At 40.0% G+C, this 57,671-nt stretch carries 57 protein-coding genes and 1 tRNA gene (2 of these 58 cut by a window edge); 26 read left to right on the top strand and 32 right to left on the bottom strand.

Features of this window, described 5'->3' with window-relative positions; all coding sequences use genetic code 11:
- On the top strand, positions 1 to 141 hold the final stretch of the coding sequence (locus HZA77_11465) for an FkbM family methyltransferase (GenBank protein ID MBI5376045.1). The gene continues 798 nt to the left of window position 1, outside the view; 141 of the gene's 939 nt are visible here — the last part of the coding sequence; its start codon lies beyond the left edge, outside the window; it ends in the stop codon at positions 139 to 141.
- A gap of 13 nt (positions 142 to 154) precedes the next feature.
- Here HZA77_11465 and HZA77_11460 read toward each other — a convergent pair whose 3' ends face one another.
- Genes HZA77_11460 through HZA77_11445 form a run of 4 tightly spaced genes read right to left on the bottom strand, consistent with a single transcriptional unit; the run spans position 155 to position 7,439 of the window.
- Complete coding sequence (locus HZA77_11460; GenBank protein MBI5376044.1) at positions 155 to 2,041, bottom strand: hypothetical protein; 1,887 nt, start codon at positions 2,039 to 2,041, stop codon at positions 155 to 157.
- Positions 2,038 to 3,024 carry a glycosyltransferase gene (locus HZA77_11455; protein MBI5376043.1) on the bottom strand — a complete coding sequence of 329 codons (987 nt, stop codon included), beginning with the start codon at positions 3,022 to 3,024 and terminating at the stop codon, positions 2,038 to 2,040. The genes HZA77_11460 and HZA77_11455 overlap by 4 nt, the downstream gene beginning before the upstream one ends.
- Before the next feature lie 3 nt (positions 3,025 to 3,027).
- Positions 3,028 to 5,079 carry a sulfatase gene (locus HZA77_11450; GenBank protein MBI5376042.1) on the bottom strand — a complete coding sequence of 684 codons (2,052 nt, stop codon included), beginning with the start codon at positions 5,077 to 5,079 and terminating at the stop codon, positions 3,028 to 3,030.
- Positions 5,080 to 5,081: 2 nt separating this feature from the next.
- Positions 5,082 to 7,439, bottom strand: coding sequence for a hypothetical protein (locus HZA77_11445; protein MBI5376041.1), 2,358 nt, complete (start codon positions 7,437 to 7,439; stop codon positions 5,082 to 5,084).
- Positions 7,440 to 7,668: 229 nt separating this feature from the next.
- Between HZA77_11445 and HZA77_11440 the strand changes: the two genes are divergently transcribed.
- The 5 genes from HZA77_11440 to HZA77_11420 all read left to right on the top strand — a co-directional run bounded on the left by HZA77_11440 (position 7,669) and on the right by HZA77_11420 (position 13,863).
- Complete coding sequence (locus HZA77_11440) at positions 7,669 to 9,021, top strand: sulfatase (protein MBI5376040.1); 1,353 nt, start codon at positions 7,669 to 7,671, stop codon at positions 9,019 to 9,021.
- A 12-nt stretch (positions 9,022 to 9,033) separates the two neighbouring features.
- Positions 9,034 to 10,311 (top strand): hypothetical protein, encoded by a 1,278-nt coding sequence (locus tag HZA77_11435; protein ID MBI5376039.1) that lies wholly within the window; start codon positions 9,034 to 9,036, stop codon positions 10,309 to 10,311.
- Between the two features lie 42 nt (positions 10,312 to 10,353).
- Positions 10,354 to 11,706: a glycosyltransferase family 39 protein gene (locus HZA77_11430; protein ID MBI5376038.1), complete on the top strand. Its 1,353-nt coding sequence runs from the start codon at positions 10,354 to 10,356 to the stop codon at positions 11,704 to 11,706.
- 19 nt (positions 11,707 to 11,725) lie between these two features.
- Positions 11,726 to 12,301 carry a pyridoxamine 5'-phosphate oxidase family protein gene (locus HZA77_11425; GenBank protein MBI5376037.1) on the top strand — a complete coding sequence of 192 codons (576 nt, stop codon included), beginning with the start codon at positions 11,726 to 11,728 and terminating at the stop codon, positions 12,299 to 12,301.
- Between the two features lie 134 nt (positions 12,302 to 12,435).
- Positions 12,436 to 13,863: a radical SAM protein gene (locus tag HZA77_11420; protein MBI5376036.1), complete on the top strand. Its 1,428-nt coding sequence runs from the start codon at positions 12,436 to 12,438 to the stop codon at positions 13,861 to 13,863.
- A gap of 3 nt (positions 13,864 to 13,866) precedes the next feature.
- On the opposite strand, the gene HZA77_11415 is transcribed toward HZA77_11420, so the two are convergent.
- Genes HZA77_11415 through HZA77_11405 form a run of 3 tightly spaced genes read right to left on the bottom strand, consistent with a single transcriptional unit; the run spans position 13,867 to position 16,363 of the window.
- Complete coding sequence (locus tag HZA77_11415; protein MBI5376035.1) at positions 13,867 to 14,424, bottom strand: hydrolase; 558 nt, start codon at positions 14,422 to 14,424, stop codon at positions 13,867 to 13,869.
- A gap of 1 nt (position 14,425) precedes the next feature.
- Positions 14,426 to 15,286 carry a hypothetical protein gene (locus tag HZA77_11410; GenBank protein MBI5376034.1) on the bottom strand — a complete coding sequence of 287 codons (861 nt, stop codon included), beginning with the start codon at positions 15,284 to 15,286 and terminating at the stop codon, positions 14,426 to 14,428.
- Between the two features lie 12 nt (positions 15,287 to 15,298).
- A complete protein-coding gene (locus tag HZA77_11405) occupies positions 15,299 to 16,363 on the bottom strand; it encodes a DUF362 domain-containing protein (GenBank protein MBI5376033.1) in 1,065 nt (354 codons plus the stop codon).
- A gap of 119 nt (positions 16,364 to 16,482) precedes the next feature.
- On the opposite strand from HZA77_11405, the gene HZA77_11400 reads away from it, so the two are divergent.
- Positions 16,483 to 17,277 carry an SDR family oxidoreductase gene (locus HZA77_11400; protein MBI5376032.1) on the top strand — a complete coding sequence of 265 codons (795 nt, stop codon included), beginning with the start codon at positions 16,483 to 16,485 and terminating at the stop codon, positions 17,275 to 17,277.
- 152 nt (positions 17,278 to 17,429) lie between these two features.
- A complete protein-coding gene (locus HZA77_11395; GenBank protein MBI5376031.1) occupies positions 17,430 to 17,759 on the top strand; it encodes a hypothetical protein in 330 nt (109 codons plus the stop codon).
- Between the two features lie 63 nt (positions 17,760 to 17,822).
- On the opposite strand, the gene HZA77_11390 is transcribed toward HZA77_11395, so the two are convergent.
- The 3 genes from HZA77_11390 to HZA77_11380 are packed head-to-tail and all read right to left on the bottom strand — an operon-like array spanning position 17,823 to position 20,441.
- Positions 17,823 to 18,506 carry a hypothetical protein gene (locus tag HZA77_11390; protein ID MBI5376030.1) on the bottom strand — a complete coding sequence of 228 codons (684 nt, stop codon included), beginning with the start codon at positions 18,504 to 18,506 and terminating at the stop codon, positions 17,823 to 17,825.
- Between the two features lie 6 nt (positions 18,507 to 18,512).
- The gene (locus tag HZA77_11385) at positions 18,513 to 19,865 is read right to left on the bottom strand and encodes a radical SAM protein (GenBank protein ID MBI5376029.1); all 1,353 of its coding nucleotides are present in this window, start codon (positions 19,863 to 19,865) and stop codon (positions 18,513 to 18,515) included.
- Between the two features lie 12 nt (positions 19,866 to 19,877).
- Positions 19,878 to 20,441 carry a pyridoxamine 5'-phosphate oxidase family protein gene (locus HZA77_11380; protein ID MBI5376028.1) on the bottom strand — a complete coding sequence of 188 codons (564 nt, stop codon included), beginning with the start codon at positions 20,439 to 20,441 and terminating at the stop codon, positions 19,878 to 19,880.
- Positions 20,442 to 20,689: 248 nt separating this feature from the next.
- On the opposite strand from HZA77_11380, the gene HZA77_11375 reads away from it, so the two are divergent.
- Together HZA77_11375 and HZA77_11370 are read left to right on the top strand one after the other, a co-directional pair.
- Positions 20,690 to 21,421, top strand: a complete 732-nt coding sequence (locus tag HZA77_11375) for a hypothetical protein (GenBank protein ID MBI5376027.1) — start codon at positions 20,690 to 20,692, stop codon at positions 21,419 to 21,421.
- A gap of 95 nt (positions 21,422 to 21,516) precedes the next feature.
- Complete coding sequence (locus tag HZA77_11370; protein MBI5376026.1) at positions 21,517 to 22,461, top strand: NAD(P)/FAD-dependent oxidoreductase; 945 nt, start codon at positions 21,517 to 21,519, stop codon at positions 22,459 to 22,461.
- On the opposite strand, the gene HZA77_11365 is transcribed toward HZA77_11370, so the two are convergent.
- The 5 genes from HZA77_11365 to HZA77_11345 are packed head-to-tail and all read right to left on the bottom strand — an operon-like array spanning position 22,458 to position 26,014.
- Positions 22,458 to 23,648: a response regulator gene (locus tag HZA77_11365; GenBank protein ID MBI5376025.1), complete on the bottom strand. Its 1,191-nt coding sequence runs from the start codon at positions 23,646 to 23,648 to the stop codon at positions 22,458 to 22,460. The genes HZA77_11370 and HZA77_11365 overlap by 4 nt on opposite strands.
- The gene (locus tag HZA77_11360) at positions 23,641 to 24,210 is read right to left on the bottom strand and encodes a nitroreductase family protein (protein ID MBI5376024.1); all 570 of its coding nucleotides are present in this window, start codon (positions 24,208 to 24,210) and stop codon (positions 23,641 to 23,643) included. The genes HZA77_11365 and HZA77_11360 overlap by 8 nt, the downstream gene beginning before the upstream one ends.
- Positions 24,211 to 24,231: 21 nt before the next feature.
- The gene (locus HZA77_11355; GenBank protein MBI5376023.1) at positions 24,232 to 24,465 is read right to left on the bottom strand and encodes a cytochrome B5; all 234 of its coding nucleotides are present in this window, start codon (positions 24,463 to 24,465) and stop codon (positions 24,232 to 24,234) included.
- 38 nt (positions 24,466 to 24,503) lie between these two features.
- On the bottom strand, positions 24,504 to 24,689 hold the full coding sequence (locus HZA77_11350) for a hypothetical protein (GenBank protein MBI5376022.1): 186 nt from the start codon (positions 24,687 to 24,689) through the stop codon (positions 24,504 to 24,506).
- Positions 24,689 to 26,014, bottom strand: a complete 1,326-nt coding sequence (locus HZA77_11345; GenBank protein MBI5376021.1) for a sigma 54-interacting transcriptional regulator — start codon at positions 26,012 to 26,014, stop codon at positions 24,689 to 24,691. Before HZA77_11345 ends, HZA77_11350 begins: the two co-directional genes overlap by 1 nt.
- 101 nt (positions 26,015 to 26,115) lie before the next feature.
- Here HZA77_11345 and HZA77_11340 point away from each other — a divergent pair.
- Positions 26,116 to 26,188: transfer RNA gene (locus HZA77_11340), tRNA-Ala, on the top strand.
- Between the two features lie 215 nt (positions 26,189 to 26,403).
- The gene (locus tag HZA77_11335) at positions 26,404 to 27,018 is read left to right on the top strand and encodes a TetR/AcrR family transcriptional regulator (protein ID MBI5376020.1); all 615 of its coding nucleotides are present in this window, start codon (positions 26,404 to 26,406) and stop codon (positions 27,016 to 27,018) included.
- Between the two features lie 18 nt (positions 27,019 to 27,036).
- Here the strand turns inward: HZA77_11335 and bamD are convergent, their stop codons facing one another.
- Genes bamD through mtnP form a run of 4 tightly spaced genes read right to left on the bottom strand, consistent with a single transcriptional unit; the run spans position 27,037 to position 30,296 of the window.
- The gene (bamD, locus tag HZA77_11330; GenBank protein MBI5376019.1) at positions 27,037 to 27,816 is read right to left on the bottom strand and encodes an outer membrane protein assembly factor BamD; all 780 of its coding nucleotides are present in this window, start codon (positions 27,814 to 27,816) and stop codon (positions 27,037 to 27,039) included.
- 5 nt (positions 27,817 to 27,821) lie between these two features.
- The gene (locus HZA77_11325; GenBank protein MBI5376018.1) at positions 27,822 to 28,211 is read right to left on the bottom strand and encodes a YraN family protein; all 390 of its coding nucleotides are present in this window, start codon (positions 28,209 to 28,211) and stop codon (positions 27,822 to 27,824) included.
- Positions 28,212 to 28,231: 20 nt separating this feature from the next.
- Positions 28,232 to 29,428 carry a tryptophan synthase subunit beta gene (trpB, locus tag HZA77_11320; protein ID MBI5376017.1) on the bottom strand — a complete coding sequence of 399 codons (1,197 nt, stop codon included), beginning with the start codon at positions 29,426 to 29,428 and terminating at the stop codon, positions 28,232 to 28,234.
- 10 nt (positions 29,429 to 29,438) lie between these two features.
- Positions 29,439 to 30,296 carry an S-methyl-5'-thioadenosine phosphorylase gene (mtnP, locus tag HZA77_11315; GenBank protein MBI5376016.1) on the bottom strand — a complete coding sequence of 286 codons (858 nt, stop codon included), beginning with the start codon at positions 30,294 to 30,296 and terminating at the stop codon, positions 29,439 to 29,441.
- A 487-nt stretch (positions 30,297 to 30,783) separates the two neighbouring features.
- Here mtnP and HZA77_11310 point away from each other — a divergent pair, with 487 nt between their 5' ends.
- Together HZA77_11310 and HZA77_11305 are read left to right on the top strand one after the other, a co-directional pair.
- A complete protein-coding gene (locus HZA77_11310) occupies positions 30,784 to 31,596 on the top strand; it encodes a PEP-CTERM sorting domain-containing protein (GenBank protein MBI5376015.1) in 813 nt (270 codons plus the stop codon).
- A 309-nt stretch (positions 31,597 to 31,905) separates the two neighbouring features.
- Positions 31,906 to 32,676, top strand: a complete 771-nt coding sequence (locus tag HZA77_11305) for a PEP-CTERM sorting domain-containing protein (GenBank protein MBI5376014.1) — start codon at positions 31,906 to 31,908, stop codon at positions 32,674 to 32,676.
- Between the two features lie 52 nt (positions 32,677 to 32,728).
- On the opposite strand, the gene HZA77_11300 is transcribed toward HZA77_11305, so the two are convergent.
- On the bottom strand, positions 32,729 to 34,948 hold the full coding sequence (locus tag HZA77_11300; protein MBI5376013.1) for a DNA polymerase II: 2,220 nt from the start codon (positions 34,946 to 34,948) through the stop codon (positions 32,729 to 32,731).
- Between the two features lie 153 nt (positions 34,949 to 35,101).
- Between HZA77_11300 and HZA77_11295 the strand changes: the two genes are divergently transcribed.
- The 4 genes from HZA77_11295 (at position 35,102) to HZA77_11280 (ending at position 41,639) form a co-directional block, all read left to right on the top strand.
- A complete protein-coding gene (locus HZA77_11295) occupies positions 35,102 to 35,950 on the top strand; it encodes an alpha/beta fold hydrolase (GenBank protein ID MBI5376012.1) in 849 nt (282 codons plus the stop codon).
- A gap of 105 nt (positions 35,951 to 36,055) precedes the next feature.
- On the top strand, positions 36,056 to 36,829 hold the full coding sequence (locus HZA77_11290) for a hypothetical protein (protein MBI5376011.1): 774 nt from the start codon (positions 36,056 to 36,058) through the stop codon (positions 36,827 to 36,829).
- A 226-nt stretch (positions 36,830 to 37,055) separates the two neighbouring features.
- Entirely contained in the window at positions 37,056 to 38,138 is a 1,083-nt protein-coding gene (locus HZA77_11285) for a hypothetical protein (protein MBI5376010.1), read from the top strand.
- 48 nt (positions 38,139 to 38,186) lie between these two features.
- Positions 38,187 to 41,639 carry an AsmA-like C-terminal domain-containing protein gene (locus HZA77_11280; protein MBI5376009.1) on the top strand — a complete coding sequence of 1,151 codons (3,453 nt, stop codon included), beginning with the start codon at positions 38,187 to 38,189 and terminating at the stop codon, positions 41,637 to 41,639.
- A 194-nt stretch (positions 41,640 to 41,833) separates the two neighbouring features.
- Here the strand turns inward: HZA77_11280 and rlmN are convergent, their stop codons facing one another.
- Positions 41,834 to 42,856, bottom strand: a complete 1,023-nt coding sequence (gene rlmN, locus HZA77_11275; protein ID MBI5376008.1) for a 23S rRNA (adenine(2503)-C(2))-methyltransferase RlmN — start codon at positions 42,854 to 42,856, stop codon at positions 41,834 to 41,836.
- Positions 42,853 to 43,440: an RlmE family RNA methyltransferase gene (locus HZA77_11270; protein ID MBI5376007.1), complete on the bottom strand. Its 588-nt coding sequence runs from the start codon at positions 43,438 to 43,440 to the stop codon at positions 42,853 to 42,855. The genes rlmN and HZA77_11270 overlap by 4 nt, the downstream gene beginning before the upstream one ends.
- A 179-nt stretch (positions 43,441 to 43,619) precedes the next feature.
- Between HZA77_11270 and HZA77_11265 the strand changes: the two genes are divergently transcribed.
- A complete protein-coding gene (locus HZA77_11265) occupies positions 43,620 to 44,099 on the top strand; it encodes a nuclear transport factor 2 family protein (GenBank protein MBI5376006.1) in 480 nt (159 codons plus the stop codon).
- Positions 44,100 to 44,278: 179 nt separating this feature from the next.
- Here the strand turns inward: HZA77_11265 and HZA77_11260 are convergent, their stop codons facing one another.
- From HZA77_11260 to HZA77_11250, 3 genes are all read right to left on the bottom strand, one after another.
- On the bottom strand, positions 44,279 to 45,397 hold the full coding sequence (locus tag HZA77_11260; protein MBI5376005.1) for a CfrBI family restriction endonuclease: 1,119 nt from the start codon (positions 45,395 to 45,397) through the stop codon (positions 44,279 to 44,281).
- On the bottom strand, positions 45,397 to 46,680 hold the full coding sequence (locus HZA77_11255; GenBank protein ID MBI5376004.1) for a site-specific DNA-methyltransferase: 1,284 nt from the start codon (positions 46,678 to 46,680) through the stop codon (positions 45,397 to 45,399). The genes HZA77_11260 and HZA77_11255 overlap by 1 nt, the downstream gene beginning before the upstream one ends.
- A 177-nt stretch (positions 46,681 to 46,857) precedes the next feature.
- The gene (locus tag HZA77_11250) at positions 46,858 to 47,151 is read right to left on the bottom strand and encodes a HigA family addiction module antidote protein (protein ID MBI5376003.1); all 294 of its coding nucleotides are present in this window, start codon (positions 47,149 to 47,151) and stop codon (positions 46,858 to 46,860) included.
- 217 nt (positions 47,152 to 47,368) lie between these two features.
- On the opposite strand from HZA77_11250, the gene HZA77_11245 reads away from it, so the two are divergent.
- Both HZA77_11245 and HZA77_11240 read left to right on the top strand, forming a co-directional pair.
- Positions 47,369 to 48,064, top strand: a complete 696-nt coding sequence (locus HZA77_11245; GenBank protein MBI5376002.1) for a hypothetical protein — start codon at positions 47,369 to 47,371, stop codon at positions 48,062 to 48,064.
- 18 nt (positions 48,065 to 48,082) lie between these two features.
- Complete coding sequence (locus HZA77_11240) at positions 48,083 to 48,643, top strand: DUF4412 domain-containing protein (GenBank protein MBI5376001.1); 561 nt, start codon at positions 48,083 to 48,085, stop codon at positions 48,641 to 48,643.
- A 66-nt stretch (positions 48,644 to 48,709) separates the two neighbouring features.
- On the opposite strand, the gene HZA77_11235 is transcribed toward HZA77_11240, so the two are convergent.
- The 7 genes from HZA77_11235 to HZA77_11205 all read right to left on the bottom strand — a co-directional run bounded on the left by HZA77_11235 (position 48,710) and on the right by HZA77_11205 (position 52,918).
- On the bottom strand, positions 48,710 to 49,009 hold the full coding sequence (locus HZA77_11235) for a type II toxin-antitoxin system RelE/ParE family toxin (protein MBI5376000.1): 300 nt from the start codon (positions 49,007 to 49,009) through the stop codon (positions 48,710 to 48,712).
- Between the two features lie 6 nt (positions 49,010 to 49,015).
- Complete coding sequence (locus HZA77_11230; protein ID MBI5375999.1) at positions 49,016 to 49,300, bottom strand: type II toxin-antitoxin system Phd/YefM family antitoxin; 285 nt, start codon at positions 49,298 to 49,300, stop codon at positions 49,016 to 49,018.
- 93 nt (positions 49,301 to 49,393) lie between these two features.
- Positions 49,394 to 49,861, bottom strand: a complete 468-nt coding sequence (locus HZA77_11225) for a hypothetical protein (GenBank protein MBI5375998.1) — start codon at positions 49,859 to 49,861, stop codon at positions 49,394 to 49,396.
- A 3-nt stretch (positions 49,862 to 49,864) separates the two neighbouring features.
- Positions 49,865 to 50,356: a YajQ family cyclic di-GMP-binding protein gene (locus HZA77_11220; protein MBI5375997.1), complete on the bottom strand. Its 492-nt coding sequence runs from the start codon at positions 50,354 to 50,356 to the stop codon at positions 49,865 to 49,867.
- A gap of 28 nt (positions 50,357 to 50,384) precedes the next feature.
- The gene (locus HZA77_11215; GenBank protein ID MBI5375996.1) at positions 50,385 to 50,582 is read right to left on the bottom strand and encodes a DUF2065 domain-containing protein; all 198 of its coding nucleotides are present in this window, start codon (positions 50,580 to 50,582) and stop codon (positions 50,385 to 50,387) included.
- A gap of 14 nt (positions 50,583 to 50,596) precedes the next feature.
- Complete coding sequence (gene argB / locus HZA77_11210) at positions 50,597 to 51,481, bottom strand: acetylglutamate kinase (GenBank protein ID MBI5375995.1); 885 nt, start codon at positions 51,479 to 51,481, stop codon at positions 50,597 to 50,599.
- 27 nt (positions 51,482 to 51,508) lie between these two features.
- A complete protein-coding gene (locus HZA77_11205) occupies positions 51,509 to 52,918 on the bottom strand; it encodes an ABC transporter substrate-binding protein (GenBank protein ID MBI5375994.1) in 1,410 nt (469 codons plus the stop codon).
- 294 nt (positions 52,919 to 53,212) lie between these two features.
- On the opposite strand from HZA77_11205, the gene hrcA reads away from it, so the two are divergent.
- The 5 genes in view from hrcA to HZA77_11180 are tightly spaced (at most 51 nt apart) and all read left to right on the top strand, a layout consistent with a single transcriptional unit that may run on beyond the window.
- Positions 53,213 to 54,244, top strand: a complete 1,032-nt coding sequence (hrcA, locus tag HZA77_11200) for a heat-inducible transcription repressor HrcA (GenBank protein MBI5375993.1) — start codon at positions 53,213 to 53,215, stop codon at positions 54,242 to 54,244.
- 1 nt (position 54,245) lies between these two features.
- On the top strand, positions 54,246 to 55,316 hold the full coding sequence (gene dnaJ / locus HZA77_11195; GenBank protein ID MBI5375992.1) for a molecular chaperone DnaJ: 1,071 nt from the start codon (positions 54,246 to 54,248) through the stop codon (positions 55,314 to 55,316).
- A gap of 5 nt (positions 55,317 to 55,321) precedes the next feature.
- The gene (locus HZA77_11190; GenBank protein MBI5375991.1) at positions 55,322 to 56,275 is read left to right on the top strand and encodes a 50S ribosomal protein L11 methyltransferase; all 954 of its coding nucleotides are present in this window, start codon (positions 55,322 to 55,324) and stop codon (positions 56,273 to 56,275) included.
- Entirely contained in the window at positions 56,275 to 57,021 is a 747-nt protein-coding gene (locus HZA77_11185; protein ID MBI5375990.1) for a 16S rRNA (uracil(1498)-N(3))-methyltransferase, read from the top strand. Before HZA77_11190 ends, HZA77_11185 begins: the two co-directional genes overlap by 1 nt.
- A 51-nt stretch (positions 57,022 to 57,072) precedes the next feature.
- A protein-coding gene (locus HZA77_11180; GenBank protein ID MBI5375989.1) for an SGNH/GDSL hydrolase family protein crosses the window boundary here: on the top strand, positions 57,073 to 57,671 show its 5' portion. Its footprint extends 796 nt past the window's final position; the window shows 599 of its 1,395 coding nt (coding positions 1–599); the start codon lies at positions 57,073 to 57,075; the stop codon falls past the right edge of the window.

Genomic DNA, 57,671 nt, shown 5'->3' with positions numbered 1-57,671 from the left:
TATGATTTTTTCCGCTCGCTGGATTACAGACTGTTTAACAACACGAAAACAAAAGAGATAACTATTCATAATCATTTTAAATACATCCCGCTGAAAGGCGGAACAGATATTCTCGCAATCCCTAATGAGAAAGCACAGTAGAATCAAGAAATTTCTAATACCCGTTATAAATTGTAACATCCGCAGGGGGATTAATAAGCCTTACAAACCCGACAGGGTCGTCCAAATAACGTGTTTCTTTCATTTCTACAGGCGGATCTGTTTTTAATGTCTTAATCCAATGATATGATATTACAACCTCGCCTGCATCCGGCTTTAGATTTGAAAGTTTAAGATTATTTATTGAAGCGTCAATTTCTCCAGAACCTTTCAGGAAATAATCCCCCTGCCTTTTAACTTCATAAAGCCTGAAAATGCCGTTCTGTGTCTTTTTTCCAATATAATCGGGAAAAGATTCAACGAGCCGAACAGCAGCAGGAGACCAACATATAATCCATTTTATATTATAGAGGTCGCAATACTCCCCGATTTTTCCTCTGTCATACCATTCAAATTTCTCATGAAAAAGAAATCCATCGTAAAAACTTACAAAACTGTCCTTCATTGGATCCGTTGAATATTCACTGCCTACAAACTCACGGCCAGTATAATCCGGGAAAAGCACTGCAAAATGTCCGCCAAAATACATATGTCCGCTTTCCCAATCCGAGTTTTCACAGAGGATGCGCCCTTTCGCCGTTGTGTTATTTTTGATCATCTCAACCAGCGGTTTAATGCCAGATGGCTCTTCAGTGGCAAGACGGAAATCCTTACGAACATAAAAATGATAATAGGGAGTAAAAAGAAAAACTGTCAGAAGTATTAATGAAACAATCCATGTCATGTTTTTAACAACTTTACCTTTCCCTTTATTAATGAGCTCGTAAAATGAAATTAAACCTACCGCAGCAGGAAGGGAAAGGAATACGTTCATTGTTATGATAAAGCGCAGAGGAGTGAGGCGTTTTGTAAATTCCTTGAACGAGCCATAGAACCCAAGAAGAAAAAAACAGGCGAATGCTCCTGCAAGGCAGAAGAGAATACTTTTTTTCCCGGTTTTAAACCATTCGCGGAAACCGTAAAAAGTTAATAGAACAAGTAGCAGATCAAACAATGTGTTCTTTTTAAAAGGGATGCCGGCATAGTCATTAAAAATTGAATATTGGAAAATATAAGTTTTAACCGGTTCCCATGGACTGGTTGTAAAATATGGGTCCCATGGGAAGAAATTGGTTCTAAGATCAAAGAAAAGAAGAAGAGGATGATAGATAGGATAAGTCATTAAGAGTATTACACCAAAAGATACAAATAATGATAAGGTGAGCTCCTTTGATGAAGAAAGATTAATCCTTGAAAGCAACAGAAAAAAAACAGGAATAGCAACTGCAACGGCAGCAAGAATATGTATCCAGAAAGTCACGATACAGATTACCGTGAAATAAAAAAGTCTCCTGATCTCCCTTTTTTCAAAATATGAATGGAGAATCGAAGCAGCAAACAATGACAGATAAGAAGCAAATACGAATGAAACAGTACCCCATTTAATGAAATCAACACATATTGACGTCTGAAGATAAAGCGTTCCAAGCACAGTAGCTGCAAGAGATTCCCTTTCATCACAGCCGAAATTCTTTGCGCTGTAATAGAGCGCAACAGGGATTAGCAGAACTGATATTACGAAGAACAGCTTAAACCCCGCTTCATATGAAATCAGTCCTGACAATAGTCTTGCAAATATCCCCCATGCCTTGCTGTCGATTGAGAGAAGTGTAAGCGTTACAGTCCCGGCGCGGAAAAAGGGAAGATATCCCCATATCGTGCTAAAACCCTGAGTGTCTATAATCCTATTCTGAATAAGGGTGCCGCCGTAATGTATTATAAAATCGTCGGAATATATGAGGGTCTTTGAGAACCACTCTTTGAATGGAAGATAAGCTGTCACAAAAAAGAACTGCTGAAGGATGATAATGCCAAGAGCAATTCTGTTTCTGATTGACGTCACTTTTGGGCCTCTAATCCTAGAAGTGCCTGGCTCAGACCTACAAATGCACCTGTACATATGACTATAGTCAGAAAATAATGAACTGCCAGCGCGTAGATGAGAAAGAATAAACCGCCGTCTTTGAACAGGAATCTGTAAAATCCGGCATCCAGAAGAACAAATAAGATAAATGAAACCACGGCAGGAATAAGGAATATTGATGATATGGCGGCAAGAACAAGGAAAAGAAAACTCAATCCTGCAAATATAGCAGCATATGATCTTTCAGCAGTGACATAATTTTTTTCAAACTTTTTTCTTTTCCAGAAAAGATGCATCCAGAGCCTCGTCCTCTTGAAAAGTTTTTTTACGAGATTTGTAAACCGTGAAGAGTGTTCAAAATGATAAAACCTTATCTGCTTATCAACCACCATCTTGTGCCCTCTGCTGACTATCCTGTGACCGATTTCAAAATCCTCTATATCCGCCTTTACGCCGAATTTTCTTTCAAATCCACCGACTTCAAAAAAAACATCCTTTCTTATAGCACCTGCAGTAAGGATAAAAATGCTAACATCATCGCATGCTGAATAATGCCAGTATGCAACCTGCCTGTCTCTGTATCGTGAGAAAAAACTCAGTTTATTCGGATTTACGTCAAATACACCGCTTACGCACGCTATATCAGGATTTTTTCTGAAAACTGATACCAGCCTCTCAATCCCCCCATTTTCAACGACAGCGTCTGAATCGACAAACATTATTATATCGCTCTTCGCATTCTCTGCTCCGATGTTTCTCGCTAGAGAAGGTCCGCTTTTTTCTTCAAGCTTTATGAGTCTGCACGGGAATTGCTTCACTATCTCAATGGTGTTGTCAGTGGAAAGGTCATCAACTATTATGACTTCAAAATCAACTCCCGTAGTTTCGTAAATCGCCTTAAGGCAGTCTTCTATGGAAAAAGACGCGTTATATGTAGGTATTACAATGGAAATTTCCGTCATGATTTATTTTCCTGTTTCATGGGTTGTTTCTTCATACTCTAAAGCTTTTCTGTACACCTGCATAATTATGGAGCCCGATTCATAAAAGTTTCTGTAAATTTTTAAATTACCCATACTCTCTCTTTTATTTCCATCTCCAAAAGTTATCGAGTTTATTCCCTCATTCAGTGGAGCAGTAAATTTCAATTCCGGAGAAAACTCATCTTTTGTGCCGTCAATAAAAAGTAAAATTCTTCCCCCTTCTTGTGCTGATATATTTTTCCATGTAAGAAGTATATGGTGTGGAATATTGTCAGATAACCGGCTAACATCATAGTATACAAACCTATCCGATTCACTGCTTACACCAACTCTGAGGAATGAACCTCTGTAAACTTTCCCTTCATTTGTATCAAGTGCCTCCCCAACCTTGTCAACATTTATAACAGAGGATTTGCCGGCATTTAAGGAAAACACCTTCACTTTATCGCTCTTATTCCATTCCCAGGCTGGTTTGAACCAGAACTCCACTGTTCCCTCTTTGCCATGTCCATCAGGCGTTAATTGGATTTCTGTTCCATTCCATTTCTCCTCTTTCATCTGGATTTTACCACCTGACAAATAACGCAGAATATTCCCATCGCGAACTTCAGCAGTTAGTCCTGAAGGAGGATAGACACTTATATTAAGCGTCCTGCTTACACCTGCATTAATATATCCGAGGCTTTTAAGTTTATCTTCCTCTTCTCTTGTAAGACGTGTCTTTGCTGGTGCAGGATTGTTCATTGCCATTACCCAGTCCAGAAGCCCATTCTTCATTTCTTTGGCTTTTTCTTTCTCTTCATAATAAATATTATTTTTTTCTTCCGGGTCCTTATTGATATCGAAGAGCATTGGAGTATCAAGCACTGGTAACGACATTATCAGCTTCAAATTTCCAGATATCAGACTTTTATAGTTGTGCACCTCGCTATGGGCAATTGGTTTTACTATGGCATTATTTTCTGAAATCCCTGAAATCCCTAAAATTAATGAACGGAGGCTTTTCCCCTCAAGCTTGATATTGGATTTCACTCCCAGCAGGTCAAGAAGAGTAGGCATCACATCAACATGCTCTACTATTCCGTTTATACGAGCTCCGTGTGTGTATTTCATATCTGCCGGTAGTTTTATAATGAGAGGCACATGGATCTCTTCCTGGTAAAGGCTTTCGCCGTGTTCTATAAGATGATGTTCTCCCAGCATCTCTCCATGGTCTGATGTAAATATTATGAGAGTCTTGTCATAAACCCCTTCCTCTTTTAGCTTGGAGATTACTTCTCCAATAAAACGATCCAGATAGCTTATTTCTCCGGCATAGAGGCTCCTCATTCTGTTTGTATCAGCTTCTGAAATGTCCTCTTTTTTCTTATTATACGTATCCTTTATCCATTCATGAGAGCGGTCAAAAGTACCTTTCACTTTTTTATTTAAAATCTTCTCATAATCATCAGTAAAAGGAATATGCGGAAGATATGGATAGTGAGGCTCAAAATAATGGAGCCACAGGAAAAATTTTCCATTTTTCTTTTTTTCAATCCACCTAAGACTGTCAGCATGGAATTCTGTTACTGGTCTTTGAAAATCAGAATCAAGTTTTTCGTCAAATGTGTCAAAACCCTGCTGGAAGCCAAATTTAGAGCTTACAAGAAAAGTGCTTATAAAAGCACCTGTGGTAAAGTTGTCCTGCTTTAAAACTTCAGCAAGTGTGGTTTCTTTTTCAGAAAGAGGATTGTTGTAGCTCAAACAGCCATGCTGAATAGGATATCTGGATGTCATAAGAGATGCATGTGAAGGGAGCGTCCATGATGCCTGGGAAATTGCATTTTCAAACAGAATCCCGTCTTTTGCAATCGAATCAATTGAAGGCGTTTTAATCCATCTATTCCCGTAACATGAGATGTAATCTGACCTCAGGGTATCAGCTACAATAAGGACTATATTGTAATCTTTTTCTGCATTGATGTTTTTTTTTCCGCATCCGCCTGCAGATACGAGAATAACAGCAATAAATAAAATAAATAAACAACGCTTCATTTTCAGTACTCTATCCTCAGATTAAAATACCTGTAATAGCTTGGAATAGTTATATCAAAAGTTTCATCTATTCTTTCTCTCATGCCGGAAAGAAACTCCTCCCTTTGTTTTTCGTCCATCCTGGAAATAATGTCATCTGATTTCTGCCTGTTCCACCAGAGAAGATAGCCTGCTCCCCGGCCTATGCCCCGGTAGAAATACGGGTTGTCTGCAACCACAGCAGTTCCAGGAAGTGATTTAATATCTCCAACCTTATCCCAGTTTTCCCAAAAAAAAGCCTCTCCTGCCGAACTAATAAATTTCTCACTGTATTCATCAGGTAGAGATAATGCTGTTTTAAGAACTTTGCTAAAATCATGCTTAAAATAAGGACCGCTTGTTTCAGCTATACCATCAATAAGATATCGCCTGTAAAGCGGGTCCGTCTTTTCCAACCACGAATTAAACGTCGCAGTCGACTCAAAGCCGATAAAAGACATGTCTCTTCCAATAGCACAATAAATAAAACCCGCAGTAACTGGATTAACATCTTCCGTTACACTACTCCAGAAATCAGCATTTGAAAAGTGGGGGTTATGGATGTGAAGATCCTCAAAAGAAGCATCATATCTTTGATGCACCCTATCAAGAAATTTTATTGAAGCCTTAATTTTACTTTCTGTTTTAAAATTGCAGGAATAGGATGAAATCTTCCCTATTTCCCTTTTGATAACCGGCAATAAATAAGACGGAACAGTTTTAAAAATATCATCAATCTCAATTTTTTTATTCCCTGCTTTTATATCAAGAGTATCCACATCTATTTTAGCTCGTTCGAAAAGACCATTTGAATAACCCTGAATAAGCCATTTTTTCTCAGTATCAGAAGATTCTTGCATCAGAGGAATTATTCCCTTAAGTCCATCATCTTTATTCCCCATTGCTATACCGGCTCCCCTGAATGCAGCAACTTTGTAGCCCTCATCTATATCCGACAGCTTCCTGTAAACATCCGGCAAATTGTTACCGTACACCTCAGTGATTTTTTTGCCAAGAACCATATAGTCAGAACCGGTATAAAGACTTCCTTTGAACCATTCTCTCTCTATAGCAAGCTTGTAATAAGAGTTTCCTGTTAAGCCAAGTATAAGCAATATAATAAAATAACCAGACCATACTCGTATAGTTTTCTTTTTTTCACTTAACAAAAAACATATAAAGAGAGCCATAAAGAAAAAGGCAAAAGGAAACAATGGGACAAAATACCGGTAAGAAAGATAATAATATGTATCAAAAGGATTATAAAACATAGCATCAAAAAACTTCTTTTTAGGCACTTTAAAGCCCGATGCAATGAATATGGCTGAAAATACTAAAGGGAAAAAAGCAAGAACCATTTTACCATCAAGAAACCCATTATCCTCTTTATCAGAACGTCTAAATGAGAATAAACATATAAAAAGATTTTTGACATCCCTGCGGTACCGGAAAAAGAAATAAACAACAGCACCCATAACAACAGCGTAATAGAGAAAGCTGTCAATGTTGCTCCAGCCGATCCCTTCAAATCCGAAGGAAAGGGACATCCCCGTAGTAAGATATCTTATTGTTTTTGCCCAGATGGACTCATCCGCCTCTGCAAGGTATATTGGAGTCCCATGGAAGTTAAGGCTCATTGCCCCGTATTTGATGGTGTTATAAAGCCATGGCAAAAACCCGGCACAGAACGACAATGCGTAGGCTGCAAAGGCTTTTCTTGCAAAAAAAAGACGGTCTTTGAGAAACCAGAAAAAAAGACATAGAACAACCGTCGCAATAAAGGTTAAAACAAAGTAAGTGGCAAAACCACTGATGACTCCGGCCAAAATAATAAATAAAAGGTCAGGATTCCTGTCTCCGTTTTTTTCATATAAACCCACTGTCATCAGATAAATCACTACAATAGTGAACAGGCAGCTTTCATAATGGTTCCCAAGGGCAAGAACAGAATACTTGATAGCATTTGGAGGCGCAAAAATAAAAAAAAGAGAGAATAATAATGCACATTGTTCACCAGCAATCCTTCTTACAAAGAAATACCAGAACGAGAACAAAAGTACGGTCACAGCAAGAGCAAGATATTTTAACGACATATATGATTCGCCGAAGAGCAGGTAAAAAGGAGCAGCAAGAACTCCCATTATCATCGCACCTGGGGCATAGGGCTGATGCTGATAAAAGAAGAGAGGCATCTTGAGTCCGCGAATCATTTCAATTGCTATGGTGCCGTTATATCGCTCCTCATCCTGGATAAAGATATCGAAGTTAGCAAGAAGCAGGAAAACCCTGTGAACAAGGAGAAGAATTAAAAAAAAGAAAAAAGTTGTATTCTTTTTGATCATTTGTATTCCTTTATGAACAAACAGCAATCATCAGTCTTCTCTCTCCAAGTTAGAAAAATGAATCTAATCAGCGGCATATAATTAAACAGAATAACAAAAAAAATTACTACAGGCAAAGAAAAGAGAAAATTTTCAAAGATGTAAAGCAATTGAAATGGGTTGAAAGTATGACGTATGATAATATATAGTTAGCTTTGCATAAGCAAATACGATTATTGAGGGTGCGATTATGACATTATATAAATCAAGAAAATGTTTACCGGTATATATGGCCTTTGTTTTACTTTTGCTTCCATGTCTGGGATGCATGAGAAAACCGGTCGAAAAAAACACTAATCTCAATATCATTCTCATAACCATAGATGCAGCAAGGGCTGATCATATAGGGGCTTATGGATACAGGAGGGAAACTTCACCTAACGTGGACAGGATCGCAAAGAATGGCGTGCTTTTTGAAAACTGTTACTCCCATGCGTCATGGACATTGCCGTCAATGATATCAATGTTCACTTCTATTCTTCCCGTTATACATGGAAATGTGCGTGCCCAGATTGAAAGCAAGAAAATAATCTACCAGGAAGTTTTAAGCGATGACTTTGAAACACTCCCGGAATTCATGAAATCCGCTGGATACACAACTGCAGGGTTTTCAACAAACGGGCATTTAATTCGTAAAGAGGGGTTTGCGCAGGGTTTTGATTATTATGATGAAGAATGCCTTTGGGAAAATGCGGAATGTGTAAATGAAAAAGCAATAAGCTGGTTAGAAAACAATCATGACAAGAAATTCTTTATGTGGGTTCATTACATAGATGCCCATGCCGATCACCAGCCCGGGATAAAAGGAAGGTACAATCCGCCGGAAAAATACAAAGAAATGTTCAAAGTAGAGGGCGATCCCATGGGGAAGGAAGTATCAGAAGCTCTCTATGACGGAGAAATAAGGCACTGCGACGATGTATTCGGTGAATTATTAAAGGAATTCGAAAAATACGGGATACTCGAAAATTCAGTTATTGTTATAACAAGTGATCATGGCGAATCATTCATGGAACACGGGAAATGGTATCATGCTGACAATGTTTACAGAGAACTGATACATGTCCCATTTATAATTTCATATCCCCCGCTCTTTGAAAAGGGAAAGAAGATTGATACCGTTGTAAGTCACATAGACCTTCTCCCCACACTTCTTGAAATTGCAGGAATAAATCCAGCGTCTCGGATTGAAGGCAAAAGCCTTGTCCCCTTACTTGAAGGAAAAGGCAATAAATGGGAAGACAAAAGTGTTTATTGCGAAACCAGAAAATATGATGGTCTTGATCTCAGGACTATTATCCTTGATAATTACCAATATATTCTTAACTATAAAGACGGCATGGAAGAACTTTACAACATGGCAGATGACCCATTAGAAACAAAAAACCTCATTAATGAAAAGAAAATATTATCAGCAGAAATGCGCAAAATACTTGAACATGAAGTAAGTACAAAAGAAAAACTGGCAAAAAAACCACTCCTTGTTGAAGAAATGGAAAAGGAAAGGATAGAGAAGCTCAGATTACTTGGATACATTAAATAAGGGTAAGCCTTCTTGATATCAATCGACTCTCTGCTCCTTGCAATCGGCACAGTATCCTGTCTCAATTTCATTCCTCAGAAATTAAAGTTTGTAACACAGCCTTTCATGCTTTTTTTAGCCGGCTGCTATATTCTGACAGATATAATTCCTGCAATCGTCACATCTCAAAAAGCTATTTCTGAAAGGTCTGTTTATCGTGCAAAACTTGTAATCATTGCCGCTTTGATTTTATCAGTCCTTATAATACCAACACTTTACAGCACCTATGAACGGCATATCTTAGGTGTAAAGTCCTATGCCCACGACGGAGGGGTAATACATACCAAAGAAGCCATGAAAATGTTTATTGAGGGAAAGAACCCATATACATCAGATTACCGCGGCACGGAGCTTGAAGAACAATATTTATATGAAAACCATCCTTTCGGGCTCCGTACTATAATTTACCATTATCCCTATCTTCCGCTCTCATTCCTGCTGCCGATTCCATTTTACTATATTTCTATTAATACCCTTGGCTGGTTTGATATGAGGTTTATTTATCTCGTTGCATTTCTTTTATCACTTTGGCTGGCATTATCATTTTCAAAGAGATACACAAACCGTCTTCTGATAATCATAGCAATAGGATTAAACCCCGTCTTCTCTCAATACATTATCCCTGGACGGAATGACATATTGGTATTCTTCTTCCTTCTATGCATCATTTATTTTCTTCGCAGAAACAAAATCCAGACTGCGTCACTTTTTTTTGGACTTGCATTTACCGTCAAGCCAACCTCGTGGCTTCTTTTACCTTTTTTCATTCATTACATTTACCTCAGGAACGGAGGAACCAGCTTCAGCCAGAAAGTGTTAGGAACTTTTAAAAAGATACTCCCCTTTGTAATTTTAGTGCTTGTAATAATTGGTCCATACCTTCTATGGGATTTACATTCATTAAAAGAAGATGTTTTTGATTTCAATTTAGGAAAGATACAGGGTTCAAGCTATCCGCTTGGAGGAAGCCCGGGATTCGGTTTTGCACAATTATTTGTTTTTGCGGGATACGGTGAACAGGATTATATTCCTTTCTGGATATTCCAGCTTATTTTCTGTACTCCGCTTTTTCTAATATTCATAGCATTACAGCGCAGGCAGAACACAGTAAAAGCTATGGTCATTTTCTATACCGTACTGCTTTTTTTCTTTCTTTATTTTTCAAGATTTTTCCACAACAATTATATAGGTTTCACATTAACACTTCTCTGCATAGGGGCGCTGATGGATGAAGAGAACACAAAAGTATAGACCAGCAATCATCCCAGGCAATATCTAATCAGACCAGGGAATATGCAATCAAACATTGATAAAGATAGGAACCTGACTTTCCATGTAATCGTAATTCTAATTGTATCATTCATATTAAAACTCATACTTCTGCTCAGGTTTTCAAATATACCGTTCGTGAACGATGAACTCTTCTATAAGACTCTTGCAGAGGGGCTTTCATCAGGAAACGGAGTTGGGATTCAAAAAGATGTCCTCTGGAACGGGCTTCTCTGGCCTCCAGGCTACATATCCTTTCTTGCAGCGCATATATCTTTATTCAACAACTGGGTGGTTGCAGCTAAACTTTCCCAGATAGTTTTAAGCACTCTGTCAGCATATGTTATATACCTTATTGGGAAAAAATATTTTTCGGAGAAAACCGGGGCAATAGCCTGCGCAATTGTTTCCTTTAATCCTACTCTTATTGCCTTCACTCATTATTTCTGGAATGAGACGCTCTATATATTCCTTTTCTACCTGTTCATTTACTGCATTTTAAGAACGACAGAGGAGGAATCAATCCGGTGGCCAATAATCTCCGGAATCATGCTTGCTGCAACAGCTTATATCAAACCCCTCTCCCTTTATTTCTATCCGGTCATAATGCTCTGGATGTATTTTTCTGCCGGGCTCAGAAAAAAGAAACAGATGAGGAACATTTGCCTGCCCCTTATAACGGCTCTTCTTCTAATTTCTCCATGGACTATCAGAAACTATATCGTATACGACAGGTTCTGTTTGGTTGACGCCAATCTGGGAGTGAACCTAATAAGCGGTAACACGCCCGGAGGTCCGGCTAATTACGATTACAACATGTGGAGAAGTTACAAGACCTATGAAAACCCCGATATGTCAATGAATGTCATAGACAGGGACAAAGAAAGAACTGCGATTGCATTAAAATGTATCGCTGATGCACCTTTGGATTTTCTAAAAAAAATACCGACCAAAATATGTGATCTTTTCTCTCCGACCTCATTTCTTGTGCGCCACATCAAGTTAAAACTTTACGGCAATCCCGAAAGCTCAATCGCCAAAATAACCATCTGGACCGATGTTTTGTCCTACATGGCGATAGTCCTTCTCGGCATTGCAGGATTGGTAATCGGAACCGAGAGAGCAAATTCTTCTCATATCAGGATCCTTTTCCTGTGCCTGTTTTTCTATACAATAACAATCCACACAATTACATTCGGAATGTCAAGGTTCAGGCTGGGGCTAATGCCTTTTGTTATGCTCTATGCAGCTGATGCTCTCTGTACCGGAATACCCGCTCTAACTAAAATAAAACGTACTGCACTGCTATTTGCTTCCATTTCTGTAATTATTTTTATTATCATGTGGATGAAAAGAATCGGTTCGGTTTTTCTCTAAACACAAGAAGGGACATGACATGAAGGGAAAGATGGATAAAGAGAAGCTTGAAAAGGAGATAATAGAATTCCTGAATGAGAATAGTTCGAGGAAAGGAACTCTTGATGTGGGATGCGGACTTGCACATGGAAGCGCATGCGCACTTGCCACATGCAGGAATAATAAACCGAGAAACACTCCGGTTGATTTCTTCAGCGAAGGGCTTGTTCTGTGGATAGGTGCTGAACCAGGGGAAAAAGTAGTTAACATCAAAGAGAACCCCTCTGTGTCAGTCACGGTTTATAAATCAGTGGGAGACCACAGCGCGACAAACAAGAGCATGCAGTATTTCGGGAATGCGGCCCTTATCACAAAAAAGAACAATGAAAAGCTTTACCTTGAAAAATTCCGCGAGTTTGGCATGTACGATTCAATGGGAAAGATGGTAGATGACAGGATAAAGAGAGGAGAGCTTCCTGAATCTGAGAGAGAAACTTTTTTTGAAAAGGTCCTTAATGCCTTCAGTCTCATAAGAATAGAACCTGAAAAGATAATTTATCTCTATCTTGAACCGGAAAAAAGCGCGGTAAAATATACATGGACTAAGAAAGAGTAACTGTAAATTGTAATTTCAATCGCTTATTATTGTTTGCTTTTCCTGATTTGAATTGGTATTGTCTATTCATACTTCTCGAATTCCTTCGCGCATTGAAGAAATCTGATAACTAGCCTTCTACAACGGATTAAATTGTGACAGAAAAGTTAAAAAATATATTATGTATTTATCCATACAAGAAAGAGCTTTCTTCTGCCGGGTTCATGCCTCCCATAGGTCTTGAAAGCATAGCCAGGACTGCAAGCGAATTTTCAGAGAAGATAAAAATTGTGGATATGCGATTTGAGAATGGGAACCTCAGCCGTTTTATGAACCCCCTCCCTGATGCTGTTTTAATCAGCGTCAACTGGTACTACGAGAAAAAAAAGGTGAAAGAGCTTATACGCTCAATCCCTCCAGGCATACTTACCATAGTTGGCGGACGTGAAGCCACGGAAACCACAGAAACCCTCTTACAGGAATGCCCCAATATTGATATCATTGTCAGAGGAGAAGGAGAGAAAACAATAAGGGAAATCCTCCAGAACACCCCTTTACACGAAATAAAGGGAATTTCATACAACTGCGATGGAAAAGTCATTCATAACCCCATGAGGGGTATGGATGATCTAAGCCATTTTTATAAGATAGGCAGAAATTTAAGAGATTATAAATATCAGTTTAAAATCAGCGGCATTAATTTCGGATATACAGTTGATGGCGTCTTTTCATCAAGAGGATGCCCGTATAACTGCAAGTTTTGTACTTTCAATTTTACACCCGATGGAGAAAAGATAAAATGGAGAGGCCGTGAGCCTGAAGATGTTGTTGAGGAAATAAAAGAGATCGACGCGGATTTCATAATTTTCCTCGATGAGAACTTCACCCATGATGTAAAAAGAGTTGAGCGGATATGCGACCTCATCATTGAGCAGAAAATTAAAAAAGTATTTGTTTCCAATGCAAGGATAGAAATCTACCGACATCCTGAGGTACTCGCCAAAATGGAAAAAGCAGGATTCAGATTTCTTACGCTTGGTATCGAATCATCACAGGATCATGTTCTAAAGCAGATGAGAAAGGGATTTACAACTGATGATTTGAGAAAGGGATTTGCGGTTCTCCGGAAATTCAATATATTTTCTCACGCCTATTTCATAATAGGCAGCCCCAATGAGACAAAGGAAGAAATGCTCAATATTGCCGGCTTTGCCCGCGAGGTCGGCATTGGCTCCATAGGTGTCAGCAACCTGAGGTGCGCCCCGACCTCTCCCATGTATGCCGAGATAAAAGGTCTCCGCGGCTATCATATTGACAAAAAGGAGAGAGTTTATTCAGATAAATATTCTGTAAGTGATATTAAAGAAATCAGAAAAACAATTTATGGAAAGTTCTACACTGCTTCAACGTTATGGAAGATTTTCGCATTCTTTGTTTCCAATGGTCTGTTGACCCCAAAACTGCTCTTCAACGTCGCAAGGACTTCCATAAATCCCTTTGTTTTAGGACGCCAGAATAAAAAGAAAAATGATGTCAAAAAAGCACGGAAAATATTGAAACAGCAGTCAAAGATTAATAAATAATCATCATTCCTTTACTATCTTCAGGAATTCCTTAAACAGCGGGTCCGAGGCATCCTGCATCAACTCATACATTACAGCCTCGGTAGTCGTAATAACTATCCCTTCACGCCGCATTCTCTCAATTGCAATCTGCATATCGAATCTATCCCTTGAGCTTATGGCATCGGCGGCAAGATAAACATCAAAGCCTTTATTTTTAAGCCCTATTGCAGTCTGGGCTACGCAGATGTGGGCTTCAATACCTGATATTATTAATTTTTGTTTGCCGCTTTTTTTAAGTGCATCATTAAATCCGCTGTCCCCGCAGCAGCCAAAGGATGTTTTTTCAATTTTAACCGCACTGTTTATAAGGTTAGCTATTGCAGGGATTGTTTTTCCCAACCCCTTTGGATAATGCTCGGTCAAAATCATAGGAAGTTTTAAAAGCCCGGCAGTCTTTGCGAGCATCTCTATTTTTCTCTGGAGGTTCAACTGGTCAAGGACATAGGGGAAAAGCTTTTCCTGCACGTCTATTATAATTAGAGCAGAATCATCTCTGCCAAGAAAATTATTCTCAGGCATATTATCTCCTGTCGTCTTTAATGGCAATCATAAGTCCAGTATATGGGCTTTTAATGGCATCCTGAGCAGCTTTGTCAAAAAAGTAATAATGGGAATAAAACTTATCAAGTTCTTTTTTAACATCAGAAAAGAGAATTCGTTTCGCTCCTATCTTGCTGAAAACCTTGTCATAGCCGAAAACCTGATCTGTATTGCAAAGCCAGTCTCCCATTACCAGTATATCCGCTACTTCGGCAATATTCCTGATTACAGCCGGACTAGTATAAGTAACCGTGTAGCGCTCGTAACAGACAACCGGTGATTTAAGAAATGATTTGATATCTTGAGATGGTTTATTTGATATATCCCATATAACTGATTTTATATTTTCGAATCCGCTTTCCTTCATTATATTTTCCGGCTGTTCAAGAACTATAGGTTTGTTGTCAGTAAGAAGAAGGGGATAAAAATTATCGTTCTTCTTCATGAGGTTCACCATTTTTCTCGTGAGGTTGCCGCTCCCTGCCCCGATTTCAATCATGCTCCCGGCACCGATAAGTTTTGCAAGCCTGAATGCTATTTCAACTACAGTATCACCAAAATACGTATAGAAGGGACTTTGTGAAAATTCTGAAAACATCTTCCTTACGCCAGGATTGTTCCAGTCGAATTCGCCGGCAGCTTCCATCTTAAGGATCATCTTCATCATCTTCATCTCAGTGTGAAAGGCTTTTGGTATCTCAGATTCGCTTACATCTTCACCCTGATAAACCCTTTCTGAGGCATTGCCCCATACTTCCCAGTTTTCAAAATAGCTCTTTATAAAATCAGTGTAACCTTTTTCTACTCCTGCCAGCTCAGATTTAACTTTGTTCAGATCCATAAAATCATCCTTTTAACTTAAAATTATTTTTCTTATGGAATCAATCTCATCTACACCGCTAGCTCTAATATCAATCATTGAAGCATCCTTTGCTCCAAGCCCAAGCTCGACAGCACGCTTTATCTGAAGCTGTTCCCATACAGGAGTGTCCTGAATGAACTTTGTCGCACCTATATATTTCATCAGCGCAAGTCCTGTCACATCAACGGCTAGCTGGTCTCTTGATGCGATAATGATTCCGGGATTTTTTGTTTCCCCTTCCGAGGAATTCCCCTCAACTATAGACTTCGTGGCATCCATAACTGTAAGCGATGTTTTCACGGCAAGGCTTATTTCCGGAATCATCTTCGATATTGGCTCGATAGGCTGATAGGGTTTCACATCATTTCCCACAGTCTTCCATTCAAGCCCTTTATGGAGGAATTTCATCCTGTCAGGCACATCTATGAGTCCCACATAGTTCTTAAACCCCATGGTGTAACCTGTAATCCAGTGGACTTTTGGCTGCGGAATGTTAATGACATGGTCAACCTCGTCAAGAACCCCTGAAACGCTGAAGCCTTCCGGCCATGTCACGGCTAAAGCAGGTTTAACTTTTTTATAAGGTCTTTGTTCTCCGGTTATTACTTCTGCCTTAGCATCCATTGCCGCATCATATATCTTAGAGCCCTTCATACATTTAAGAGTATCAAGGGCCATTGTGGAACGGTCTGACACAATGATGCGTGAAGGGTCCTTCTCCCTCACCAACTGCACCATCTCGAACACCACTTCAGGATTAGTGCTTCCGGGCCACGGGGTGCTGGCATTATTATTTGGTTTTAAAAGCACCCTGTCTCCGGGCTTTATAAAATCAAGACCTCCGGAAAGTTCAATCGCTTTCCTTAGAGATTCTTTTACACTTGCCCCCCTTGCAACACCTACAATGGACTGCGGTAAAGAAAGCTCGCCGGCAAAGATATTATCCCCTGCCATGAGCCCTAAATAAGTTAAAGAAGCACCTTTGAGAAATGTCCTTCGCGAAAAGTTCTTATCAGCAAGTAAACTATATAACAAATTCCTTTCTTTTCCTGCCATCCGGAATCCTCCATATAGAAACTAAACTGCTTGATTAAAGTTCATAACCTAATTATATAAATCAACCTAATACAAAAAAAGAAACCATTCAAAGGATTTTATTACAAGGAGATAATGAGATGTCAGGGATATTGGAAAACAAAGTAGCTATTGTGACAGGAGGCGGGACAGGAATAGGAAAAGGAATTGCCATTCGCTATGCAAAGGAGGGAGCTAAAGTCGCAGTAACAGGGAGGCGTCTTGAAAAGCTCGAGCACACCATAAGCTCTATAAAAGCCGAGGGGAGAGAGGGAATCGCGATACAGGGGGATGTGAGCAGTCCGGAAGACATAAAAAGAATAATCAGCGAAGTGCTTTCAAAGTGGGGAAGAATAGACATACTGGTAAACAACGCCGCCATTGAAGGAGAAGGAGGAGCACTGCTCGATATTACTAATGAGGCATGGGATGAGATATATTCCATCAATACAAGAAGCGTATTCATTATGACACGTGAAGTTGCAAAGGCCATGATAGAAAAAGAAATAGCAGGAAAGATAATCAATATCTCATCCATAACATCAAAGACACCTCCAATACACTGCTCGGCCTATGCCTCTGCAAAGGCGGCAGTAAATACTTTAACAGTCTGCTCTGCTCTTGATCTTGGAGAATACGGGATTAATGTAAACTGCATCTGCCCGGGTCTTATCTCAACTCCCATGCTTGAAACTCTCGATAACCGTATGGCATCACAGGGCAAGATCACAATGACTGACCTTGCAGGTATCATGATTGCAACAGGAAGGCTTATGAAAAGAAGAATAGGTGAACCTGATGATATCGCAAAAGTCGCAACCTTCCTTGCAAGCGATTCCGCAGAATATGTAACAGGACAGGTTATCAATGTATGCGGCGGGCTTGAAACGCATTAATTAACTCATTCTTAACGAAAACCCTCTCTCGTCCCAGCGGGAGAGGGTTTTTTATTTGTCAATAAATGCTAAATAAATATATAATTATTTAATATTGACATAAATTAGCAATATGATAATAAAGGCAAAACCAGGAAAGGAGGTGATTACTCATGAAACGGTTTGCCTTGTTATCATTAGCTGCCATTCTCGTCTTATCCTTATTATCACCGGTTATGGCAGCCCAAAAGGAACACCAGCTTACAGGCAACATTCAGTCCATTGATACAAAGAGCGGCAAAGTTGAAATTAAAGGGTCAAGAGGGGAACATACCTGCACAGTAACATCAGAAACAGACATCAAGATAAACGGCGAGAAAAAAGATATATCTGCCCTTAAGGTCGGAGACAAAGTCCTCTGCAAATATATAGAATCAGATCAGGGAGCAATATGCAAAGAGATGTCTCCTGTCGTTGAAAAGAAAAAGGAAGAAAAAAAATAGTAAATTTACTTCTCTGAGGGGTCATGCATTTTCATCCTGCATTGTCCCCTCTTCTTATCTTATTTAGAAAAGGAATCCATTGATGTAATCATTTTTCCATTCATCATCAATTACTGCGCCAATTAGTCTTAATACCAGACTGGACGACACATAATTATTTTTAAACTCTCCGCTAAAAGAGTTTGCATCACAAACAGCGCCTTCATCAGATCTGTCCGCAGCAGAAAGACACAAATCCCACCATGAGATATATCTTCTTATTGCTGTCCCTGTGGCAAACCTGTGATGACGGAAAAATATCCCTTTAAAGCAGTATGGAGAAAATGGATTATGTGAAGTGCTTTCTACAATAATGTTCTTTCTCGGAATAATTGAAAGTTCCTTTGAAATGTCAGCAATCCCATCTAAACGCTTAGAATCAAATCCACTGTCATTTGAAGTATGGGGAATATCAATGATAAGACGTGACAAAGAAAGTAAATCAAGCTTTTCTGCAACGAATAATGGCGCTTTGATACTTTGCGCCGGACGAATAATCCCTATTGATGCATCAGCAATCCCTGCGATCTTAATATCAGAGATAGAAAGTTTTCCTATATTCCCTCCGGAGAATGCCCTGTTTTCAATATGGACGAAGGCATTATCATAAGTCTTTATTTTCCTCTCAATATTAATCTCTGAAAGGGACTCTCTTCCTTTTAAAAAAGAAAGCAATGTTTCATTGAAATTGATGTTCCGTTGTTTCATTATAGCTTACTCTTTAGACATTCCCTTAAGCCGCTGAAGCGCGTTTTCAGTTATTCCGGAGAATTTCCTGAAAAACACTGAATTATTTTGAAGCACAGGATCCATATCCTGCACAATTACCCCGTTTTTTACAAGTTCATTCCACATAACAGTTCCGGGAATAGGCGAATACTCCACAAGATTAACGCTGCTTCCGGCAGCTTTCACAAAACTTATACTCTCTTCTACTTCACTTAGCGGCTGCCCTGGAATACCAAAAAAAACATAAGTCCCCATATTATCTTTAGTAAAGCCCGCACACTTCAGGATATTAACTGCCGCAGCATACTCCTCACTTTTTACCTTTCCTCCCGTGCTTTCCTGTCTTTCAGGATTAGAAGTCTCAAGACTCAACCTTAAAGTCTCAAACTTTGCCTTTTTCATTTTTTCAGCGATATTTTCTGTAATAAATCTTGGATGAAGTCCATTCGGCGCATGGAGGCTGATGCGTATCCCTCTTTCAATAATCCCATCCAATATCTTTTCAAAATGTCCCTCTGCATTGACCAGAAGTGCATCATCATAAAAAGCAAGGTTGGACGCACCTGTACTTTCAATCTGGAGTTCAATCTCCTTTAAAACATCATTGTAATCCCTCTGGATATATTTACCATCAAGAAGTCCTGAAGCACAATAAGCGCAATTGAACGGGCACCCCTGCGATGTCATTATGCAGAAATAATCGCAATTATGATAATCTGAAAAATCCGGATATGGAAGTTCCCCTGCAAAAAGCCACTCATCGCTCTCTATTTTATCAGGCGTTAAATCGCCATTCAATATTGAGATAAGCCTATTCAACCCTCGTCCTTTGTATATTACGTCAGCCCCTGAATTTGCTGCTGCATGTTCAGGACATAGGGTTGCATAAATACCTCCTAACAGAATTTTAGTATCCGGGAAACACTCCCTTATCATTTTGATTGCATGCTGAACCCCCGGATACCAGTAAGTCATGACTGAAGTCACAAGAACAAAATCAGGTTTTGGCACCGAGCTTAGCTTTTTTTTAAAAACCTCAGGAGGCATTCCGTAGCGGCAGTAATTCCTTGGCACATCGGCGAGACATTGCGGTTTTTCTGCTATCTCCCTGTAAAAGTTCCCGCATCCAAAATATTTATCTTGCCGCTTTTGAAGCCCACGGAACGAAAGAAGGTCAAGGTCTCCGCGGTCAAGACAATCAATGAGAGACACATCATATCCGGTTGATTTAAGAAATGATGATATGTAAAGAAGCCCAATTGGCTTCATCCACATGTCAAATGCAGCGAAATCGTATATCCAGGGATTTACGAGGAGTATTTTTTTACCGGTTTTCAAATCTCTGATAGTTTAATCTCTTTCCCAGCTCAGAAGTGGGACTCCCTCAGGGATATTCATGTATATCATTTTTAAAGGAGAAACTTTTATGGCCCTTACGGTGAATGCTTTTTTTATGGCCTGATCTATAGAAATCTTCGTCACTGCCTTGGCCCATTCCTCAAGGAAAGGTTTCATCTTCATCATGCACTGAAGATAACGCGGGTCAGGAGCTTTATAGATTTCCGCTTCGCCCTGAACTGTAAGCCCGTATTCAGAAGGGGCAGTACCATCGGAGAATCCTATTGATATGGCAACTTTTCTTGAATAATGAAGGTTCCTGAATTTCTCACCCCCCTCGCTTGCCATTATTATATCAAGCCCTTCACTCTGATAATCAAGGAGGCTTATGCGCGGAACACCGTCAGGGCTGACCGTGGCAAGAGAAAGACACTGCTTTCTTTTTAAAAACTTTTTTATTTCATTTTCAAGCTCTTTTTTATTTAAATCCCTGAGAGGGATACCCATTTTTTGAATATTCCCTCTTATCCCTACCTGGCGCTCTTCAAAGGTCTGGCCAAGATCAATTTTATCCATGATTACCATTCTCCTTCCATATGTTAACAACTAACTTAAGGATATGATTCATTGTTACTGATAATTTTTTTATATGGGGAAAGTTTTAATCTGTCAATGAGATTTGGAACTGTTTCCAGTTTTGGATAACTCAATAAAGTTTTTACCAAAAATTTACCAAATATAATTTGATTTTACAAAAGTCATATGTATATTAAAAGAAAATCGTTAAATTGCCTGTAAATAAAAACCAAGAGGGGGGTAATGAAATGAAGATGAAAATTTTAACAAGACGAATTTTAGGTATATTCATGATTGTATTGTTTACTGCAGTTTCATCAGCTTATGCTGCTGACAAACCAACAATTGATAAAGTCGTTATAAAGCCAAGCAAAAATGTTAAACGGGGAGATCAGGCACAAATTACAATATCAGGTACAAATCTTGACCAAGTAAATGAATCCGTTGTATTCCGCAAACATGGAGAAGGTAAAAACGGCGATTATTTTTATAGTTATTTTTTTAATCCGACACCAACTGAAATATCAGGAACACTAAATACGTCAGCATGCTCAGAGACAGGAAGTTATGATCTATTCCTTCAAACAGGGCCGTACACTAATACTGTAAATGTAGCAAAAAAAGCAAACGTGTTAAATCTGGTCCCAAATAGGAATGAGTCTAAAATAATAAGCATAAAGCCAAACAAACTAAAAAGGGGAGCAACAAAAAAGATTAAAGTAAAAGGCAAGAATTTAAAAGGCAGTGAGATTTTTGTTTATATATATAAATATATAACTAAGAATGGGGAGGAAACATCTATCGATGCATGTCCGCCGCCTACTGTAATGACGCAGACTATAACAAACAATTCATTTACCGCGTTGGTTTCAGTATACACTGATGCTATTGCTACGAAGTACGATGTATATGTTTATATTAGTGGACAGGATAAAGATGGATGTGCCAAGATGAAGAACGGATTTAGAGTTGTAAAATAATAATTAATAAGAAAATAAATCTGAAAGAGGGTGTAATTTTTACACCCTCTTTTTTTTGAATACGTCATACAGCATTTCCATGTTACAATAAAAAAATGGATACCAAACCCTTCGATGTCATCATAGCCGGTGCAGGTGCAGGAGGAATTGCTGCTGCCATCTTTTGCAGGATGAGGGACCTAAACATCCTCCTTATCGAGCAGAAGCAGGGGGGCGGGCAGATGATATCGGTTTACCCGTCAAAGCCTGTAAAAGACTATCCTGCCTTCAGTGAAATACCTGCCCGCGAGCTTGCCATGAACATGTTACGGCAGGTTAAATCCATGGGGGTAGAAGTACATTCCAATGAAAAACTTGATGATATAAAACGGAACGGAGAACTTTTTACAGTAGCAACATCTCTTGGCAAATATCAGACAAAATCAGTAATCCTCGCTATGGGTGCAGGTGTTTTTACCCCGCGTCTCCTTGGCGTAATAGGAGAAAATGATTTTCAGGGAAAAGGTATTCTTTATGGCATCCCATCAATTAAAGAAGCGCGGGAAAGAAAGGTCGTTTGCGGCGGCGGTGGAAACAGCTCTCTTGAAGCCGCCATCACCATAGCCGACTTTGCCGAAAAAGTGACCTTAGTCCACAGAGGCAGTCAATTCGAGGCATACGAATTCTACATTGATGCAGTCAAGAACTCTCCGATCAATATAAAGTTTAACACTGAAGTCAAAGAGATACTTGGCTGCGAACATGTTGAGCAGGTAATCCTATGCGACCGGACCAATAAATCTTATGAAAAGATTGAGTCCGACATGGTCGTAATAAACATAGGAATGGTCCCTAATTTCACAAAAATCAAAAAGTGGGGGATCCAGGTTGACAAAAACGGCATATGCGTTGACAGGGAAATGAAGACATCAGTTGAAGGAATATTCGCCTGCGGCGATATAGTTTCCTATCCGGAGAAATTGAAGCTTCTTATCACAGCAAGCGGCGAAGGTTCCATAGCTGCAGAATCTGTCTTCAGGTATATAAAGGAAAAAAGTTAATACAAAGCTTCAAGATGCACTCTGAATGTGGAGCCCTTCCCTTCTGTACTGCTCACGCTTATCTTCCCTCCGTACTTCATAAGGATCTGGTTTACTGCGGAAAGTCCAAGCCCCATTCCCTCGCCTTCATCCTTTGTGGTATAAAAAAAATCAAATATGGAAGATAAATTTTTTTCAGGAATTCCCCTGCCGGTATCAGTGATTTCGATCATTACCATTCCCTTATCAACATATCCTTTCACTTCAACTTTTTTTTGCTCTGATTCTTTAACTGCCTGCACAGCATTGTTCAGTAAACTGACAAGCACCTGCTGGAGTTCCCACCATGTCCCTTTGACATCAGGGATATCTTCGGGAATTTCAACATGGAGCTCAACATGTCCATCATGTAAAGATCCCTTCAGAAGATTCAGGGATTTTGTTACTAGCTCATTCACACGAACTGCGACAATCTTTTCCTCCTTCGCAGGTGCAGAGTACTCAAGCAGGTCTCCAACCACCTTGCTGCATCTTTTCCCGCCTTTAAGGGCAAGCTTCACATATTTCTCAATTTTTTCACCGGGACTTCCCTTTTCACTTAACTTTTTCTTAAGCCCCTCAGAAATTTTACCACTTACGCCTGCGCCTTCAAGTTCGCTAAAGAGCGAATCATAAAACTTAGGAATCTGCCGCTCAAGCATCTGAAGGTTTGCGATCACACCTGTGAGAGGATTATTTATCTCATGTGCTATACCCCCGGCAAGTCTTCCTATCGATACAAGACGTTCACGGTGCATCATCTCTGTCCGCAATGCCTTCAAACCAATAAGATTTTTTGCCCGAACTTTAAGTTCAAGTCCGCTTACAGGTCTTATAATACAGTCATCAGCTCCAAGCTCAATTGCTTTTGCCCTCTCACTTATCTCGCGCAGGGAAGATATGAATATAACCGGGATTGCACGGGTCCTGACATTATCTTTTAGAATTGAAAGAGCTCTGAATCCGTTGCAATCAGGCATGATATCATCAAGTATTACGAGGTCAGCCCCATCTTTCTCGCAATAATCGATACCTTCATCAGCTGAAGAGAAGAGAAGTATCCTGTAGCCGCTCTCCTTCAGAATATCAGATATTCTTTTACGGGAGCTTTGAGAGTCGTCAATTACAACGACACTTATATTCTCGTTGGATTTTATTATATCAACCATCGACATCTGCCCAGACAACCCTGCCTGGCTTGCGTGGAGTTGGTTCAGGCACTTCAAGGGGGTATCCGATAGTGATCACACCCATAAGTTCCTTATCTAATACACCGAGCACTTCACAAAGCTCCTCTGCCACATAAACTGCACTCGAGATCCAGCATGCACCAAGCCCATAAGAATGGGCTGAAAGAAGAAGGTTCTGAACGCTTGCCGCCACAGAGAAAAGTGCTTCCGGTGTTTCAGTGAAGTTAATATCTGAAAACACCACAATTAGATTAGGAGCATGATTTGTTGCTTCGAGAAAATGGCGGGTCCTTTTTTTAATATCCTCTGAAGCTTCATCATCAAGAGATGTGATTACTTTTTTAAAAGAGTCTTCAAGGACACGGTATATTTTATCTTTTTCATCGCCTCCAAGGATGACATAATACCAATTCTGCCAGTCCATATAAGATGGCGCCCACAATGCTGACTCTACTACCTTTTCGAGCAGCTCTTTGCTAACAGGATCCTGTTTAAACTGGCGGACACTTCTTCTTGTCTTTATCGCAGCATCAATGTCCATTCCGAATACTTTCCAATGAATCTATTTAACCAGCGTTCCTACTACCTGAAATTCTCCAAATATGTCGTCAGCGTGCGGAGCAGAGCCCATCTCATCAGTGAGGTCAATTCCTGCTTCATGCATTCCCATGTGAAGACCATCATTCCAATAACTGCTGCCGGTTAAATCATATATGTTTCCATTATAAGCTACGTACGCTTTCCCCCCGTCTTTTCCATTGAACTTTGAAAGCTCTTCCAGTGTAAACTCTTTCATGATTATTCATGCCTCCAAAAAAATATATTTGACTCCAATTATAAATTTTCCTTCAATGTCGTGCTGAATCCAATGTCAAAAACCTGGCTGCAATTTGGACATATCAGGTTTATCCTATATGAACTCTTCCCGCTTTTTTCAAGCATTATATGGAATCCGTCGCGATACCCGCATTTAGGGCACACCTTGAAGCTCCTTTTGATGCTGCGCTTTTCGACTCCCATCAAGGCTTCCTTATTTCAAGAGTTTTCATTTTTCTCCAAAGCGATGTTCTGCTTATGTTAAGCTTTTTTGCGACTTCCTGGTAACGCCAGTTACTCTGCTTCAATATGCGTGTGATAACATCTTTCTCAACTATTCTCATGGGATCATCGCTTGCAAGGGCTTTTTCAAGAGGATCAGAGGAAATATTGAACAGCTTTTTAGGAAAATGCTCTATGAGGATTGTGTTGTCTCTGCACACCACTATACAATGCTCAAGGATATTCTCAAGTTCTCTTACATTTCCGGGATATTCATAATTCATGAGAAACTCCATTGCCTTCGGGGATATATTATTGACGTTTCTTGAGAGTTTTTTGTTAAGCTTTAACATGAAATGCTTTATAAGAAGCGGGACGTCATCTCTGCGTTCCCTTAATGGAGGAAGCATGATAGGAACAACGCTAAGTCTGAAATAAAGGTCTTCCCTGAATTCCCCCTTCTTTATAAGTTCTTCAAGATTGCGGTTTGTTGCTGCAATCACTCTCACATCAATGCGCTGGTTTTTAGTGCTCCCGACCTTCTCGAACTCCTCATTCTGTAAAATCCTGAGAAGTTTAACCTGAAGGCCCTGGCTCATATCCCCGACTTCATCAAGAAAGATAGTCCCGTTATTGGCTAGCTCAAACCTTCCTATCTTATTGTTTATCGCCCCTGTGAATGCTCCTTTCACATGTCCGAACAGCTCGCTTTCAAGGATCCCTTCGGCAAGGGCCCCGCAGTTAACTTTTACAAACGCCCCACCCTTGCGCGGACTGTTATAGTGTATTGCTTCAGCAATAAGTTCCTTTCCTGTGCCGCTCTCACCCTCTATGAGAACAGTGGTTTTTGTCTGTGCGACTGCCGGAAGAATCTCGAATATCTCTTTCATCTTGTAGTTTTTAGCAACAATATTGTTGAAAGAATATTTCTCTTCTATTTTCTCGGTGAGGAATTTAACCTGCGAGATATCCCTCATAACATGGACAGAACCGGAGGGTTTGCCTGAGCTGTCAAAAAGAAGAGAGTTGTTTATGCTAACAGCTATAAGATTCCCTTCAGGAGTCAATATCTCAGTCTCATAATTATTAATGTTCTCTCCGGTCTGGAGCGTTCTCTCAAGAAGACAGTTGTTTCTGCAGCTTGCAAACTTGCAAACGCTCCCGCATATCCTGCCAATCACTGTGCCAGGATTTACCCCGAGAAGCCTGTTTGCAGCTGAATTAATAAATGTAATATGTTTTTGGATATCCATTACAAGTATTCCATCAGGAATATTATCAAGAATAAGACCATAATTTTTTTCCATTCTTTTCTTTCCCCCTCTTTATTCTTACAAATTACTTTATAGACGCTAAGAAAGAAGTTGACAACACTTTTTAGCATTATCTACAATTGCAAATGTTTTTCGGGGCTGTAGCGCAGTTGGGAGCGCGCATGACTGGCAGTCATGAGGTCACGGGTTCGATCCCCGTCAGCTCCACTTGGAGTTAAATGAATATTTTGGGCAAATATGTTGTTATATATGTACTTTTTTCACGCTCATTACCCATGTAATAGCTCTGTATAAAATCTAATCTTGATTTCTGCTTGAATGGCTGTTAGAGTTTAAAATTATTGATAGGGTTGATTTAAGGAACAAAAGAAAATAATGATCCGGGTTAAGCAGGTTGTACGTTAAATTTATAATATGCCTCGATGAAAAAAATTGACCGAAGAGAACGAATTGTAGACTCTGCACTTGAGATATTCAGCAGAAATGGCTACAAGGACACAACCATCAGGGAAATAGCAAAAAAGGCGGGCGTGGGTCTTGGAACCACTTTTTATTATTTCAAAGATAAGGATGATCTTTTTTACTCAGTTATTTTCCGCGAAGTTGAAAAAGAAAGAAAAAAAGTCCTCGAAAAACTTGATGAAATAGCCAAGAAAGAGAAAAACCCATATAAACTTCTAAAAAAAAGGCTGTTCAATTCGATTGAAACTCTTGAGCAAAATGAACTGCTGAAGAAGATATTTCTCAAAGACCCCAGCCTGGTCATCCCATTCATTCATGATAAGTTTCATCTGCAGTATCTGAGTAGAATGATAAGCGGACTTGAGCTCCTCATTAATGACGGCATAAAGCAGGGATATCTAAAAAAGGTTGATACAAAGATGGCTGCTTTTTCCATTATAAGCGTGCTGAATAGCTTTTTGTTTTCATCTGTCGCGGAGAGGGAAAAAATAGATATAGGAAAGCTTATCAAGTTTTCAGGCAACCTCATCATTGACGGAATGGCAAAAAATCCTCTTAATGAGGATGGCGACTAAAGCAGCATTTCATCCATTTCAGGGCAATTCCACTTCATATTCCCTTCCATAAAGACGTAACATCTGCCTGGCTCGTTTGCTGTAAGCTGTATTCGGATACAGTATGGCGATCTCCTTGTAGGTCTTAAGAGCTTTTTCATTTTCCTCGTCCTTCCAGAGAGCTTCCGCCAAAAGTCCCATAGCGCGCATCTTCATCCTACTGTCTCCAAATGTATCAATAAATGAGGTAAGCCTTTTTATGGTTGGCCTGTACTGCTGAGTGATATAATAAAATCTTCCTATAAAATATTCATGGTCGGCAATCCTCCGTTCGCAAAAATATTTCCGATCTTTTGCTATATCAGCATAGGGACTATGCTGATACTCATCAATTACGACAGAGAAATTCTTGATTGCCTCTTCAGTGGCTGTCTGATCAAGGTCGGCAGAAAGTATCTGGTTGAAATTGCACATACCTGCCCTGTAATAAGCAAACGGCACCTGAGCATTTGCTGAATGGTACTTGGTAAACTCCTTATACTCTGCGGCAGATTCCTCATATTTTTCATCTCTGTAATATGTATCTGCTGCCTTAAGTCTTGCAGTAGCAACCCTTTTGCTATCAGGAAAATTGAATTTAACTTTTTTATAAACCTCAACTGCATTTTTATAATCTTCTTTATCGAGAAGTTTTTTTCCGTAAGCAAATAGCTCCATCACTGTCATGTTATTAGTCACAGGCGGAGTCGCGCATCCTGCATAGAAGAAAATCATGGTGATAGCTATCAAAGAGTAGAAACCAAATCTTTTACGGTTCATAAACATCAGCACTCCTCTGCACAGAAAGCATCCTTGAAAACCTCTACCTTTGCACCTTTATCTGTATCTGAAACTGAGACAACATCAAATCTGCATTTTCTCTCATTCAAACTATACTGCAAAAGATAAATCTGGGCACTCTTTAAAATTTTCCTCTGCTTCCGTTCATCAACATAATCTTCCGGATTGGCAAACCGGGAAGACGTTCTTGTCTTGACCTCGACAAATACAAGGTATTCTCCGTCTTCTGCGATTATATCTATTTCACCAAACCTTGTCCTGAAATTCTTTTCTATTATCCTGTAACCAAGTTTTTTGAGATGCTTCCCTGCTTTTTCTTCTCCGCTCCTGCCTTTTACGTGAAGCGCATAATCTGCTTTTTTTGTTGTTCTGATCTTTTTCAGAAAATCCCGAATCAAGGCGCCTTATTCCCGATTATACTGCGGACATTATCAACGTCTTTATCTCCCCTCCCGGAAAGACAGACAACAACTATATCATTCTTGCGGAATATTTTGCGGTCCCGCACAAGGTATGCAATGGCATGGGCACTTTCAAGGGCAGGAATAATCCCTTCTTTTCGTGAAAGCAGTTTAAACGCCTCAAGAGCTTCATCATCCGTAACATTCTTATAAACTGCCCGCCCCGTCTCCTTAAGATAACTGTGTTCCGGTCCTACTCCAGGATAATCAAGTCCGGCTGAAACTGAATGTGCCGGTATTATCTGTCCGTCGTCGTCCTGAAGTATATAAGTTTTTGCACCATGGAAAACCCCAACCTCCCCTGCGCAAAGCGATGCACCATGTTCTCCGCTTTCAATCCCATGACCGCCAGCCTCAACACCAATAAGTGCAACTTTTTTATCTTTAATAAAAGGGTAAAAAAGCCCCATTGAATTGCTGCCGCCCCCGACACAGGCGATACAATAATCCGGCAGTCTTCCTTCCTTCTTTTTAATATCGCGCCTCACCTCTTCCCCTATTACAGACTGAAAATCCCTTACTATCATCGGATAGGGGTGGGGGCCTACCACTGAGCCAATAATATAGTGGGTTGTCTCAACATTTGTAACCCAGTCCCTTAATGCCTCGTTAATCGCATCTTTTAATGTTTTGCTTCCTGACAATACAGGCGTAACTTTAGCACCCATAAGTTCCATTCTGAAAACATTGAGAGACTGTCTCCTGGTATCTTCCTCTCCCATGTAAATCTCACATTCAAGCCCGAAAAGCGCAGCAGCCGTGGCAGTTGCAACACCATGCTGGCCGGCACCGGTCTCAGCGATAATCCTTTTTTTCTTCATTTTTTTTGCAAGTATTATCTGACCCAGGGTGTTGTTTATCTTGTGTGCGCCGGTATGCAGAAGGTCTTCCCTTTTTAAATAAATTTTTCCTGCACCAATAAAATTCGAGAGATTCTTCGCATAATAAAGGGGAGTTGGTCTTCCTGCATATTCTTTAAGATAAATGGATAGTTCCTCTCTGAACCCTTTATTTTTCTTAATCTTAAGATATTCTCTTTCAAGTTCCTCAAGAGCAACCATCAATGTCTCTGGAACAAATTTCCCGCCGAATTGTCCGAAATGTCCTGTCTTGTCCGGTTGTGTTTTCATTAAATGCACCCTAAATATACTTTCCTATTATGAGCCCGAGCCTTTCTCTTACTTTATCAGTGATCGCTCCCCTGTCCGTTATTATTGCATTCTTTAGAGCTTGCGAACACTCACAGTTTCTTTCACCGCCTATCTGACTTACAGCATTTTTAATTATCTTCTGTGCCATCTTCACGTTATTCTTTATTGTTTCAAGTACCATATCTATGGTTACATCTTCTTCTGCCTCATGCCAACAGTCATAATCAGTTGCAAGGGCAATCGTTGCATAACAAATCTCAGCCTCCCTTGCAAGCTTTGCTTCAGGCAGATTTGTCATGCCTATAATATCCACGCCCCATTGTCTGTATATCAGAGATTCTCCTCTTGTAGAGAACTGCGGCCCTTCCATGCAGAGATAGGTTCCTCCTTTATGGACAGTGGCACCTGCCTTCAATGCAGAATCATAAAGCGTTTTCTTCAGTGCTTTGCAGACAGGATCCGCAAATTGTACATGGGCAGCGACCCCATTACCAAAGAAAGTGCTGGGTCTCATACGCGTCCTGTCGAAGAACTGGTCAGGGATAACTATGTGCCCCGGTTCAATATCCTCCCTCATACTTCCCACAGCGCTTACGGAAATAATCCATTCAACGCCAAGTTTTTTCATTCCATAAATATTTGCCCTGAAATTTAGCTCATGAGGAAGTATCCTGTGGCCACGTCCATGTCTGGGAAGAAATATAAGTTCTTTCCCATCAAGCTCTCCGGAAATATAGGCATCTGAAGGCTCACCAAAAGGAGTATCTACCTTAATCTCTTTAATGTTCCTAAGTTCCTCCATCCCATAGAGCCCGCTACCTCCTATTATCCCGATTTTCGCTTTCACATTCTGCCTCCTGATTTTTATATTTGATAAGCTTTATTTTTAAGTCCTGAGGTGAGGTAATTAATCAGAGGCAGAAGCCATTGTCAAGCAACGTTATTATTGCCGCAATAACAAAAAAATTCATATAGTTTAGAGAGTTCTTAAGCTTTTGCTGATAAAAACGACAAACACTCTGCATAAAGAATATCGCATCCCCTGTTAGAGTAAGATTCAATTCTCAAAAAAGTACAAACAGCGTCGGGTTTTTGGACATACTAACACATTGATTTAATTGAATTGTGAGCAAAAAGGTCATGTTCTAATTGTCTAAAATTAGGACATTTATTACCTATTGATAGATATATTATAATTACCCTCACACATATTAGTCTAATAAAACAATGCGTTAATCCATGATCAGCAGATATGGCATAAAACTTGCATATATCTAATTTAAGAATAGTAATTTATTAATAATAAAATATTATATAATAAGAGAGAATTTAAGATGAAAAAATTCAATATAAGTATTTTGTTAATATTACTGATAATAATTTTTGCGGCAACAAACTCTTTTGCCACTCCTATTGAATTCAGCTTTAGTGAAGCAAGCGGACGTTCGGCTTCTGCGAGTATTGATGTAATTGGTGGACAGTTGGTTATAGTCTTGAGCAACACTTCAACGGGCGCTCCGGATACGAATGCTGCAAATAGCCTTCTTACGGCACTATACTTTGACCTTCCTGATTCAGCGTCAATAACGGGCGGCACAGTTTTAATAAGTCCGGAAAGTTATACTGAAAATTTTAAAACAAAAACAGGTGGAGCAATATCATTGACGGGTGGAGCAGATGTGTCCTCAGAGTATGGCTTTGGCAATAATGGAGATGAAATACTGACTGCTCAACTTCCTGCAGGAGACCCCGCAATAGAACATGTAAACTTTTTTTCTGCAATGCAAACTCATACAACTCCTTTTTTAATGATTCCTCCGGGAACAAACCTTGATGGTACTATAAATCTTGATGGACCGCAGGGGGGATTAACAAATAATGCTGTTGATTTAGGAGGACTGGGAGCAATCTGTAATTCCGTTACAGCTAATCTTAATATAATGGGAGTTGACCTTAACAATCCTGAAAGCGCATCCAGCACCCTTTCCTATATATTCCAGGACGGAATTACATTCGAGTTTGGCTCTGATATATATTTTTATTCAACTACATATATTCCACCAGTACCTGAACCTTCTACAATGTTAATGGTTTTGTTAGGTTTAATTGGTTTAGGAGCAAAAGGGTATATATCCAGAAAACATTAAAAGCTAAAATATCTGTTTAAAAACCAACCTGCCCAATATTATTATAGCCATATTAGCTGCAAAGTGTCGGTTTTTTTGACATTATAACCCATTGATTTTATTGATAGTCAATCTTTTAGAATAAATTAGTGTCGGGTAATTTAACACTTTTTTATTATTAATAACAAAAATATAGTTTTTTATACAAATCATAGCCACATATTAAGTCAATCAAATCAATATGTTATAATATTTTTTATTACTTATTTTGTTATTTGGAACAAAATTTGCGTAATATATATACGTATAAATATAATTTGTGAGGGGGGTATGAGCAAAACGAAATACATATTAGCATTAATTACTGGAATATTAATTTTTTTTGTAACTATTCCTTTTCAAGCAATTGCCACACCGATTACTTTTAACGGGTCTGACGGTCTGTTGAGCGCAAGTGCAACATTCGATATTGTTGGAGGAAACCTCAAAGTAACACTTACTAACACCAGCACCAATGATGTTTTGGCCCCAAGTGATGTGTTGACTGCTCTTTTTTTCAGTATCACAGGAGATCCGGAATTAACAAAGATATCTGCTATAATTGATTCGGGGAGCACATACTATTTCGACACTACACCTCCAGTCCCTGTTGGGGGAGATGTTGGAAGCGAATGGGCTTACAAAAATGGTTTATCAATGTCAAATGGGGCAACGCAGGGAATATCAAGCTCAGGGCTCGGATTATTTGGTCCCAGCGACAGATTTGATACTTCACATGGTAGCAATTACCTTGATTTTCCAGCGGACCCGGATGGTCTTAATTATGGTATTCTTTCAGCGGGAGATATAATTACAACAGGTAATGCAAAGGTAACCGGAGGAACTCCGTTAATCAAGAATTCAGTGATTTTTACTTTGGGAGGACTCCCTTCAGCCTTTTCCCTAAATCAGATATCTTCTGTACTTTTCCAATACGGCACAGGATTAAGTGAACCGCAGATTGTTGTCACAAATGTACGTCCCACACCGGAACCAACGACAATCATTCTGCTCGGTGCTGGTATTCTGGGATTGGCAATCTGGCAACGGAAAAAGCAGTAACACAGACTGTTAACTGTAAAAATTAAAGGTATTTCCCTGTTACCATTTTCTTTTACAACAACATCTCCTGAAACTTCGAGTACAAATCATCCAGCTTAGAACAGTAATATTCAACATTCTCATCGGGCTGCATTTTATCCCATTCACTTGCAAGCTTACATGATTCGTAAACAGTAACCTTCTTTTTCGTGCCGGTCACATAATAAGATATCTGGTCTCCCGGCTGGTAGTTTCTCGCTGATTTTAACGCAAGCTCGTAGGAAGCGGAAAGATTCCTCTTTTTCCCCGATGTCTTCTGTTTGTACATTTCAACTGAATCCGAAAGAGTCTCTGTTTTTGAGAGCATGTTAATATCAAATTTGTGAGACCTTATTTTCCTTATATATTCATCATAAAGAGATGGAACATCACTTCCCTTACCGGTTAGAATCAGATAAATCATTTTTTTGAGGAATTCCCTCTGGAACTTCTCAAGCCCCCTTGATTTTAAACCTGAACCTTTAATGAAAAGCTTTCCGTTGTAATCGAGAAGTGCATAGTTCTTAATTTTATAACTGAACATAGATTTGTATCTTCCATCAAATTCAACTTCTATTCCGCTTGGGAGCGTTTTTGAAAGCTCTCGGATAATTTCCTCTTCCTCCTTTTTTGTTTTGACACTTTCCGGGGGAACAAAATAGATGCCGTCTGTATCTATCTCTATTGGCTGGCATCCCTTCTCGTTAAGCCATCCAAGCATTGATTTAATAATCTCACGCCCCTTTGCAGTAACTTCCGCAGCACTCTTAAAATCTGCAAAGTTGGAAAACCCGGCGGCGAGGTATCCATAAAATGAATTTATCAATATCTTGAATGCTCCCTGCAGGGCATTATAATATTTGCGGGTATTCTCATCCATTGCTTCAAGTGCTGTTTTCTTAGCTTTAACCCTGAAATCACGCAGGTCTCTGAGGAGATTCAAAAATATGTCAAGATCATCGGATGCGGGTTTAATCCCGACATTTATCATTATGGAGGGATAAAGTGAGCGGACATCGCAATGAAGAACACGCTCTATCACCCCTGTCTTGAAAATATCCGTATAGCCGCCTTCTATCTCTATACGCTGCTCAGCTATCTGAGGGATAGAGTGCCTTCTATATAAGTACTCACGCATAAAGAGGGAATTAATTTTTGTGGCATTACCGCGGACTATGATATTCTGGTAAGAATACGGGAATATCTGCGATTCTATGAAATACCCTTCTCCGAAAAGTTCTGCAAGTGCTCTGGTTTCCCTGACATCATCAAGATTATATTTAAAAAGTTTTGCCGGTTCATTGTCAAAAACAGAAGCTATGTCTTTCCCCTCTATGTAAACTCGATCAGATGAAGAAATCCCCATCTGGACTGCAATACTTTTAAGCCCGTACTCGTCAAGTTCCCGGGCAGCGATATCATAAGCCTGTGCAAGAAGGTAGGTATCTATTATATGTCTCCCATAAATTTCCCATTTTGGATAAGCAATTGTACGCTCAGCAAAAACCACCCTCGATGCATGGGATTCAATCTTTTTCCCTCCCCTCCCCCATTTTAAATCCACCTTCTTCAGCTTAGCTCTTGCAGATATGTACTCCATATCAAATTTGAATATGTTATGACCTTCGATTATGTCCGGATCTCTCTCAGCGATAATACTGCCCAATTCAATGAGCATTTCCTTTTCATCCATCTTTGAGCCGTCTATTACATACTCAAATCCATGATTGTCAGACAGGGCTATTGAAATAATCCTGTCTTTTTCACGAAGAGGATTTGAAAACTCAAACCCTTTTTCGCAGTATGTCTCGATATCAAGCTGAATCCTGCTTGCCGATGTCATATCCATACCTTTGAACAGGGTTTTGCCGGAACGAAGCAGATACTGATGGATGGGATCATTCAGAAAAAGATAGGGGGCTCTCTGGCTTGACGGCGGTTCTCCGCTTACCTTCTGCAGATGCTGTTTTGCACGAAGAAGCGATCCCCATGATTTGAATACTACAAGATATTTGAAGAAGTTGTTTCCTTCGAGTTCTTCGACATCAAATTTCTCATCAAGACAGACAAGATAATCTTCTTTACTCAGAAGTATAAAAGGCTCAAAGCTCTCCGCCCTTGACGAGACAACATCCCCTTTTCTTGAAAATATCTCAACTGTGCTGTCATTTTTCAACTCTACAGCTACAATCCCTTCTTCCTCATCCCATCCGAAGAGAGCTTTATTTTTTGAAAATTCCAGTGATTTTTTCATTTTATTTGCTGTTCATTGTAATAATTAATAACTTACAACCCAATCATTATTTTGTCCACAATCATAATAGCTGCAAAAATCTGATTGTTAGTTGTTGACACAAATCTTAAATTTGAAATAACAAAGACATGGAAATAAATAGAGGAAATATTAATGGATAAAAAAGAAAACAGTGCTGAGATCATAACTCACGAACTGGTTCATACCGGCGGGATTGCCGTTGAACGGTATTATTCTGAAAACATAACCCGACTCAGCCCGATTTTATTCATACACGGTGCATTTCACGGATCATGGCTTTACCATCATTTTCAGGACTATTTTGCAAGACATGGATTCGACACTTACGCCCTTAACTGGAAAGGGCATTACCTATCAGAGCCTGACCCTGATTTGGGGAAAAGGAGCATAATTGACGCAGTCGAGGATGCTGAAAAAGTAGTCAAGCAAGTTATAAAGAAAACACCGATTCTTGTAGGACACAGCATGGGAGTGCTCATCTCACTTAAATTCGCTGAAAGAAATGACGCGAAACTCGCCGTCCTTCTTGATGGAGCCCCTTACAGGAAAATTTATCTCGATGCAGGGCTCGACAAGGTGTTGACAAAAGAGGGGATAGAAAAGAATTTTAACATAACGGAGGACTATCGCTTCATTCTCCCCAGGAAAAATGCGGCACAGTCGTTTTTCGATCCAGAACTAACGGGAAAAGATGAGATGTCCCGTTACCTCACCCTTGTACAGGAAGAATCAGGAAAAATCCTTATAGACGTATTTACAGGAAAAATCGAAGTAAACAGTGAAATAATAAAGATACCTCTTTATGTGCTCGGCAAGGCATTTTCTCCGACCGGACACAGACTTAATGAAATGAAAGCCAGAGATCTTAGAGCAAAAGACTGTCGCGTATTTGAAAAAATGTCTCACGACATGATGCTTCAGAAAGACTGGCGTGATTACGCTGATATAATCCTTGGGTGGATAGAAAACGAGAAGTTTTAATTAGGCAGTTCTAAGAGAAAGATATAAAATAATATTTTAACAAAAATCAGAAATATAGTAGAAGTAATAGTTATTAAAAAATACATAATCTCTAGGAGAATTTGGATGAATTCATTAAGACCCGGAAAGTCTTATTTTTTAAAATTCCTGTTTGCTGCATTTGCGCTTTGCCTGTTATTTTCATGCTCAAAAGGGGTAGATGAAGCTAAAAAAGCCGCAGAAACCGCACGGGATGAAGTCATAAAATCCGGAGCAGACAAACTTGTCCCGCGGAAATATCAGGCCGGAATAAGGAAAATGAAAGTAGCCGGCAAAAAAGCAGAAAAGAACGACACGAAGAAAGCAAAGGAACTTTACGACATTGCGAAGACTAAATTTCTGGAAGTAGCAAAGAGAGCGCCTGAAAAGAAAGCAAGGCTTGAAAAGAACATCCAGACATCACTGGAAGAAATCAAAACAGCAAAGCAGACCGCACAGGATAATGTGAAATCCATTAACAGAAAGTGTGTCGAAGATATAGTTGCCCGGACGCTTGGCAATTCCGGCGCAGGCAAAGACTATGTTTTTCAATATTTTGACAACCTTATGAATAAAGCTGAGAAAAAAATACAGAATGCTGATGAGCTTACTGAAAAAGCCTCACATCTTAATGGAGACGCCACACTGATAGAGAAAAACTCTAAACTTAAACAGGCGCTGAATACCTACAACATGGCTGGGAAGATAGCCATGGAAATCTGCACAAAGACTGAAGCCGATGCAAAAAAAATTGCCAACAACAACGGGGAGCTGCCTAAGCCAGCAAAAAAAGAAGGTAAACTATCAGGAAAGAAAAAAAATCAGAAGAATACGACCCCGGAAAATAATCCTGACGAATAATGACGTTTCATCAGTGCATTAAGATTTCTTCTTTTTCATTTCAAGAAATCTATAATTATATTTTCAAGCTCCTTCTTGTGATCTGTATTGAATATATTCTGCGCATGAGCATCAAACCATTTTTTCTCATATTTTAATTATATCATATAAATTTGGCATTGCTTTCAGAACAATAAGATAAGAAAATAAATTTATTATAAAGTCGGAATACAAAGGAGGAATACAAATGATGAGAAAAGTTCTGATAGCTTCACTGTCACTGTTCCTTGTTCTAACTGCAACATCATTTGGAAATGCAGAAACAAAAAGGATACTCTGGGGAAAGACTGCAGATATAAGCACGCTTGCAGGAGCCGGAAAGCTCGGATTCACAGACGGGAAAGGCACTCAGGCTCGATTCAACATACCTATCAGGCTTGCTATAGACCATGATGGGACAGTCATAGTCTCCGACATTTTCAACAACTCAGTAAGAAGAATCACAGAAGACGGCAACGTAACAACCGTGGCAGGCACTCTGGAAGGTGGTTATGTTGACGGTCCTAAGGAGAAAGCGAGATTCGGAACACCTCATGGGGTCGCAGTGGACAGTAAAAGGAATATCTATGCCACTGACCTTGTATCATCAACTATCAGAAAGATTTCTCCGGATGGTACGGTTTCAACATTTGCCGGCTCAGGCGAAGGCGGATACAGGGACGGCAAAGGGAAAGAGGCCATGCTCAAGATGCCTCACGCAATAGCCATTGACAGTGAAGACAACCTCATAATAGCTGATATAGGAAATAATCTGATAAGAAAAATCACTCCCGACGGGACTGTCTCGACCCTGGCAGGAGGGCTTGAAAAAGGCTACAGGGACGGCAATGCAAAAGAGGCTCTTTTCAGTATGCCGATAGATGTTGCTGTTGACGGCAAGGGAAATGTTTTCGTCTGCGATATCGGGAACAACAGAATAAGGAAGATTTCAAACGGCACGGTATCTACGATTGCAGGCAACGGCAACAAAGGGTATGTTGACGGAAAAGCAGAAGAGGCTGAATTCAATGGTATTCACGGCATCGCCATTGATAAAAAAGGCAACTTGTTCATTGCCGAGCTTCAAAATCAGGTAATCCGCTGTCTTACACCTGACGGGATGGTCTATACTGTAGCGGGAAGCGGAGAAAAGGGAGATAAGGACGGCAATCAGGATACTGCATCTATGAATGAACCGGGCGGTCTTGCAATTGACTATAAAACAGGGACGATTTATATCGCAGACCTCTATAATCACAAGGTTAAGAAACTCATATTCACAACTAAATGAAATTATCAGGAAGTGCAGGATCCTATTTTTTACTGCGGAATATAAAACTTGCTAAAGAAATATCTGGCTATAATTTTAATAGCGCTAATCCTGCTTCTCTCTGCCTATCTGCTTTTAATAAGCAAGTTCGATCCTAACCAGTTAGTTTCGGACATCATCACAAAGGCAGCGGTAAAGAACGGACTCCGCATATGTTATGGAAGCATTCACTTAAGCATCTGGAACGGGCCGGCAGCCAGAGTCGATAATGTCTTAATACAGGATATCACATCCGGCGTGAATATCCTTAGTGCAGAAAAAATCTATGTAGTGATAAAGCTTTTCCCTCTGATATTCGGAGAGGTCAGACCAGATGCGATCATAATCCATTCATCCAATTGCAATATCATGAGAGACAAGAACGGTGAATGGCTTATCCCCCGCTTTCTTAAGGAAAAGAAAGAAAATGAAGATGGACTAACTGCCGTAGAACTAATAGATGCAATCAGCTCTTTTCAGATTCAAGACGGGAATATCCAATTTACCGACTCTTTACAGATACCTCAAAAGACAGTCGTCGTCAGAGATGTGCAGGTCTCATTGAAACACAGCTTTCTTTCAAAGATGACAAAGTTCTCCATCAATGCCTCAGTAACACCGGAAGGAGGAGAGCAGGCATCAATCGCAATAAGCGGCAAATCCAAACTTCACGGGATAAAGGATTTTAAATCACTCATAATAGACTCCCATATCAACGTTACCGCACTTAACCCTGCTGACTTTAAACCATATATGGCAGGGTTTACAGGTTTTGAAAATATAAAAGGTAAATTTGAATTAGATTTAGATATTAAAACATTACCTATTTCAGAAGGATTAACCGTTGCAGGGGAAGTCTCATGCGATGGGCTGACATATGTTTATCCGAAACTTTTTCTTAACCCTGTCATAAGCAAAAAAACTGATATTGAATTTGCGATGGAATACAGGCCGGGATTCCTTGATTTTAAGAGTTATAGCGCAAACTTTGACCTCTTCAGGGTTGACGGGAGTTTCTCTGTAAAGCGGATCGATGATATGAAAAACGAACTCATAATGAGTTTCTCGTCGCCAGGATTTCCATACAATGCCGCAGGTAAAAACTTCGTGCCATTTGAGATATTTTCACCAAAACTTCGGGAGTTCATGCTTGAGAAAATAGACGGAGGGGAAGTCAATCTCCGGGAACTTCTGATAAAGGTTAATATCATAAAAGATAAGAACAAGAAGAATGAACATGGCAGGGACTTAATCACCATGGATGCATCCTTTAATAATGTGGCAATGAATCTTGGACATTCTTTTAAACAAATAGATGTGAAATCCGGCTCTATAACCATAAAAGACGGGGACATAAAGTTTACTGATTCGCGAGGTACATACGGAGATGCAAAAGTCAAACTAACTGACGGCTACATAAAAGATATTTATGGCGAGTCAAAGCTTCACATAGACACAAGCGGCGAGGCGCCTTATTCTGAAATACGGGATTTTCTGACGACAGAACTACTTCCTGATTCAGTGAGAAAATACGCATCAAAAGTCGCATCCCCATCAGGCACTTCGTCAATCAACCTTTTAATTGAACACAATCTATCAAAAAGCGAGGAGCCAATATCTTTTTCCGGCAATGCAAAAGTAAGCGCCGGAAGCTTTGTATACGAAGGTATAAAGGGAAGAGTCACTGTAACAAGCGGAAGCTCCCGTTTCTCAAATGCCCTGACAGAGCTTGAGAACATCAATTTAGATGCTTTAGATTCACATTTAACTGTGTCAGGAACGGTAAGAAAGGCTCACCCTGAATCCCCGCCGGTAAGCGAAATAAATGTACGGGGTATCCTTTCTGATTCAATATTAAAATCAACCATTCTTAAGGAAGCAGGCGATGAGCTTAATGTGCATGGTAATTGCCGTTTCAGGTCAAATTTTACAGGAACTGCAGACAACATCGGCTTTGATGTTAAAACCGACATTACACAGCTAAGCATCGATTACGGAACATCGTTTACTAAGAAGCTCCTTTCTCCCGGAAATTTCATGCTCACAGGAAATTATTCTGACAGTAAGGGATTTGTTTTTGAGAAATCTGTTCTTAATATGGAAGGGAACAAATATGAGATAAAAGGAGAGTATAACAAAGCAAACAAACCTTCACTGATTCTTGGAATAAGCGGGAATTATCTGAATCTTGAAAATGTATCGTTAAACCTGCTCCCGCTAAAACCCCTTCAGCTCTCCGGCAAAGCTGACACTTCTATAAATCTTTCCTATGACAATAAGGACAATTTTACCGCTGATATTGACATAAGGCTCTACAATATTTCCTCACGTGTCGGGTTGGTTTCATTATTTGATTCCATATCAGGCCGGATAGTGAATGAAGTCAGTCATACAAAGCTTCAGGATTTTAAAGTAAAAACCCTTGATGAACTCTATAAAATAGATGGAGAAATAGTAAAAGACAGTGATGAAAAAGAAAAAAAGGTTGCTCTGTTCATAAAAGCAAAGACATTTGATCTGGACAAGTTCATAAAGAGTTATCCTGAACAAAAGGGAATCGGGGAAAAACAGGAGATGAGCTATGCCTTCGGTGGAAGATTTGAAAGCAGGAAAATGGTTTTCCTCGATAACACATATGAAAATCTTTCCTTAGATTTTGCATTGCAAAAAAACATCCTGACCCTTGCTGATGTGAAGGCATCATCTTTCAAAGGCAATGCAACGGCATCCGGATCAATAAATTTTGCAGACGAGGGGAAAACCAGATTTGACATATGCTCAGAAGGAAAGAAGATAAACATAAAAAAAATTCTTGAATACTTAGGCGTAAAAGGTTCAGATTTCTCAGGAGACATAGATATCACAGACTGCATCAGCAGTTCATGGAAAAACGCTCAGGAAATAAGAGCAAACCTTGAAGGCAAGATATCTTTCATCTCTAAAAACGGCACTATAAAGAAAACCGGCATTGGTGTTATTTCAAAGATACTCTCCTTTTTCAATGTATTTAGCTGGAAGGACTTCTGGATAAAAGACATAGAAACAAAGGGAATGACTTACAATACCATATCAGCCGACTTTACCGGCAAAGAAGGGATTTTTCACACCGAGAACTTCCTGCTCGACGGAAGCTCGATGAAGATATCTGCTATTGGTGACATTGATTTAAAGAACTATAAGATAAACATGACTGTCGGTGTCATGCCGCTCGGCACTGTTGATACCATAATCAGCAAGATTCCGATTGTGGGATACATTCTTACAGGAAAAGACAAAAGCCTTATAAGCGCTTACTTTGAAGTGACAGGCGACCTTAAGAATCCCGAGGTTAAGCCTGTAAACATAAAGTCAATGGGAAGCGGGATTCTTGGACTTTTAAGACGCTCCCTTGGATTTCCCTACGACCTTATTAAAGACATGGGGTCCGACAAGAAAACAGAGCCGACTAACGAACAGACAGTCACACCTCTCCCCAAACAGTAACTGATTTTCTTTTATGTGAGCATTTGCGAGTTGGCTGCTGACAAAGTATTATGTCAAATCTATTGCATCCCCGGATGTAAGATTCGTGCAGAAGACGAGGAAACTGTCGGCGAGAAAAGCGGAGCATACTCTTCTGTATGTGAGCATTGGCGAGTCGGCAGTTGACAAAGTATTATGCCGAATCTTACATCCGGTCATCCTAACTGTCCGCAGGCCGCCATAATATCCTCCCCCTTGCTTTTCCTTATTGTCACAACAAAACCTGCATCTCTAAGCGATAATCCAAATTCCATTACTCTTTCCTGAGTGGGAGGCTTGAATTTCGAATCAGGGAACTGGTTAAAAACTATCAGATTTATTTTGCACTTTATCCCTTTAAGCTTCTTAGCTAACAACCTCACATCCTCATCCCTGTCATTTATTCCGCTAAGCATGACATACTCAAAAGTGATACGCTGTCTAGTCGGAAGTTTTAACGAACGGCATGTTTGAAGTAATTGCTCAAGTGTATATTTCTTGTTTATTGGCATAAGCTTTGACCTTACATCATCATCAGCGGAATTCAATGAAACCGCAAGATTGGCCTTTATCTCCCATTCATGGAAATTATGCATCTCGTCAATAAACCCCGCCGTTGAAATCGTTATCTTGCGTGCAGAAAAACAAAGCATGTCCGGATTAGTAAGGATTTCAAGGGCAGTCTTTAAATTACTGCTGTTATCAAAAGGCTCACCCATCCCCATAAACACGATATTTGTTATTGGCATCACCGCTATCCGCCTTGCATGGAGATACTGTCCGACGATTTCCCTGATTTTAAGGTTTCGCTTTAGTCCTCCAAGTCCTGTATAACAGAAAGCACATTTAAGAGCGCATCCTGCCTGCGTTGACATGCAGAGCGTAAGTTTCTTCTCATCAGGTATCAGTATGCTCTCAAATGAAATCCCATCCGGTTCAGAAAATACAAGCTTCTTTGTCCCATCAGAGGATTCAAGAATTTTTTTAAGATTTGCCGCATCAAAAGAAAAATTATGAGCAAGAATATCTTTTACTTTTTGCGGAAGGTTGGTCATCTTTGAAGGATCTGTAATATCCTTTAAATAAAACCAGTTAAGAACCTGTAAAACCCGGTACTTCTCAATGCCAGCATCCATTAAAATTCGCTGAAGTTCCTGCAAGCCGCAGTCAAAGAAGTTTTGTTTTTTTTCTGTCATCATTTTTTGCCCGAACACAATATGTAAACCTCACCAGATTCTTTTCTTGACGAAGAAGGCTTCAAAATTTTCACATCCTTAAAGCAATTTCGAAGCTCATCAAGAAAGCCTTTTACATCAGAGCCCTGAAATATCTTAAGAAGCAATGTGCCGCTATTTTTAAGGAACTCCCCTGCAAACTCCAGGACAGACCTACAAAGCTCAACACTTAAAGCCTGATCTCTAATCTTTATCCCGCTAAGATCAGGTGAGATATCGGACAATATGACATCAAAGGACTTGCCCGCCGAGCTGCTGATCTTCTGTCTCACATCAGGGAGAGTGAAATCCCCTTCGATAAAAATAAAATTCTCGCCGGCTATAGGCTGCGTTTTTTTAACATCTACACCGACAACAATCCCCTTTTCCCCGATCAGCTCTCCCGCAACCTGTGCCCAGCCTCCGGGAAAACAACCTATGTCAGCAACACAATACCCATTTTTCAAAATCCTGTGCTTCTCATTTATCTCCATCAGTTTATATGCGGCTCTTGAGCGGTAGCCCTCACGCTTAGCCTTTTTATAGAATGGATCTTTCCTGATATACATTCTTTTTATCCCCGCTTATAGCTCTTGACACCGGCTGATTCCTTTTATTACATTACGTCTAATTTTCAATCTTAAACATGAAATCAACTACTAAAATATCTACATTTTTGTTGGCGGCAGTATTAATGCTGAACGCCTGCTCTTGTCTAACAGTTTTCAATAATAAAAAGGAGGAAAAAATGACATTAGAAGAACTTGCCAAAAAAGTACAAGCACTTGAAGACATCGAAGCTATCAAACAGTTGAAAGCTACCTATGCTGAATATTGTGATGATTCCTACAATCCGGAAAAGATGATGGGGATATTCACTGAAGACGCGGTGTGGGACGGAGGAGAGAGGTTTGGAGTCCACAAAGGACATAAGGAGTTGAAGGAGTTTTTCACAAACGTTGCAAAGGGGCTTGTGTTCGGAGCGCACTTTTTCCTCCAACCCAGGATAACACTCACAAGCGATACTACGGCAAAGGCGAACTGGTACCTTTGGCAGACAAGTACGATGGCAAACGGCAAAGGTGTCTGGATATGCGGGCTTGAAGACGACGAATACAGAAAAGGGAAAGACGGCAAGTGGCGCATGAGCAATATGAAGCTTACTCTCTTCTATGTAACATCATACGAAGACGGCTGGCACAAAAAACCCTGGAGCGGATTGGAATAAAAAAATATATCCTTTGAAGCGGCTTGGCAGTTCCGCTATGGCACTAAACAACAGGTGCCTGCCGCGGAACTGCCAAGCCGTATTATCATTTAAGCGCTCAGCAACCTAATAGCTGATTTCAGCAATTCATAACAATCTGAGATCTTCAAAAACACTGAGATGTCATACTTCCCAATCAATCAGACTTGTTCCGATTCAGATATGATAAGCCCCCGAACAAACGTTTCAAACGAAACAGCAGTGAGTTTCCTCTTAAAAAATTCTGGCAAATCCTTCCGTGGACAATTCAGCACATCTGCTTTGTGGGCAAACTTATCAAAAAGCCATTGAGCCAATTCTACAGGCCAATAGCTCATGCTCATTTGAATCACTCTTGCACCAGCGCGTTTGGCATGTTCTTCTAATCCCGAACCTTCACCCACTCGATCAACGATGATACAAGTTGCTGAATGAAACTGCTGCTTGTTGACTTCCAGATTACGTTCAAAACGTGAGACTTTGTCTTTAGTGATTTCTGGATTCCCACGACCGATGAAGCCCAAATCAAACCGGATGGCCTGTCCCGGCGCAACTAATAGCGTTGCATCAGCTTCCCTCTCGCCAATTTTGCTTGAAAGCCAGAAGACTCCTGAAGTTTTTCCGGGCGGATAACTCGTTTGCTCAAATCCCAATGCCGCAAGCACACTGCCCAATACCAGTCTTTCAAATAGTTTTCCATAGGTGCTCTTTTCAGAACCACGAATTGCCAACGTCTGGCTGCCAATGGTGCAAAACAAGCTCAATATATCATGCCAATCTAGAATGGATTCCGTGCCGCTTTTAGATTTAACTCGACATTGCAGTTTACCTAAATCTTTCTCAGTCTCTGTCGCGAGTCGCTTCAAATTTATGGCAAAGGATTCCGTGTACTTCTTTAGTTGAAGTTCATCGTCCCGAAGAACATTTTGAACTCCTTTTCCTGTCAGCCCGATCATCCATTTGCAGATTTCTTTTTCTGATTTCGTAGCTCGACAAGTTAAATTCTGAAAAGCAATCTGAGGAATTTGTCTACTAAAATCTTTAGCTACTTGCAAACCGCGCAAATAGACTATAAATGTAGCTGCATTGATTTTTCCCAGCCTCAGGCGAGTTAAATGTTCCGTAGATGCGCGAAGATTGTTTCCGCAAAGGACATCAACAACAACTTGTCGCACATTTTCTTCACCAGCCCGCTTGATGAAAGTAGCGCCTTTGCTTTCAAGTAAATTGTTGAAGTTTTCCGGCAACAAATCCTTAAGAGTGATGGCAGTAGATTTCATTATAGTAAAATTGATGAAGTGTCAGGAGGTTGGCAGCCAACAAACAGAACATCTTTCGCAGCCATACCCAACCAATCCGTTATTTCTTTGCGAATAATTTCAATGTATTTTGGTTCATTTTCTATTAGCACGAAGCGACGATTCAGAATGGCTGAAGCACGCCCTGTTGTTCCTATCCCTGCAAACGGGTCTAAAACCACATCATTTATGAAGGAATAATATCTGATGACTCTCTTCGCTAATTCTACCGGAAATACCGCTGGATGTTCTGCATGAAATGCTGGATGAACACGCCACAGGTTTGTTGTTTCGTATTCTCCACTGATTTTTGAATTCTTCACCGCTTGTTGGTCTGGGTGATTGCGGATGTTCCAATCAATCAGTTTATCCGTATGCTTACGATAAACCAAAACATATTCTGTGACAGGAACTGCTTTATATTGGAGAGGTTGACGATCCGCGGCAAAACGGCGACCACGCCCAGTTGCCCAGCCCGCACCTTCTGGCTTTACCCAATGAATGTCGTCAATGAAATCAAAGCCTTCCTCGACAAAGATTCTGTGCATATCGAAAGGAACTGCAATACGTCTAGATGCTTCACTACGACTTGCTCTCCTAATCAATACAGGTGAAATATTCATCACGAAGAAACGACCTTCACTCAAAACACGGTGACAGTTGTGAATGATTCGTCGCATTTTCAAGAGATAGCTTTCGTAGGAAAGATAGTCCTCGTATTCTGGACGGGCATTGTAATAAGGCGGCGACGTGAAAATCAAATCCACGGATTGTGATGGCATGTCCAACAAAGCCTGCTCGCAGTCGCCGAGAATCACGGCATTTCTAACAAATGAAAGCAGCATTTGGCTGGCATTACCGTTTTCCTTCTGTGCAAGCTTTTCTGTTTCGTTCCGTCCAAGTAATCTAGCTTCAAGAACATCCGGCGCAGTCGTTTCATCCGTAGAAACCAGAGACGTGTAAGCATCTATAACAACTTCCCCAATTCTTTCTTTTTTGCCTGCTTTTACCAGCGGAACTCTCCAAATATGGTAGCGGTCATCAACTTCTGGCAAACCAAAACGGACCGCATTTTCCAATTTGAATGTCTTCAACCACCCCGCAGCAATGCTTTTGGCATCGCTAACAAACTTCACCGCATATTTTCTAGCTGCTGCCACAGTTGAAGCTCTCTGTTTTCTGGGTATTTTAACAATATATGTTGATTGTTCTTCATAAATCTGGGTTTGCCGACAAGTTTTGTGCTTTGTTTTTCTTGTTGCCATCTTGATTCTTTTCTGCTCAACATTTATTTTCATACTCACTCTACTCCCGCGCATTTTATATAATCCCCACATATGTGTGGTCAAGTAAATTGTCTTAAAGAATCTTTTACATTGGAAGCTTCCCTATACTTTCATATTTTCCACGCATATTCATGTGTAACGAATAGTTTAAATTATTCATACTGCAATTTCTTCAACCGTCTTCCAACCATCAGATTCTTGAGCTGCATGCCACAAGTCATAATTCTGCTGAAGGTTAAGCCATAGCTCAGGTGTTGTTTTGAATGCTTTTGAAAGACGTAAAGCCATATCCGGTGTTACAGAGCCGCGCTCATTTATAATCTTTGATAAAGTCTTTCTTGATATACCAAGAATATCAGCAAGTTCTGAAACCATTAAAGACAATGGCTCCATATAATGCCTTTTCAGAATACCTCCCGGATGTGTCGGGGATCTCTTCCTTGTTTTCATTTTCTCACCTTCCTCCAAATGATAAGTCAATGATAGTAAATATAGTTAATATCGTAAACATTGGCTTCTTTAAATGTCAAACTAAAGACGCGACATGGGGAAAGTAATTTTCTGAATATTTCTTTTTACATTTCAGCCAAACTTTATTAATAAACTATCCTTATTCTGAAAATAATGTAAGAGAGTTTGATATAACCAAATTACTGAGGAGATGATGATGGCTGAGCTACCTGATAGATTTTTGTCATGGAACTATTCCGGAAGAAGAAATCATATTAAAGAAAACCTTGAGAAGGAAATGTCATTCTCAGATGCCATGCTTGGTTTTCTATCCCATACCCCGACACTTTGCACAGCGCATGTGAGAAATGACGGCACTGTATTTGCAAATGGCAAGGTGATTGGAGCCGGATACGTCCTTAAAAAAGAGTTTATACCTGAAGCTGTGGCAGCTTTTAGAAAATATCTTAAATCTCCTGCAGAAATAGGCAAAAGAGGAAGCGAGGAATTTAAGAATTATCAAAAGGGTGCATTGGAACTTCTTCTCAAATACCATTACATTGAAATGGAAGAAGCAAAAAAGAAACTTGATTTTTCAAAAATTCAGTCAATTGAGCTTGTGGGTTATAACAAAACCGACCCTACTCTTCCGGCTCACGGATGGGAAGCCATTCAGAAAAACAAAGACGTTTGCTTAATCTATTACAGCCCGCCATTCCTGAGTTTTGAAATCAGGTGTACTGCTGAAGTCCATTACGAAGGGCTTTACCATGAGTATGTCAATCTCACCCATGACCTTTATCATGGAGGGAATGTCGAGAAATGGAAGAACAGACCAACCTATATTTTCAATGTGACTTCTGTTCATGACAACAGTGCAACACCGCAGGGATTTGGAAAACAAATTGCGTAAAGCTTAACTGGAGACAATATGGCATTTAGAAAGATTTTATTATTCACATTGTTTGTTTTGTCACTAACAGTGTTCGCCTCTGCTATGGAATTCTCAGCAGATATGCTTATGTCATCAGCACAAGGGAATATGACGGGGAAAATGTTCTATAAACCCGACAGATTCAGGAGTGATATCAAAAGCCCTCAGCAGATGATAAGCATTACAAGGTTAGACAAAAAAGTTGCATGGAACATAATGCCTGCTGAAAAGATGTACATGGAAATGCCTCTGGATCTCAGAACCAAACCTATGGTTGAGGATAAAGTTAACGGAGAGATTGACAGGAAGCTTGTCGGCAGTGAAACAGTAGACGGTCATCCTGCACAGAAATACCTTATAACCTTTAAGTCAGGCAATGCAAAAGAACAGGTTTACCAGTGGTGGGCAACCGACATAAAATTCCCGGTAAAGACAGCCGCAGTTGATGGTTCTTTTACACAGGAATTTAAAAATATAAAAATCGAATCACAGCCTAACAGTCTTTTCGAACTTCCTTCAGGATATCAGAAGATCCAGATACCGGGCGGGATGAGATAGAGGGATGAGATAAAAGTCAAAACAGGGCAGTTGTCATCCGCTGCCCTGTCATTTTTTCTCCTGTCTTTATAAGTCAATTTCATCGCGTCGTAACAACCTATGACTTTCAAAAACAGTGAGTATATCAATACGCCTTTCATTAATCCTGTAAACAATTCTATATTTTTTGAATATCAATTCTCTTATATCAGGATTGGCAATTTCGGGTACGATCCTGCCTTTACGGGGTTTATCAGGCAATGCCTTTTCTGCATAATTGATAATTTGCTCTACAAACATCACCGCCCGTTCCGGACTATCTTTCGAAATATAATCTTCAATTCCGGCCAATTGCTCAAGGGCTTCATTAGTCCATATTAGTTTCATCCGGAATTATCTCTTGTTTCTTCTGGCAATTAATGCCGCTCTAATCTCTGCAGTGCTGTGAGTCTTTCCGCTCTCAGTATCAAATATTCCTCTGCTGACCGAATCAAGAAAAGATTTCCTATAAACCAATTCGTCATAGTCACCTGGTGATAATAAAACTCCGGCTGGTTTACCATTCTGTGTAATAATCAGAGGATGTCCTTCACTTCGAAGATTTTTAAACCACTTGGAGATACTTGTCTTAAATTCGGCGATTGGAACAATATCATTTGAGATTGAAATTGTCTTCATATAATGGCTCCTTATTTAGGCTTATATTTTGAGCTAAATATAGATCAATATAAAAGACAAATCAAGTTTTGTTTTCGAAGGAATGACTATTTATTAGTTTCGTGTGGTTCTCTTTGAATACTGGAAAAAATTCTTCCAGTAAACGAGTGAAGATGTTGCAAGGGCAAGGCCAATGAGGATATACACAAGGCCAAGATAATCGCGGTAATCAAGAGGCACAATAAATCTTCGTAAAATCTGCCCAATTGAAACCATAAGGGCTATTATCATCCATGTTCCCCATGAGAATACGCTTCCGAAACAGGCTCTTTCCGGGGATGAATAAATTCGTTTGGAGGTCCTGTCGGCAGCTTTATAAAGGACAAATTTCCCTTTTATAATCCCTACCGTAAAAGCTACAGGAAGCAGATAAATGATTATATGATGTTTTACAGGGCTATTCGCAATCCAATAGCAACCAACGCTTGAAAGAACAGCACCAACGACAAGCCAGATAAAACCGGCAAGAAGAAAAAGATAACGTTTAGGTATTGCAGGGTTATATTTTTCTTTCCAGCTCATATATCACCCTTTTAAGTTTACGTATTGTAAGGCAACTTCAAGGTTTGATGATTTTAGCAACTGGATTACGCTCTGCAAATCATCGATTTTTTTTCCGCTCACCCTTACTTGCTGATCCTGAATCTCAGCCTGAACTTTCATTTTAGTGTTTTTAATCATTTTTACAATATTTCTTGCAGTATCAGTATCTACGCCTTCCTTTACTTCAATTATCTGCCTCACCATATTCCCGCCCGCTTCTTCAATTCCCTTGAATTGAAGAGACCTTAAGTCTATCCCGCGTTTTGAACTTCTCAGCCTTATAGCCTCAATAATAGCATTCATCTTCATCTTGTCTTCAGTAATGATTTTGATTTTTTTCTCTTTTCTGTCAAGGTCAATAGTAGTTTTTGAATCTTTAAAATCATAACGGTTCATTATCTCTTTCTTCGCCATGTTTAATGCATTATCTACTTCCTGAAAATCTATTTTGCTCACAATATCAAATGACGGCATAAAGTTTCTCTCTCCTTAAAGTCTTTTTTCAGCTAAAAAAACCACGGCCATAATAAATAAGAACCAGCCCGCATACCATCAGTATTATCCCAAAAATACGAAGACTTCTCAAGTTCATTTCCTGCATTTTAAGCGCAACCTTTTTCACCGTACCGGGAAAACAGAAATAGGGGAGCCCTTCGATCACGCAGACAAGACCTATAGCAACTATTATATAGTGAGCCATTACAGTTAGAAATATCAGTTATGAGTTATCTGTGTTCCAACACCTTCACGGGTGAATATCTCAAGGAGGAGCGCATGCTTTATCCTGCCGTCTATGATATGAACCTTGGAAACCCCGCTTTTGATGGCATCAAGACAGCATTCAACTTTGGGGAGCATTCCGCCTTTTATAATCCCCTTTTTAACAAGCTCTTTTATTTTTTTCTCATTGGCAGAGGATATGAGTTCCCCTTTCCCGTCAATAATTCCTCCGGTGTCAGTGAGAATGACAAGCTTCTTTGACTGGAGCGCAGATGCAATGGCGCCTGCCACAAGGTCAGCATTGATGTTCAGTCCCTCCCCGTTTTCATCAACCCCGATTGGAGCTATTACAGGAATAAAACTTCTGTCAAGTTCAAGAATGACTTCCTGATGAATCCGTGTCACATTCCCTACCCTGCCGATATCGACAAGCTTTCCTTTGTCTCCCTTTTTCCCTCCGTCAGATTTCACCTTAATCCTGTGCGCTCTTATGAGATTGCCATCCTTGCCGGTCAGCCCTATAGCCTTCCCTCCGTGCCTGTTTATAAGGGCAACTATTTCTTTATTTATAGTCCCGCCAAGCACCATTTCGACTACTTTCATCGTCTCATCATCAGTCACCCTGTTGCCGGAAACGAACGTTGATTCCATCCCCAGCCTTTTTAAAAGCTCAGCAATCTGTGGACCGCCCCCGTGGACTATTACCGGGTTTATCCCTATAAATTTAAGCAATATAATGTCGAGAGCAAAGTTCACCTTAAGTTCTTCGCTCAACATTGCATTGCCGCCGTATTTTATGACAAACGTCTCTCCGCAAAATTCCTTTATATACGGCAATGCCTCAATAAGCGTATTGGCTTTCTCTATATACTTTTCCATTAACTACTCCTTTACTCATATTCCGGATTACTGTTTTTCAATATAGACATACTTTAAGCTATCAAATTCGCCTCTCGGATACAACAAAAACCCTTTTATATTCCTGTTCAAAACAGCTATGTTATACGCATGCCAGAGGCTGATATAAGGAAGTTCTGATGCAGCGATTTTCTGGACATCGCTGTAAATCTTCCGTCTCTTCCCGATATCCAGAGTTTTTCTCCCCTCTTCAGTAAGCCTGTCAACCTCGCTGTTGCTGTAAAACCCCCTGTTCTTCCCTGCAGGTGGGAACCTTCCGGAATTAAAAATCTCGTAATAATGATCCGGATCAGTGACGCCCACCCACTTCAGCCTGAACAGCTGAAAGTTACCTCCTTTAATATCATTATAAAAAGTCGCCCACTCATACATCCTTATATCAATTCCAATCCCGATCTTTCTCATCTGTTCCTGAAAGACTTCGGCGAATTTTCTGCTCCTCTCTTCATAGGTAGTTTTAAATGTAAGATTTAAACGCATCTTTGGTCCGTTGCCGTCAGGGTCTTTAAATCCCGCCTCATCAAGAAATTGTTTTGAGCGCTCCGGATCATAATCGTATTTTTCAACATCCCCTTCGTATGCCCAATGCCCCTGCGGCAAGAGGCCGGTTGCCGGCACTGCCCCGTCTCTTTCGATATTCTTTATAATAGAATTTCTATCTATTCCACAGGCAATGGCTTTTCTCACATTAAGGTTTCCCGAGAGTTTATCTTTCATGTTGGTCCCGATATAATAATAGTCAGTTCCCATCTCTTTAATCACATTGAGATTTTTATTAAGAGACAACCTCTCCACCATGTCAGGAGAGAAAACATTCTCGCAAAAATTTATATCCCCTTTTTCAAGCTGAAGAGCCCGGATAGATTCATCCCTTATTATTTTAAACACAATCCCAGCAATCTTTGGCACTCCTTGTTCAAAATACCGTTCATTTTTTGAAAGCCTTATCTCCCGGTCTCTTTCGACTGATGCAAGCCTGAAAGGGCCTGTTCCCGAAGGGTGCTCTCCAAAATCCTCACCGGCCTTCTCTGCATATTTCACCGGAACAATACCTGTAGTCATGGTGGAAAGAAATGGAGCGAACTCTCTGTTGAGAGTGAACTTTACCGTGTAATCATCAACAGCCTGTATATTTTCTATGAAATCATAAGCACCTTTAAGCGGTGACTTCAGTTTATCTGACAAAATGGATTTGTAAGTATAGACAACATCAGAAGATGTCAGGATTTCCCCTGTATGGAAGAACACTCCACGCCTTAAATGGAAAATATAAGTTCTTCCGTCTTCGCTTTCCCAGTCAGTTGAAAGGTCAGGCACAATCTTAAGCTCGCGATCAAATTTAACAAGTCCGTTAAAGAGCAGACCGGCAATCCTTGAAGAAGGTACATCAGTTGACATGCGTGGATCAAATGTTGCAGGTGCGCTTTCAAAGGCTATGATAATTTTATTCCTGTTCTCGCTATTTTCCTTTAAACAAGCGGAAAAGAGGAGGAAGATCAAAATACAAGATAAGCATCTCTTAATCAGCGTCATAATTTATAGTAATTTCACAATGTTATAATAGTAATTTTAAATGTTTCCTATATAAATGAGGTTAAGAATGTTAGTCAAGCAGCGAAGTTAATATAGAGCTTGCAAGTTCTTGACAAAACTGCTTTTTCCTATTATTCCTAAACAAAGGATATGACAAGTATGGAAAACCTGACAGAAAGAGAAAAAAGCGTTCTTTGGGCGATTATTCAAAGTTACATGGTGTCACCTGAACCTGTAGGGTCCGGGTCGATAGCAAAGATGAGTAATTTCGATATAAGCCCTGCCACTATCAGGAATGTAATGGCAGACCTCGAAGAGTCAGGCTACCTTACTCACCCCCATACTTCTGCCGGGAGAATACCAACAGATAAGGCATACAGGATTTATGTAAATTCTATTTTGTCTGAAGATGGAATCAATCCGGCAAAACTTGATGCTGAGGCTCTTTCACTCGAAAGAGAGCCGGCAAGCATTGAAGAACTTCTTAAGCAGACAACAAGGTTTCTTTCAAGAAAATCGCACAACATGGGAATAATATCAGCGCCTAAAATAAATTTCGTTACTCTTAAACATATTGAATTTATAAGGCTGAAGAAACAACATATCCTTGCCATAATCATAGGTGAATCAGGATTAGTGGAAAACAAAGTTATAAACACCGAGGAAGACATTTTACAGGGCGAGCTTGATAAGGTAAGAAACTTCATCAACGAATCTTTCCATGGATCAACTCTTCCGGAAATCAAAAGAAAACTGCGGGAAATGCTGCTTGAAGACAAGAGAAATTTCGATGAGCTTGTGGAAAAAGCAATGAAGCTCAGCAATCTCATGTTCTCATTTTCCGGGGAAGGTGAGATATACTATGACGGCACGTCAAACCTGATTGAAGAACCTGAGTTTTCCGGTACAGAGGAAATGAAAAAGCTTCTTTCTGCTTTTGAAGAAAAGAGCCTTATACTAAAGATCCTCGACAAATGCCTTGCCGCAAACGGGGTAACCATTTATATCGGAGCAGAAGCCTCCATCGGTGAAATGGCTGATCTGAGCATTATCGCAGCCACTTACAAGAAAGGAGACAAAGCCATCGGAACTCTCGGTGTGCTGGGACCGAAAAGAATGAACTATTCAATGGTAATCCCGATTGTGAACTATACCGCAAAAACAGTCAGCGAACTTCTTACGCAAAGCTGACATGATAGACGGCAGGGATTTCTACCAGATCCTTGGCATCAATCATGACGCCACGGAAACCGACATAAAAAAGGCATACAGGAAACTTGCCATTAAGTTCCATCCCGATAAAAATCCCGGAAGCAAGGAATCTGAAGACAAATTCAAAGAAATAGCCTCTGCATACGAAATCCTGAGCGATGGAAAAAAACGTCAGGAATACAATGATACGATTTTCAGGCACGGCGTTGGAAACGACTGGGATCTCTTTGACTTTTACGAAAGCAGCAGCAGCGGATTCAGGAATATATTTGACGGCATTGTAAATGATTTTGAGGGATACCATTATTCTCCTCACGTACACGCCCAAAAAAAAGGGAGTGATATAAGAATAAGAACTGAAATTACACTTACAGATGTTGCCTTTGGCAAGGAGAGTGTGATTGAAGTAGAGCGCTTCGACACCTGCCATTCATGCAATGGAACCGGAGCTGAGCTGAAGCAGGGCAAGTCAATATGTCCTATATGCAAAGGGATTGGCAGCATTGTTTACCATCATGGATTCTTCAAAGTAGAGCGGACATGCAGGTGTTGCTTCGGTGAAGGATATATTGTTTTGAGGGAATGCGGTAAATGCAACGGGACCGGAAGGACTAAAATAATAAGAAACGAATCATTTAAAATTCCTCCCGGAGTCGAAACAAACACATGGCTCAGGTTCACCGGTAATGGAAACTCAGGGATCAGAAAAGGAAAAAGCGGAGATCTGCTGCTTCATATCAGAATAACAGACCATGAGTTGTTCCAGCGCGAAGGGAACGACATAAAATGCGAGATACCAATATCCTTCACACAGGCAGCCCTTGGAGATGATTTTGAAGTACCTACCTTATACGGCAAAACAAAGGTGTCCATACCGCATGGCACACAGTCAGGAAATATAATAGAGATTAAAGGCAAAGGACTCCCTGACAAGAACACAAAGAAGAAAGGGAACCAGTTCGTAAAGTTCAAAGTCTTGACCCCTGTCAATCTTACAGCAAAAGAAAAAGAGCTTCTGCGGGAACTTCACAAACTGCAAGCATCAAAATAACCCTGATGTGGATCGAACTATCAATCACAGCTCCAGCAGTCTTCCAGGATGCTTTGTCAAACATCCTTTTTGAAGAAGGCGCATCCGGAACCGAAGAGGAAAGGCTATCCATTGAAGACAGTATAATTACCCTTAAAGCATACTTTCCTGAAAAAGATTTCAAGTCATCTGTCCGGAATATCAGGAAAAGACTTCAGTCAGTCTGCAAGAGAGGGAACAAGGCCTCAAAAAAAGTCAAGATCGCTTTCCAATCCATAGAAAGTATGGATTGGGGGTTAGAATGGAAGAAACACTTCAAGCCTGTCAGAATCGGGAAAACCTTTATCATTCTGCCGCCCTGGAATAAAAAGAATAAAACGAATAAAGAATGGAATAAAAAGTATCATAACCGCAGGATTGTAATTATAATAAATCCCGGACAAGGCTTTGGAACAGGCACTCATGAGTCAACAAAGATATGCTTAAAGCTCATAGAAGAAATAAGCGCGATGACTGAGTCCGCAAAACTAAAAAAATTTCTCGACATAGGAACAGGTTCGGGCATCCTCTCAATAGCCGCCGCGAAATCCGGGTTCAAAAGCTGCAAGGGGATAGATATAGACCCGGAAGCAGTAAACAATGCTGAAGAAAATATAATCCTTAACAGGTTAAAAAGTAAAATATCTCTCCATGTCCTTTCTCCTTTTGATCTTGGCGGTGAATATTTTGATGCAGTTGCGGCTAACATGATATTGTCAGAACATATTGGGATATGCTCATGTTATAAGAACATCGTAAAAACTAATGGACTGTTAGCCGTATCAGGGCTCGTTGAAGGACAGGAAAAAGAACTTCTTTCTCATCCGGAAATCTCAAATCATTTTAAAAAAATCAAGACAAAATCATGCGGTGAATGGAAAGGGCTTCTCCTGAAACGGACTGAAACTAAAAACAAAAATGTAACAAAGAAACAAACCTGATGACAATACCAAGAATCTTTACGAGCGAAGACCGCATAAAAGACGGCAGGATAAGCGTATCAGAAGAGGTTTATCATAAACTTACGCGTGTTCTTAGAATAATACCGGGAGCAAAGGTTATTTTTTTTAACGGCAAGGGAACTGAATATGAAACGAGGGTAGAGAAAATATCGAAGAAAGAATGTATCTGCGCTGTCATCGAAGAAAGACGTACTGGCGTGAATGATGAAACAAAAATAACACTTGCACTTGGAATACTGAAAAAAGAAAAAATGGAAACAGCCATTGAAAAGGCAGCGGAGCTTGGCGTTACTGCAATACTCCCATTAATGACAAAGAGAAGCCAGGTAAAGCTTACAGAAGCAACCATTAAAGGCAAAATCGACCGCTGGTCAAAGATCGCAGCTCAGGCATGCGCACTGTCGAGAAGGGCCTTTATTCCCTCAATCTCTACACCGTTGACCATCGAAGAGCTTGCTCACTCATCATCCCATTACCCCACAAAAATAGTCTTCTGGGAGGAGGCTCATGAAAGCCTGCGGAATGTATTGAAGGGAATACAGGAACAGCGGTCTTTCCCGGTTATTGTTGTCATAGGACCTGAGGGAGGTCTATGCGCGGATGAAATAGAGATACTCAGAGATTCCGGATTCAATACCGCCACCTTCGGCAAGTATATTCTCAGTGCTGAAACAGCAGTATTCGCAGCAATAAGTCTTATTCAGTATGAGCTTGATATGTTTTAAAAAACAAAGATAATTAATGCTGAACAATATTTCTTAGCAGGAGACTGATTATTGGACAACAATCGATTTGAAAAGCTAAACTGGTTTAGCAGATCAGCGCTTGTTTTTTTCTCTATGTTGCTGGTAATTGTGTTTCTGGAAATGGGAGCTTTTGCTTTCAGTTACTTCTTGTATATTACCGGAATATCAAGTGGCGGCACCTTCATGGAATACAAAGATAATTTCCATCCCATATTCACCAGAGTCCTGTTAAAACAAAAAACATCAAAGGCAATAAATGATGAGGCTTCCAGATGGAATGAATATGATCCCTGGTACGGCTGGAGGAACAGCTTTACCGGCAAAAGAACAATATACGCTACAGACAAATCAGGGTTCATTTGTAATGGCGATATCAACAGGGATGTTTATTCGAAAAGGAAGGATGTCTTCCGGATATTTATTCTTGGCGGTTCAACAGTTGCAGGGCACGGTGTTACAGAACCAAGCAAGAGCATTTCAGCCCAGACGGAAAAATATTTAAATTCAACCAAACCAAAGAATTTAAATTATCATTTTGAGGTTATCAATGCAGGTGTGGCAGGATATTACTCATCAATGGAACTTGCTTACCTGGAATTTGAAATCTTATTCTACAAGCCGGACATGAT

The organism is Candidatus Schekmanbacteria bacterium (assembly GCA_016219965.1).
Lineage (GTDB): Bacteria > Schekmanbacteria > GWA2-38-11 > GWA2-38-11 > J061 > JACRJM01.
Note: the sequence above shows the minus strand (reverse complement) of the source record. Positions and strands in the feature narration are given on the sequence as shown.

Coding starts and splice junctions, on each gene's coding strand:
- HZA77_11190 (MBI5375991.1), top strand. CDS start 55,322: ATGTGGATCGAACTATCAATCACAGCTCCAGCAGTCTTCCAGGATGCT.
- HZA77_11355 (MBI5376023.1), bottom strand. CDS start 24,465: ATGAAAGAGTTTACACTGGAAGAGCTTTCAAAGTTCAATGGAAAAGAC.
- trpB (MBI5376017.1), bottom strand. CDS start 29,428: ATGAAAACACAACCGGACAAGACAGGACATTTCGGACAATTCGGCGGG.
- HZA77_11440 (MBI5376040.1), top strand. CDS start 7,669: ATGACATTATATAAATCAAGAAAATGTTTACCGGTATATATGGCCTTT.
- argB (MBI5375995.1), bottom strand. CDS start 51,481: ATGGAAAAGTATATAGAGAAAGCCAATACGCTTATTGAGGCATTGCCG.
- HZA77_11405 (MBI5376033.1), bottom strand. CDS start 16,363: ATGGCAGGAAAAGAAAGGAATTTGTTATATAGTTTACTTGCTGATAAG.
- HZA77_11400 (MBI5376032.1), top strand. CDS start 16,483: ATGTCAGGGATATTGGAAAACAAAGTAGCTATTGTGACAGGAGGCGGG.
- HZA77_11270 (MBI5376007.1), bottom strand. CDS start 43,440: ATGTATATCAGGAAAGATCCATTCTATAAAAAGGCTAAGCGTGAGGGC.
- HZA77_11240 (MBI5376001.1), top strand. CDS start 48,083: ATGGCATTTAGAAAGATTTTATTATTCACATTGTTTGTTTTGTCACTA.
- HZA77_11395 (MBI5376031.1), top strand. CDS start 17,430: ATGAAACGGTTTGCCTTGTTATCATTAGCTGCCATTCTCGTCTTATCC.
- HZA77_11285 (MBI5376010.1), top strand. CDS start 37,056: ATGATGAGAAAAGTTCTGATAGCTTCACTGTCACTGTTCCTTGTTCTA.
- HZA77_11365 (MBI5376025.1), bottom strand. CDS start 23,648: ATGGTTGATATAATAAAATCCAACGAGAATATAAGTGTCGTTGTAATT.
- HZA77_11205 (MBI5375994.1), bottom strand. CDS start 52,918: ATGTCAACTGATGTACCTTCTTCAAGGATTGCCGGTCTGCTCTTTAAC.
- HZA77_11295 (MBI5376012.1), top strand. CDS start 35,102: ATGGATAAAAAAGAAAACAGTGCTGAGATCATAACTCACGAACTGGTT.
- HZA77_11220 (MBI5375997.1), bottom strand. CDS start 50,356: ATGCCGTCATTTGATATTGTGAGCAAAATAGATTTTCAGGAAGTAGAT.
- rlmN (MBI5376008.1), bottom strand. CDS start 42,856: ATGATGACAGAAAAAAAACAAAACTTCTTTGACTGCGGCTTGCAGGAA.
- HZA77_11430 (MBI5376038.1), top strand. CDS start 10,354: ATGCAATCAAACATTGATAAAGATAGGAACCTGACTTTCCATGTAATC.
- HZA77_11305 (MBI5376014.1), top strand. CDS start 31,906: ATGAGCAAAACGAAATACATATTAGCATTAATTACTGGAATATTAATT.
- HZA77_11235 (MBI5376000.1), bottom strand. CDS start 49,009: ATGAAACTAATATGGACTAATGAAGCCCTTGAGCAATTGGCCGGAATT.
- HZA77_11290 (MBI5376011.1), top strand. CDS start 36,056: ATGAATTCATTAAGACCCGGAAAGTCTTATTTTTTAAAATTCCTGTTT.
- HZA77_11345 (MBI5376021.1), bottom strand. CDS start 26,014: ATGGAAAAAAATTATGGTCTTATTCTTGATAATATTCCTGATGGAATA.
- HZA77_11445 (MBI5376041.1), bottom strand. CDS start 7,439: ATGATCAAAAAGAATACAACTTTTTTCTTTTTTTTAATTCTTCTCCTT.
- HZA77_11185 (MBI5375990.1), top strand. CDS start 56,275: ATGACAATACCAAGAATCTTTACGAGCGAAGACCGCATAAAAGACGGC.
- HZA77_11450 (MBI5376042.1), bottom strand. CDS start 5,079: ATGAAGCGTTGTTTATTTATTTTATTTATTGCTGTTATTCTCGTATCT.
- HZA77_11300 (MBI5376013.1), bottom strand. CDS start 34,948: ATGAAAAAATCACTGGAATTTTCAAAAAATAAAGCTCTCTTCGGATGG.
- HZA77_11410 (MBI5376034.1), bottom strand. CDS start 15,286: ATGGATCTGAACAAAGTTAAATCTGAGCTGGCAGGAGTAGAAAAAGGT.
- HZA77_11350 (MBI5376022.1), bottom strand. CDS start 24,689: ATGGGAGTCGAAAAGCGCAGCATCAAAAGGAGCTTCAAGGTGTGCCCT.
- hrcA (MBI5375993.1), top strand. CDS start 53,213: ATGGAAAACCTGACAGAAAGAGAAAAAAGCGTTCTTTGGGCGATTATT.
- HZA77_11370 (MBI5376026.1), top strand. CDS start 21,517: ATGGATACCAAACCCTTCGATGTCATCATAGCCGGTGCAGGTGCAGGA.
- HZA77_11380 (MBI5376028.1), bottom strand. CDS start 20,441: ATGGATAAAATTGATCTTGGCCAGACCTTTGAAGAGCGCCAGGTAGGG.
- HZA77_11260 (MBI5376005.1), bottom strand. CDS start 45,397: ATGAAATCTACTGCCATCACTCTTAAGGATTTGTTGCCGGAAAACTTC.
- HZA77_11390 (MBI5376030.1), bottom strand. CDS start 18,506: ATGAAACAACGGAACATCAATTTCAATGAAACATTGCTTTCTTTTTTA.
- HZA77_11230 (MBI5375999.1), bottom strand. CDS start 49,300: ATGAAGACAATTTCAATCTCAAATGATATTGTTCCAATCGCCGAATTT.
- HZA77_11245 (MBI5376002.1), top strand. CDS start 47,369: ATGGCTGAGCTACCTGATAGATTTTTGTCATGGAACTATTCCGGAAGA.
- HZA77_11225 (MBI5375998.1), bottom strand. CDS start 49,861: ATGAGCTGGAAAGAAAAATATAACCCTGCAATACCTAAACGTTATCTT.
- HZA77_11425 (MBI5376037.1), top strand. CDS start 11,726: ATGAAGGGAAAGATGGATAAAGAGAAGCTTGAAAAGGAGATAATAGAA.
- HZA77_11415 (MBI5376035.1), bottom strand. CDS start 14,424: ATGCCTGAGAATAATTTTCTTGGCAGAGATGATTCTGCTCTAATTATA.
- HZA77_11310 (MBI5376015.1), top strand. CDS start 30,784: ATGAAAAAATTCAATATAAGTATTTTGTTAATATTACTGATAATAATT.
- HZA77_11215 (MBI5375996.1), bottom strand. CDS start 50,582: ATGGCTCACTATATAATAGTTGCTATAGGTCTTGTCTGCGTGATCGAA.
- HZA77_11265 (MBI5376006.1), top strand. CDS start 43,620: ATGACATTAGAAGAACTTGCCAAAAAAGTACAAGCACTTGAAGACATC.
- HZA77_11360 (MBI5376024.1), bottom strand. CDS start 24,210: ATGGACATTGATGCTGCGATAAAGACAAGAAGAAGTGTCCGCCAGTTT.
- dnaJ (MBI5375992.1), top strand. CDS start 54,246: ATGATAGACGGCAGGGATTTCTACCAGATCCTTGGCATCAATCATGAC.
- HZA77_11375 (MBI5376027.1), top strand. CDS start 20,690: ATGAAGATGAAAATTTTAACAAGACGAATTTTAGGTATATTCATGATT.
- HZA77_11255 (MBI5376004.1), bottom strand. CDS start 46,680: ATGGCAACAAGAAAAACAAAGCACAAAACTTGTCGGCAAACCCAGATT.
- HZA77_11250 (MBI5376003.1), bottom strand. CDS start 47,151: ATGAAAACAAGGAAGAGATCCCCGACACATCCGGGAGGTATTCTGAAA.
- HZA77_11335 (MBI5376020.1), top strand. CDS start 26,404: ATGAAAAAAATTGACCGAAGAGAACGAATTGTAGACTCTGCACTTGAG.
- HZA77_11455 (MBI5376043.1), bottom strand. CDS start 3,024: ATGACGGAAATTTCCATTGTAATACCTACATATAACGCGTCTTTTTCC.
- bamD (MBI5376019.1), bottom strand. CDS start 27,816: ATGAACCGTAAAAGATTTGGTTTCTACTCTTTGATAGCTATCACCATG.